The 57085-nt window shown below is 71.4% G+C and carries 54 protein-coding genes, 1 pseudogene and 2 riboswitches (2 of these 57 cut by a window edge); of the genes and pseudogenes, 35 read left to right on the top strand and 20 right to left on the bottom strand.

What is annotated here, in order from left to right; all coding sequences use genetic code 11:
* From BA175_RS18210 to BA175_RS18200, 3 genes are all read left to right on the top strand, one after another.
* Positions 1–502, top strand: partial view of a sensor histidine kinase gene (locus tag BA175_RS18210; protein ID WP_069172491.1) — the 3' portion only. Its footprint begins 767 nt before the window's first position; 502 of the gene's 1269 nt are visible here — the last part of the coding sequence; its start codon lies beyond the left edge, outside the window; the stop codon is at positions 500–502.
* A complete protein-coding gene (locus BA175_RS18205) occupies positions 499–1188 on the top strand; it encodes a response regulator (protein WP_069172490.1) in 690 nt (229 codons plus the stop codon). The genes BA175_RS18210 and BA175_RS18205 overlap by 4 nt, the downstream gene beginning before the upstream one ends.
* A 183-nt stretch (positions 1189–1371) precedes the next feature.
* Positions 1372–4530 (top strand): efflux RND transporter permease subunit, encoded by a 3159-nt coding sequence (locus BA175_RS18200; RefSeq protein ID WP_069172489.1) that lies wholly within the window; start codon positions 1372–1374, stop codon positions 4528–4530.
* A gap of 82 nt (positions 4531–4612) precedes the next feature.
* Here BA175_RS18200 and nadA read toward each other — a convergent pair whose 3' ends face one another.
* Positions 4613–5791: a quinolinate synthase NadA gene (gene nadA, locus BA175_RS18195; RefSeq protein ID WP_069172488.1), complete on the bottom strand. Its 1179-nt coding sequence runs from the start codon at positions 5789–5791 to the stop codon at positions 4613–4615.
* A 230-nt stretch (positions 5792–6021) separates the two neighbouring features.
* Between nadA and BA175_RS18185 the strand changes: the two genes are divergently transcribed.
* Positions 6022–6378, top strand: coding sequence for an iron-sulfur cluster assembly accessory protein (locus BA175_RS18185; RefSeq protein ID WP_018103583.1), 357 nt, complete (start codon positions 6022–6024; stop codon positions 6376–6378).
* Positions 6379–6459: 81 nt separating this feature from the next.
* On the opposite strand, the gene BA175_RS18180 is transcribed toward BA175_RS18185, so the two are convergent.
* Together BA175_RS18180 and BA175_RS18175 are read right to left on the bottom strand one after the other, a co-directional pair.
* A complete protein-coding gene (locus BA175_RS18180; protein WP_069172486.1) occupies positions 6460–7893 on the bottom strand; it encodes a hypothetical protein in 1434 nt (477 codons plus the stop codon).
* Positions 7894–8025: 132 nt separating this feature from the next.
* Complete coding sequence (locus BA175_RS18175) at positions 8026–8223, bottom strand: hypothetical protein (protein ID WP_069172485.1); 198 nt, start codon at positions 8221–8223, stop codon at positions 8026–8028.
* A 157-nt stretch (positions 8224–8380) separates the two neighbouring features.
* On the opposite strand from BA175_RS18175, the gene BA175_RS18170 reads away from it, so the two are divergent.
* Complete coding sequence (locus BA175_RS18170) at positions 8381–9355, top strand: carbohydrate kinase family protein (RefSeq protein WP_069172484.1); 975 nt, start codon at positions 8381–8383, stop codon at positions 9353–9355.
* A 7-nt stretch (positions 9356–9362) separates the two neighbouring features.
* Here the strand turns inward: BA175_RS18170 and BA175_RS18165 are convergent, their stop codons facing one another.
* Positions 9363–10745 carry a cysteine desulfurase/sulfurtransferase TusA family protein gene (locus tag BA175_RS18165; protein WP_069172483.1) on the bottom strand — a complete coding sequence of 461 codons (1383 nt, stop codon included), beginning with the start codon at positions 10743–10745 and terminating at the stop codon, positions 9363–9365.
* Between the two features lie 271 nt (positions 10746–11016).
* Between BA175_RS18165 and ctaC the strand changes: the two genes are divergently transcribed.
* From ctaC to BA175_RS18145, 4 genes are all read left to right on the top strand, one after another.
* Positions 11017–11985, top strand: coding sequence for an aa3-type cytochrome oxidase subunit II (ctaC, locus tag BA175_RS18160; RefSeq protein ID WP_069172482.1), 969 nt, complete (start codon positions 11017–11019; stop codon positions 11983–11985).
* Positions 11982–13718 (top strand): aa3-type cytochrome oxidase subunit I, encoded by a 1737-nt coding sequence (gene ctaD / locus BA175_RS18155; protein ID WP_069172481.1) that lies wholly within the window; start codon positions 11982–11984, stop codon positions 13716–13718. Before ctaC ends, ctaD begins: the two co-directional genes overlap by 4 nt.
* Positions 13715–14113, top strand: coding sequence for a cytochrome c oxidase subunit 4 (locus BA175_RS18150; RefSeq protein ID WP_069172480.1), 399 nt, complete (start codon positions 13715–13717; stop codon positions 14111–14113). Before ctaD ends, BA175_RS18150 begins: the two co-directional genes overlap by 4 nt.
* 127 nt (positions 14114–14240) lie before the next feature.
* On the top strand, positions 14241–15506 hold the full coding sequence (locus BA175_RS18145) for a L,D-transpeptidase (protein ID WP_069172479.1): 1266 nt from the start codon (positions 14241–14243) through the stop codon (positions 15504–15506).
* 50 nt (positions 15507–15556) lie between these two features.
* Here the strand turns inward: BA175_RS18145 and BA175_RS18140 are convergent, their stop codons facing one another.
* On the bottom strand, positions 15557–15958 hold the full coding sequence (locus BA175_RS18140) for a hypothetical protein (protein WP_069172478.1): 402 nt from the start codon (positions 15956–15958) through the stop codon (positions 15557–15559).
* A gap of 187 nt (positions 15959–16145) precedes the next feature.
* Between BA175_RS18140 and ctaE the strand changes: the two genes are divergently transcribed.
* The 6 genes from ctaE (at position 16146) to BA175_RS18110 (ending at position 23417) form a co-directional block, all read left to right on the top strand.
* Positions 16146–16766, top strand: a complete 621-nt coding sequence (gene ctaE, locus BA175_RS18135; protein WP_014045480.1) for an aa3-type cytochrome oxidase subunit III — start codon at positions 16146–16148, stop codon at positions 16764–16766.
* 55 nt (positions 16767–16821) lie between these two features.
* A complete protein-coding gene (qcrC, locus tag BA175_RS18130; protein WP_069172477.1) occupies positions 16822–17631 on the top strand; it encodes a cytochrome bc1 complex diheme cytochrome c subunit in 810 nt (269 codons plus the stop codon).
* On the top strand, positions 17628–18680 hold the full coding sequence (qcrA, locus tag BA175_RS18125) for a cytochrome bc1 complex Rieske iron-sulfur subunit (protein WP_069172476.1): 1053 nt from the start codon (positions 17628–17630) through the stop codon (positions 18678–18680). Before qcrC ends, qcrA begins: the two co-directional genes overlap by 4 nt.
* Complete coding sequence (gene qcrB, locus BA175_RS18120; RefSeq protein ID WP_069172475.1) at positions 18677–20302, top strand: cytochrome bc1 complex cytochrome b subunit; 1626 nt, start codon at positions 18677–18679, stop codon at positions 20300–20302. The genes qcrA and qcrB overlap by 4 nt, the downstream gene beginning before the upstream one ends.
* 123 nt (positions 20303–20425) lie before the next feature.
* The gene (trpD, locus tag BA175_RS18115) at positions 20426–21490 is read left to right on the top strand and encodes an anthranilate phosphoribosyltransferase (protein WP_069172474.1); all 1065 of its coding nucleotides are present in this window, start codon (positions 20426–20428) and stop codon (positions 21488–21490) included.
* Between the two features lie 252 nt (positions 21491–21742).
* A riboswitch (SAM riboswitch) is annotated at positions 21743–21860 on the top strand.
* A gap of 180 nt (positions 21861–22040) precedes the next feature.
* Positions 22041–23417, top strand: a complete 1377-nt coding sequence (locus tag BA175_RS18110; protein WP_069172473.1) for an aminotransferase class V-fold PLP-dependent enzyme — start codon at positions 22041–22043, stop codon at positions 23415–23417.
* A gap of 91 nt (positions 23418–23508) precedes the next feature.
* On the opposite strand, the gene BA175_RS18105 is transcribed toward BA175_RS18110, so the two are convergent.
* Complete coding sequence (locus BA175_RS18105; RefSeq protein ID WP_069172472.1) at positions 23509–23790, bottom strand: Lrp/AsnC family transcriptional regulator; 282 nt, start codon at positions 23788–23790, stop codon at positions 23509–23511.
* The gene (locus tag BA175_RS18100; RefSeq protein ID WP_254667910.1) at positions 23787–24557 is read right to left on the bottom strand and encodes a rhomboid family intramembrane serine protease; all 771 of its coding nucleotides are present in this window, start codon (positions 24555–24557) and stop codon (positions 23787–23789) included. Before BA175_RS18100 ends, BA175_RS18105 begins: the two co-directional genes overlap by 4 nt.
* 168 nt (positions 24558–24725) lie before the next feature.
* Between BA175_RS18100 and BA175_RS18095 the strand changes: the two genes are divergently transcribed.
* The 4 genes from BA175_RS18095 (at position 24726) to BA175_RS18080 (ending at position 29270) form a co-directional block, all read left to right on the top strand.
* On the top strand, positions 24726–24968 hold the full coding sequence (locus BA175_RS18095) for a hypothetical protein (RefSeq protein ID WP_069172470.1): 243 nt from the start codon (positions 24726–24728) through the stop codon (positions 24966–24968).
* 37 nt (positions 24969–25005) lie between these two features.
* Complete coding sequence (locus tag BA175_RS18090; RefSeq protein ID WP_175420863.1) at positions 25006–26367, top strand: NYN domain-containing protein; 1362 nt, start codon at positions 25006–25008, stop codon at positions 26365–26367.
* A gap of 446 nt (positions 26368–26813) precedes the next feature.
* Complete coding sequence (locus tag BA175_RS18085) at positions 26814–27842, top strand: C40 family peptidase (protein ID WP_069173097.1); 1029 nt, start codon at positions 26814–26816, stop codon at positions 27840–27842.
* Positions 27843–28016: 174 nt separating this feature from the next.
* The gene (locus tag BA175_RS18080) at positions 28017–29270 is read left to right on the top strand and encodes a hypothetical protein (RefSeq protein WP_069172468.1); all 1254 of its coding nucleotides are present in this window, start codon (positions 28017–28019) and stop codon (positions 29268–29270) included.
* On the opposite strand, the gene BA175_RS18075 is transcribed toward BA175_RS18080, so the two are convergent.
* The gene (locus tag BA175_RS18075; RefSeq protein WP_069173096.1) at positions 29227–30495 is read right to left on the bottom strand and encodes a glycosyltransferase family 87 protein; all 1269 of its coding nucleotides are present in this window, start codon (positions 30493–30495) and stop codon (positions 29227–29229) included. The genes BA175_RS18080 and BA175_RS18075 overlap by 44 nt on opposite strands.
* A 77-nt stretch (positions 30496–30572) precedes the next feature.
* Between BA175_RS18075 and BA175_RS18070 the strand changes: the two genes are divergently transcribed.
* On the top strand, positions 30573–31715 hold the full coding sequence (locus tag BA175_RS18070) for a glycosyltransferase family 4 protein (RefSeq protein WP_069172467.1): 1143 nt from the start codon (positions 30573–30575) through the stop codon (positions 31713–31715).
* Positions 31716–31808: 93 nt separating this feature from the next.
* Here BA175_RS18070 and BA175_RS18065 read toward each other — a convergent pair whose 3' ends face one another.
* Positions 31809–33605, bottom strand: a complete 1797-nt coding sequence (locus BA175_RS18065) for an AMP-dependent synthetase/ligase (protein WP_069172466.1) — start codon at positions 33603–33605, stop codon at positions 31809–31811.
* A 280-nt stretch (positions 33606–33885) separates the two neighbouring features.
* Between BA175_RS18065 and BA175_RS18060 the strand changes: the two genes are divergently transcribed.
* From BA175_RS18060 to BA175_RS18035, 6 genes are all read left to right on the top strand, one after another.
* Positions 33886–34701: a metallophosphoesterase family protein gene (locus BA175_RS18060; protein WP_107407593.1), complete on the top strand. Its 816-nt coding sequence runs from the start codon at positions 33886–33888 to the stop codon at positions 34699–34701.
* 119 nt (positions 34702–34820) lie between these two features.
* Entirely contained in the window at positions 34821–35270 is a 450-nt protein-coding gene (locus BA175_RS18055) for an SRPBCC family protein (protein WP_069172465.1), read from the top strand.
* A gap of 4 nt (positions 35271–35274) precedes the next feature.
* Positions 35275–36456 carry an ArsA family ATPase gene (locus BA175_RS18050; protein WP_069172464.1) on the top strand — a complete coding sequence of 394 codons (1182 nt, stop codon included), beginning with the start codon at positions 35275–35277 and terminating at the stop codon, positions 36454–36456.
* Positions 36457–36536: 80 nt separating this feature from the next.
* Positions 36537–37016: a DUF5304 domain-containing protein gene (locus BA175_RS18045; protein ID WP_069172463.1), complete on the top strand. Its 480-nt coding sequence runs from the start codon at positions 36537–36539 to the stop codon at positions 37014–37016.
* A 380-nt stretch (positions 37017–37396) separates the two neighbouring features.
* Positions 37397–38338, top strand: coding sequence for an ROK family glucokinase (locus tag BA175_RS18040; RefSeq protein WP_069172462.1), 942 nt, complete (start codon positions 37397–37399; stop codon positions 38336–38338).
* 72 nt (positions 38339–38410) lie between these two features.
* Positions 38411–39172 carry an endonuclease/exonuclease/phosphatase family protein gene (locus BA175_RS18035; protein ID WP_069172461.1) on the top strand — a complete coding sequence of 254 codons (762 nt, stop codon included), beginning with the start codon at positions 38411–38413 and terminating at the stop codon, positions 39170–39172.
* Between the two features lie 63 nt (positions 39173–39235).
* Here the strand turns inward: BA175_RS18035 and BA175_RS18030 are convergent, their stop codons facing one another.
* Together BA175_RS18030 and BA175_RS18025 are read right to left on the bottom strand one after the other, a co-directional pair.
* Positions 39236–39898: a hypothetical protein gene (locus BA175_RS18030; RefSeq protein WP_069172460.1), complete on the bottom strand. Its 663-nt coding sequence runs from the start codon at positions 39896–39898 to the stop codon at positions 39236–39238.
* On the bottom strand, positions 39891–40670 hold the full coding sequence (locus tag BA175_RS18025) for an alpha/beta hydrolase (protein ID WP_069172459.1): 780 nt from the start codon (positions 40668–40670) through the stop codon (positions 39891–39893). Before BA175_RS18025 ends, BA175_RS18030 begins: the two co-directional genes overlap by 8 nt.
* 205 nt (positions 40671–40875) lie before the next feature.
* Here BA175_RS18025 and BA175_RS18020 point away from each other — a divergent pair, with 205 nt between their 5' ends.
* From BA175_RS18020 to BA175_RS18005, 4 genes and pseudogenes are all read left to right on the top strand, one after another.
* On the top strand, positions 40876–41595 hold the full coding sequence (locus tag BA175_RS18020) for a lysophospholipid acyltransferase family protein (RefSeq protein WP_079159664.1): 720 nt from the start codon (positions 40876–40878) through the stop codon (positions 41593–41595).
* Positions 41596–41662: 67 nt separating this feature from the next.
* Positions 41663–42900, top strand: a pseudogene (gene macS, locus BA175_RS18015) (MacS family sensor histidine kinase).
* Positions 42897–43604, top strand: coding sequence for a response regulator (locus BA175_RS18010; RefSeq protein WP_069172457.1), 708 nt, complete (start codon positions 42897–42899; stop codon positions 43602–43604). Before macS ends, BA175_RS18010 begins: the two are co-directional and overlap by 4 nt.
* Before the next feature lie 163 nt (positions 43605–43767).
* A complete protein-coding gene (locus tag BA175_RS18005; RefSeq protein ID WP_069172456.1) occupies positions 43768–44769 on the top strand; it encodes a 2-hydroxyacid dehydrogenase in 1002 nt (333 codons plus the stop codon).
* A gap of 105 nt (positions 44770–44874) precedes the next feature.
* On the opposite strand, the gene BA175_RS18000 is transcribed toward BA175_RS18005, so the two are convergent.
* Entirely contained in the window at positions 44875–46761 is a 1887-nt protein-coding gene (locus BA175_RS18000; protein ID WP_069172455.1) for an anthranilate synthase family protein, read from the bottom strand.
* Between the two features lie 97 nt (positions 46762–46858).
* A complete protein-coding gene (locus tag BA175_RS32220) occupies positions 46859–46915 on the bottom strand; it encodes a trp operon leader peptide (protein WP_079159714.1) in 57 nt (18 codons plus the stop codon).
* A gap of 99 nt (positions 46916–47014) precedes the next feature.
* Between BA175_RS32220 and BA175_RS17995 the strand changes: the two genes are divergently transcribed.
* Together BA175_RS17995 and BA175_RS17990 are read left to right on the top strand one after the other, a co-directional pair.
* The gene (locus tag BA175_RS17995) at positions 47015–48367 is read left to right on the top strand and encodes a class II 3-deoxy-7-phosphoheptulonate synthase (RefSeq protein WP_079159663.1); all 1353 of its coding nucleotides are present in this window, start codon (positions 47015–47017) and stop codon (positions 48365–48367) included.
* A gap of 160 nt (positions 48368–48527) precedes the next feature.
* Positions 48528–48794, top strand: coding sequence for a (2Fe-2S)-binding protein (locus BA175_RS17990; RefSeq protein ID WP_069172453.1), 267 nt, complete (start codon positions 48528–48530; stop codon positions 48792–48794).
* A gap of 31 nt (positions 48795–48825) precedes the next feature.
* Here the strand turns inward: BA175_RS17990 and bfr are convergent, their stop codons facing one another.
* Positions 48826–49305, bottom strand: a complete 480-nt coding sequence (bfr, locus tag BA175_RS17985; protein WP_069172452.1) for a bacterioferritin — start codon at positions 49303–49305, stop codon at positions 48826–48828.
* A gap of 156 nt (positions 49306–49461) precedes the next feature.
* Here bfr and BA175_RS17980 point away from each other — a divergent pair, with 156 nt between their 5' ends.
* Positions 49462–50094 carry a sulfite oxidase-like oxidoreductase gene (locus BA175_RS17980; RefSeq protein ID WP_069172451.1) on the top strand — a complete coding sequence of 211 codons (633 nt, stop codon included), beginning with the start codon at positions 49462–49464 and terminating at the stop codon, positions 50092–50094.
* Between the two features lie 22 nt (positions 50095–50116).
* On the opposite strand, the gene BA175_RS17975 is transcribed toward BA175_RS17980, so the two are convergent.
* From BA175_RS17975 to thiO, 6 genes are all read right to left on the bottom strand, one after another.
* The gene (locus tag BA175_RS17975; protein WP_069172450.1) at positions 50117–50626 is read right to left on the bottom strand and encodes a DUF4396 domain-containing protein; all 510 of its coding nucleotides are present in this window, start codon (positions 50624–50626) and stop codon (positions 50117–50119) included.
* An 82-nt stretch (positions 50627–50708) separates the two neighbouring features.
* Entirely contained in the window at positions 50709–51572 is an 864-nt protein-coding gene (locus tag BA175_RS17970) for a deoxyribonuclease IV (protein ID WP_069172449.1), read from the bottom strand.
* Between the two features lie 44 nt (positions 51573–51616).
* Complete coding sequence (pknB, locus tag BA175_RS17965) at positions 51617–53539, bottom strand: Stk1 family PASTA domain-containing Ser/Thr kinase (protein WP_069172448.1); 1923 nt, start codon at positions 53537–53539, stop codon at positions 51617–51619.
* Positions 53540–53686: 147 nt separating this feature from the next.
* Complete coding sequence (locus BA175_RS17960) at positions 53687–54481, bottom strand: thiazole synthase (protein WP_069172447.1); 795 nt, start codon at positions 54479–54481, stop codon at positions 53687–53689.
* A gap of 2 nt (positions 54482–54483) precedes the next feature.
* A complete protein-coding gene (gene thiS / locus BA175_RS17955; RefSeq protein WP_079159662.1) occupies positions 54484–54771 on the bottom strand; it encodes a sulfur carrier protein ThiS in 288 nt (95 codons plus the stop codon).
* Positions 54768–55973: a glycine oxidase ThiO gene (gene thiO / locus BA175_RS17950; RefSeq protein ID WP_069172446.1), complete on the bottom strand. Its 1206-nt coding sequence runs from the start codon at positions 55971–55973 to the stop codon at positions 54768–54770. Before thiO ends, thiS begins: the two co-directional genes overlap by 4 nt.
* Positions 55971–56083: riboswitch (TPP riboswitch) on the bottom strand. It overlaps the preceding gene by 3 nt.
* A 50-nt stretch (positions 56084–56133) precedes the next feature.
* On the opposite strand from thiO, the gene BA175_RS17945 reads away from it, so the two are divergent.
* Positions 56134–56475, top strand: a complete 342-nt coding sequence (locus BA175_RS17945) for a hypothetical protein (protein WP_069172445.1) — start codon at positions 56134–56136, stop codon at positions 56473–56475.
* A gap of 28 nt (positions 56476–56503) precedes the next feature.
* Positions 56504–57085 carry the beginning of an FAD-dependent oxidoreductase gene (locus tag BA175_RS17940; RefSeq protein ID WP_069172444.1) on the top strand. The gene runs 651 nt beyond the window's last position, so only the first 582 of its 1233 coding nucleotides appear in the window; it begins with the start codon at positions 56504–56506; the stop codon falls past the right edge of the window.

Genomic DNA, 57085 nt, shown 5'->3' with positions numbered 1-57085 from the left:
CACCGTCGGGCTGCTGCGCCAGTCCGGTGACCCCGAGGCCCCCACCGAACCGGCCCCCGGGCTCGCCGTCCTGGACGCGCTGGTCGACACCTTCCGCAACGCCGGACTCCCCGTCGAGGTGGCCCGCACCGACCCCGACCGCCCGCTGCCCGCAGCCGTGGACCTGGCTGCCTACCGGGTCATCCAGGAGGCCCTGACCAACGTACGCAAACACGCGGGCGCCGGAGCCAAGGCCGAGGTGAGCGTCGTACGGGTCGGGGGAGCCGCCGAGGTGACCGTGCTGGACGACGGCACGGACGCGGGGGCGGCGCGGCCCCGGGAGCACGGCGGCGGCCACGGCCTCGTCGGCATGCGGGAGCGCGTCACCGCGCTCGGCGGCACCCTCACCGCGGGTCCCCGCTTCGGCGGCGGATTCCGCGTCCATGCGATCCTGCCCGTCGTACCCCGCACGGGTGAGCCGGACGGGCCGGGCGCGGCGGACGGGGTGGGGGGACGCTCATGACACCGATCAAGGTGCTGCTCGCCGACGACCAGGCCCTGCTGCGCAGCGCGTTCCGGGTGCTGGTCGACTCGGAGCCCGACATGCACGTCGTCGGCGAGGCCGCGGACGGCGCCGAGGCGGTGGCCCTGGCCCGTTCGACGCGCGCGGACGTCGTCCTGATGGACATCCGGATGCCGGGCACCGACGGACTCTCCGCCACCCGGACGATCAGTGCCGACCCGGAGCTGGCCGGGGTGCGGATCGTCATGCTCACCACCTTCGAGGTGGACGAGTACGTGCTGCAGTCGCTGCGCGCGGGCGCCGCCGGCTTCCTGGGCAAGGGCGCCGAGCCCGAGGAACTGCTCAACGCCGTACGGGTCGCCGCCGCCGGCGACGCGCTGCTCTCCCCGGCGGCCACCAAGGGCCTCATCGCCACCTTCCTCGCGCAGGACGGCGGCGCGGAGGGCGCCCCGGACCCCGCGGAGTACGCGGAGCGGCTCTCCGCTCTCACCGGACGCGAACGCGAGGTGCTGGTCCAGGTCGCGGGCGGCCACTCCAACGACCGGATCGCCGAGCGGCTCGTCGTCAGCCCGCTCACGGTCAAGACGCACGTGAACCGGGCGATGGCGAAGCTGGGCGCCCGGGACCGTGCCCAACTGGTCGTCATCGCCTACGAATCGGGTCTGGTACGCCCCAGGGCGGAGTGACGGGTGGAGATCCGGAGTACTCCAGCTGCGGTACGCGCGGCGTGAGAAAGCAGCCCGGGGGCCGACGTCCCCGGGCCGGGGACCGGCGATCGTAGAGGTGGGCAGGCTGTGCCCCCTTGATCGCGCATTGCCGTGCGAGCAGCCGCCCGTCTGCCGCGTACGCCACGGAGGAGAGACCCACCCATGTCCTGGCTGTCCAGATTCAGCCTCGCGCAACGGGCCCTGATCGGCCTGATCTCGATCATCGCGCTCGTTTTCGGAGCGATCGCGATCCCGCAGCTCAAACAGCAGCTGCTGCCCACCATCGAACTTCCGATGGTGTCGGTGCTGGCGCCCTACCAGGGCGCGTCCCCCGAGGTGGTCGAGAAGCAGGTCGTCGAACCCCTCGAGAACGCCATCAAGGCCGTCGACGGCGTCGAGGGCATCACCTCCACCGCGGGCGAGGGCAGCGCCGTCGTCATGGCGAGCTTCGACTTCGGTGACGAAGGGACGAAGCAGCTCGTCGCCGACATCCAGCAGGCGGTGAACCGGGCCCGTGCCCAGCTGCCCGAGGACGTCGACCCGCAGGTCGTCGCCGGCTCGACCGACGACATCCCGGCCGTCGTCCTTGCCGTCACCTCCGACAAGGACCAGCAGGCGCTCGCCGCCCAGCTGGACCGTACGGTCGTCCCCGCGCTCGAGGACATCGAGGGCGTCGGACAGGTCGCGGTGGACGGTGTCCAGGACCTCCAGGTCTCCGTCGTCCCCGACGACGGAAAGCTCGCCGCGGCCGGCCTGGACGCCGCCTCGCTGGCCAGGGCTCTGCAGTCCGGTGGCGCCACCGTTCCGGCCGGCTCCTTCTCCGAGTCGGGCAAGAGCCGCACCGTCCAGGTCGGCGGCGCCTTCACCTCGGTCCGGCAGATCGAGGACCTGAGGGTCTCCGCGCAGAACCCGGCCACCGGCAAGAGCGCCGGAAAGACGGTCCGCGTCGGCGACATCGCCACGGTGAAGCAGGAGCCCTCCACCGCGGTCTCCATCACCCGGACGAACGGCAAGCCGAGCCTCGCCGTCATGGCGACGATGGACAAGGACGGCAGCGCCGTCGCCATCTCGGACGCCGTGCGGGACAAGCTCCCCGGCCTGCGCGAGGACCTCGGCGCCGGCGCCGAGCTGACGGTGGTCTCCGACCAGGGCCCCGCCGTCTCCAAGGCGATCTCCGGTCTGACCACCGAGGGTGCCCTCGGACTGCTCTTCGCGGTCGTCGTCATCCTGGTCTTCCTCGCGTCGGTCCGCTCGACGCTGGTGACCGCGGTCTCCATCCCGCTCTCCGTGGTCCTCGCGCTCATCGTGCTGTGGACCCGTGACCTGTCGCTGAACATGCTCACCCTGGGGGCGCTGACGATCGCGATCGGACGCGTCGTCGACGACTCGATCGTGGTCCTGGAGAACATCAAGCGGCACCTCGGCTACGGCGAGGAACGGCAGTCGGCGATCATCACCGCGGTCAAGGAGGTGGCCGGCGCGGTCACCTCGTCCACGCTCACCACCGTCGCGGTCTTCCTGCCCATCGGCCTGGTCGGCGGCATGGTCGGCCAGCTGTTCGGCTCGTTCTCCCTCACGGTCACGGCGGCCCTGCTGGCCTCCCTGCTGGTCTCGCTGACCGTGGTGCCCGTCCTGTCGTACTGGTTCCTGCGGGCCCCCAAGGGCACCGCCGCCGACCCCGGCGAGGCGCGCCGCGAGGCCGAGGAGAAGGAGGCCGCGAGCCGGCTCCAGCGGCTCTACGTCCCGGTGCTGCGCTTCGCGACCCGGCGCCGTGTCACCAGCATCGCCATCGCCCTCGTGGTGCTGTTCGGCACCTTCGGGATGGCGCCCCTGCTGAAGACGAACTTCTTCGACCAGGGAGAGCAGGAGGTCCTCTCCGTCAAGCAGGAGCTGCCCCCCGGCACCAGCCTGGCGGCGGCGGACGAGGCCGCTCGCAAGGTCGAGAAGGTCCTGGCCGCCGAGGACGGCGTCAAGGACTACCAGGTGACCGTCGGCTCGTCCGGCTTCATGGCCGCCTTCGGCGGTGGTACGGGGGCCAACCAGGCCTCGTACCAGGTCACCCTCACGGACTCGGCGGACTTCGAGGCCACCCAGGAGCGGATCGACAAGGCCCTCGGCGAACTCGACGGCATCGGCGACACGACGATCGCCGCGGGCGACGGCTTCGGCAGCCAGGACCTCAGTGTCGTGGTCAAGGCCGCCGACGCGGACGTTCTGAAGAAGGCGTCCGAGCAGGTCAGGGGAGAGGTCGCCACGCTCGAGGACGTCACCGACGTCCAGAGCGACCTGGCGCAGAGCGTGCCTCGCATCTCGGTCAAGGCCGACGACAGGGCGGCCGGCGCCGGGTTCGACGGGACGACACTCGGCGCGGCGGTCGGCGCCGCGGTGCGCGGCATCCCGTCCGGCAAGGCGATCATGGACGACACCGAGCGCGACGTCGTCGTCAAGTCCTCCCACCCCGCCACCACCATGGCCGAGCTGAAGGCCCTGCCGCTGGGACCGGTGAAGCTCGGTGAGGTCGCCGACGTGGAGCTGGAGCCCGGCCCGGTCTCGATGACCCGGATCGACGGCCAACGGGCGGCGACGATCACCGCCAGGCCGATCGGCGACAACACGGGTGCGGTCAGTACGTCGCTCCAGACGAAGATCGACGCCTTGGACCTCCCCGCCGGCGCAACCGCGACGATCGGCGGCGTCTCGCAGGACCAGGACGACGCCTTCGCGAAGCTGGGCCTGGCCATGCTGGCGGCCATCGCGATCGTCTTCATGCTGCTGGTGGCGACCTTCCGGTCACTCGTCCAGCCGCTGATCCTGCTGGTCTCCGTCCCGTTCGCGGCGACGGGCGCCATCGGGCTCCTCGTCGTCACCGGCACCCCGATGGGCGTACCGGCGATGATCGGCATGCTGATGCTGATCGGCATCGTGGTGACCAACGCCATCGTGCTGATCGACCTGATCAACCAGTACAGGGCGCAGGGCATGGGTGTGGTCGAGGCCGTCGTCGAGGGGGGCCGCCACCGTCTGCGGCCGATCCTGATGACCGCCCTGGCGACGGTCTTCGCCCTGCTCCCGATGGCGCTGGGTGTCACGGGCGAAGGCGGCTTCATCTCCCAGCCGCTCGCGGTCGTGGTGATCGGTGGTCTGATCACCTCCACGCTGCTGACCCTGCTCCTGGTGCCGACGCTCTACGCGATGGTGGAGCTCCGCAAGGAGCGCCGTGCGAAGAAGAAGGCGGCCAGGCGCGAGGCCGCGTCCGGCACCGTGCTCCCGCGGACGCCGGAGGAAACCACATCCGGCGAGCCGGAGCCGGCCAAGGCCTGACGGGGCCCCGCAGAGCAGGGAAGGCCTCCGGCGCCGCGGTGCGGCGCCGGAGGCCTTCCCTGTTCCGGCCGGCCCGCTGCGCCTACGGCAGGGCGAGCATCCGCTCCAGCGCCAGCTTCGCGTACTTCTCCGTCTCGGCGTCGACCTGGATCCGGTTGACCAGGTTCCCCTCGGCCAGCGACTCCAGCGTCCACACCAGGTGCGGCAGGTCGATCCGGTTCATCGTCGAGCAGAAGCACACCGTCCGGTCGAGGAAGACGATCTCCTTGTCCTCCGCGGCGAAACGGTTCGCCAGCCGGCGCACCAGGTTCAGTTCCGTGCCGATCGCCCACTTCGAACCGGCCGGCGCCGCCTCCAGGGCCTTGATGATGTACTCCGTCGAGCCGACCTGGTCCGCGGCCGCCACGACCTCGTGCCGGCACTCCGGGTGCACCAGCACGTTGACGCCCGGGATGCGCGCGCGCACGTCGTTCACGGACTCCACCGAGAAGCGCCCGTGGACCGAGCAGTGCCCGCGCCACAGGATCATCTTCGCGTTCCGCAGCTCCTCGGCGCTCAGACCGCCGTTCGGCTTGTGCGGGTTGTAGAGGACGCAGTCCTCCAGGCTCATGCCCATGTCCCGGACGGCCGTGTTGCGGCCGAGGTGCTGGTCCGGCAGGAACAGCACCTTCCCGCCCTGCTCGAAGGCCCACTCCAGGGCCCGCTTCGCGTTGGACGAGGTGCAGATCGTGCCGCCGTGCCTGCCGGTGAAGGCCTTGATGTCGGCCGAGGAGTTCATGTACGACACCGGCACCACCTCACCGGCGACGCCCGCCTCCGTCAGTACGTCCCAGCACTCGGCGACCTGCTCGGCGGTGGCCATGTCGGCCATCGAGCACCCCGCCGCCAGGTCCGGCAGGACGACCTTCTGGCCGTCCCCGGTGAGGATGTCGGCGGACTCGGCCATGAAGTGGACGCCGCAGAAGACGATGTACTCCGCCTCCGGCCGCGCCGCCGCGTCCCGGGCGAGCTTGAACGAGTCACCGGTGACGTCCGCGAACTGGATGACCTCGTCACGCTGGTAGTGGTGGCCGAGGACGAAGACCTTGTCCCCGAGCTTCTCCTTGGCGGCGCGGGCGCGCTCCACCAGGTCCGGGTCGGAGGGGGACGGCAGGTCGCCGGGGCATTCGACACCGCGCTCGCTGCGCGGGTCGGCCTCGCGGCCCAGCAGAAGCAGGGCGAGTGGCGTCGGCTGGACATCCAGGGGCTGGGCGGTGGTCACGACACGCACCCTTTCTTTTCTGCGAACATGCCTTTTCGTCTAATTGACGCTATCTATCATAGCCGCTTCACGTCAGATTGACGATGCCGATCGTGTCGATGTGACGCATCCCCGGGTGGAGGTGGTGTGCGAGCATGAAGGGAACAGATACGCGCCTGGCCCGGAATGAATCCGCGGCCCCGATGGTTGGACCGTCGGCAAGCAGTCCGAACAACCCGGGAGAGAAGCAGATGTCCGTATCGGACGAGACCACCACCGTGAGCGACGGCATCCTCCTGTCGGACGCCGCCGCAGCCAAGGTCAAGGCCCTGCTGGAGCAGGAAGGCCGTGACGACCTCGCGCTGCGCGTCGCCGTCCAGCCCGGAGGCTGCTCGGGCCTGCGTTACCAGCTCTTCTTCGACGAGCGTTCGCTCGACGGTGACGTCGTGAAGGACTTCGACGGCGTCAAGGTCGTCACCGACCGGATGAGCGCCCCCTACCTGGGCGGCGCCTCCGTCGACTTCGTCGACACCATCGAGAAGCAGGGCTTCACGATCGACAACCCGAACGCCACGGGCTCCTGCGCCTGCGGTGACTCCTTCAGCTGAGCCCCCACGCGCCGACGGCGGCGCTCCCGGCCGTTCGACGCCGGGAGCGCCGCCGTCGTCGTACGACGGAGGCCCGCCGGGTCAGGCGCGCGGCACCGCGGCGCCCGACGCCGCGTCGACCACCGCGCGACCGCCCAGCGGTGCGTCCAGCGTCACCGACCGGGTCAGTGTCTTGGCGATCATGACGCACACCTTCTCCGGGTCCGGCTTCGTCTCGGCGACCGTGACCCGTACCGCCGTGCCGCTCTCCGCGGCGTGCGCCGTGTAGGTGCTGCACACGCCGCCCCAGAACGTCACCTCCAGCGTCCGTCCGTCGGCGCTGTAGCCGATGACGGCCGGGCCCCCTGCTCCCGGTTCCTCCGGGGCCGGCGGGGTGCTCCTCGCCAGGTGGTCCGCGTCGACCGCGATCCGTACGACGGTCTCCTCGGGGCCGCCGCCCTCCGGCCGTACGGTGAAGAGCCACGACGGCACGAGTACCTGCTGACCGTCCGAGCGCTGGGCGGAGAGTCCCAGCACGGCCTTCCCGACCGTCAGGACGGTGGCCGGCGGCGTCCCGCCCGGGGCGCCGCACCCCTTCGTGGGCGCCGCGGGGTCGCCCTCCAGCGGTACGGGCGTGGCGCAGCCTCCGATCCCCGCCTTCGCGTCACGCCGGCTCTCCGCGTTCAGCTGTTCCAGGGCGTCCTGCGCGCTGATCACCGGGTAGTCGTGGCCCTTCTCCAGGCCCTTCAGGTGCCCGCTGCCGCCGACGATCTCGCCGCCGGAGCCCACCTGTACGCCGGTCGGCCAGCCGTACGTGGGCAGCCCGCCGACCACGGGATCGGCGTTGACCACCCGTACGGAATCCATCACCTGGCGCGCGTCGAGCGCGGCGTCACCCTGCCCCACGGCCTTCAGCACCGGCGCCGCGGCCGCCTCGGCGGCGCGCTCGCCGACCGGGGGACCGGAGCCCGGTGAGCGGTCCCGCTTCCCGCAGGCGGAGGCGGAGGCGCAGTCGTCCGTGCCGCCGGAGGCGTACCGGGCGAAGGTCCAGGTACCCGGAGCCTGCTTCGTCACCCGCAGCAGGGGCCCGGAGCCGTCCCCGTCGCCGCCCACCTTCCACGCCGTACCGTCCGTGTGCGGGGTGCCCTCGAGCTTCAGGGCCTTCGCGAGCCGGGCGACCTCCGCCGCGGTCACCGGGCCCCCGGGCCGGTGGACGGGCGCCGTCGCGGGGCCGTCCGGCAGGTCGCCTGCGGCGCGGTAGACGACCCTGCCGCCGTGCGGGTCCGGCTCGCCGGGGGCGATGCCCTGCGGGGGCGGCGCCGGGGGGCCGTCCGCCGGGAGGTCGAGGGCGAGCAGGGGGGCCCTCGAGTCCGACGGGGTGGCACGGCCCGTGTTCGCGCTCTCGCCCGAAGCGGTCGCGGCCCAGTACGCGCCACCGCCTCCGGCCAGCAGTACGGCCGCCGCCACCGACGCCACGGCGTACCGCCGACGCCGCCGGGGAGTGGTCGCCTCGTTCTCGGGTCGCTCGGTGCTCACGGATCGCTCCTTCGCCTGCACTGCCGCCACCGGCTCATCGCCTGGTCCCCGGGTGGGGACGACGATGGGACGGAGCGGGAGGGCGCCCGGTTCCACCGGGAGCCCGAAGGAGCCGTCCTGGGCGGCGCGGACTCAGTCCCCGTACTCCGGCATGGCGTCGATCAGCCGTGCTGAGGACGACGGCACCGTGACCCCGTTGATCAGCGAGGGCGCCACCGGCTCCGTGGCACGCTTCGCCGGAACGACCCAGTGCGGGGCCATGCGCGCGCAGTCGCCGCGCAGCTCGGCCAGACTCATCTCGGACTCACGCGGAGCGATGTCGTTGCACATAACGGCACCGTATGCACGGGAGGACTCGGGCAGTAAGACCTACTATCGGGTAGTTTTCCCCTTCAGGCCTACTGGCGCGACCGGGTAGCGTGAACTGTCACGCCGTCCCGGAGGTCACGCACAGGTGTGCCTCCGCCTTCCGCAGGAGCAGCTTCCCGTGCGCATTGCAGTCACCGGCTCCATCGCAACCGACCACCTCATGACCTTCCCCGGCCGATTCGCCGACCAACTGGTCGCGGATCAGCTGCACACGGTCTCGCTCTCCTTCCTGGTCGACAACCTGGACGTGCGGCGCGGCGGCGTCGGCGCCAACATCGCCTTCGGCATGGGCATCCTCGGCACCCGGCCGATCCTGGTCGGCGCGGCCGGGGCCGACTTCGACGAGTACCGCTCCTGGCTCGACCGGCACGGCGTCGACACCGGCTCCGTGCGGATCTCCGAGGTCCTGCACACGGCACGCTTCGTCTGCACGACGGACTCGGACCACAACCAGATCGGGTCCTTCTACACGGGCGCGATGAGCGAGGCCCGGCTGATCGAGCTCAAGCACGTCGCCGACCGCGTGGGCGGGCTCGACCTCGTCTCGATCGGCGCCGACGACCCGGAGGCGATGCTCCGCCACACCGAGGAGTGCCGCTCGCGCGGCATCCCCTTCGCCGCCGACTTCTCCCAGCAGATCGCCCGGATGAACGGCGAGGAGATCCGTATCCTCCTCGACGGCGCCACCTACCTCTTCTCCAACGAGTACGAGAAGGGGCTCATCGAGTCCAAGACCGGCTGGAGCGACGAGGAGATCCTCTCGAAGGTCGGTCACCGTGTGACCACCCTCGGCGCCCGCGGCGTGCGCATCGAGCGTGCCGGGGAGGACCCGATCGAGGTCGGCTGCGCCGAGGAGGAGCAGAAGGCCGACCCGACCGGCGTCGGCGACGCCTTCCGGGCCGGGTTCCTCTCCGGTCTCGCCTGGGGTGTGGGGCTGGAGCGGGCCGCCCAGGTCGGCTGCATGCTCGCGACCCTGGTGATCGAGACGGTCGGCACCCAGGAGTACACCCTGCGCCGCACCCACTTCATGGAGCGCTTCACCAAGGCGTACGGCGACGAGGCCGCGACCGAGGTGCGGGCGCACCTCTCCTGACGGAGGCTCACAGGAGCCGGCGGACCACGTAGGCCGAGCCTCGTTCCGCCGGCTCCTCGCCCACGTACTCCTGGGCGCGCATGGCGCACCAGGCGGGGATGTCCAGACGGGCGGCCTCGTCGTCGGCGAGTACCGTCACCGTCCCGCCCACAGGTACCTCTCCGATCACTTTTGCGAGTTCGATGACGGGGACCGGACAGCGCCTGCCCAGCGCGTCGACGATCAGCGACGCCTGCGGGGCCGGGGAGGAGGGCGCCGCCGCGGGCGCGCCGAGCCTGTCCCGCACCTTGGCCACCACGGCCGGCAGCACCTCCAGGAAGCGGTCGACGTCGGCCCCGGTGGTCCCGGCGGGCAGCGACACCCTGATGTTCCCCTCGGTGAGCACGCCCATCGCCTTGAGCACATGGCTCGGTGTCAGGGTGCTGCTCGTGCAGGACGAACCGGACGAGACGGAGAAGCCGGCCCGGTCCAGTTCGTGGAGCAGGGTCTCCCCGTCGACGTAGAGACACGAGAACGTGACCAGGTGCGGCAGCCGCCGCACGGGGTCGCCGACCACCTCCACGTCGGGCACCAGGGTGCCCACCGCAGCCCGGACGCGGTCCACCAGGGCGCGCAGCCGTACGGACTCGGCCGCCGCCTCGGCCCGCACCGCGCGCAGCGAGGCCGCGGCCGCCACGATCGCCGGAATGTTCTCGAACCCGGCGGCCCGCCCCGACTCCCGCTCGTCCGCCGGCCCCGGCGCCGCGAACCGGACGCCCTTGCGGACGGCCAGCAGCCCCACGCCCGCCGGGCCGCCCCACTTGTGGGCGCTCGCGGCCAGCAGCGACCACCGGCCCGGGACCGGCCCCCAGCCCAGCGACTGGGCGGCGTCCACCAGGAGCGGTACGCCCGCGGCGGCGCAGGTCTCGGCGGCCTCCGCCACCGGCTGCTCGCTCCCCACCTCGTGGTTGGCGGACTGCAGACAGGCCAGCGCGGTGTCCGGGCGCAGCGCCCGGCCGTACGCCGAGGGGTCCACCGTCCCGTACCGGTCCACCGGCACCTCGGTGAACGAACCGCCCGCCGCCTCCAGTGCCTCGGCCGCGTGGAGTACCGACGAGTGTTCGACCGCGGAGACCACCAGATGGCGGCCGACACGCCGACGGCCGGAGAGAACCCCCTCGACCGCGGAGTGCACCGCCCGGGTCCCCGACGACGTGAAGACCAGCTCGTCGGGCCGGCAGCCGACGGCCTCCGCGGCGGTCTCACGGGCGGCGTCCAGCAGCATGGCGGCGCGACGCCCCTCGCGGTACAGCCTGGCCGGATCGGCCCAGCCCTCGTCCAGGGAGGCAAGCAGCGCCTGGCGGGCGACGGGATGCAGGGGGGCGGAGGAGGCGGCGTCGAAGTAGGGCACACCGCCACGCTAGCCCTCCGGGGCCGCCGGCCCGGTCCGGGGCACCGGCGGAGGCGGAAGAGGGGGCGTCAGACCGTGGCCGCAAGACCGGATTCCACCCCTTCGGGGTGCCGGGCGGCGCGTTGGGCACCCTCCCCGCGCGACCCCAAATAGCGTCCAGTAGGGTTTGGTCCGCATAAACATCCAAACCCCTGCCCGCGTCAGGGCCGGCGACCGACCAAGCGAGACGGCCGCGCCGACCGTGCGGGCGAGACTCTCGGGAAGGCGCTACGTGAGTCCCAACGGCTCCGACCGCTCGTCGCGGCGCCCGATGCGGCGGAAGCTGCCGCAGGTGCTGACTGCGGGCCTGGTCCTGGCGACGGCCTCCGGTTGTTCATACAACTGGGAGGATTTCCCCCGCCTCGGAATGCCCACCCCGGTAACGGAAGAGGCCCCTCGGATCCTCTCCCTCTGGCAGGGCTCGTGGGCGGCAGCGCTCGCCACGGGTGTCCTTGTCTGGGGGCTGATCCTGTGGAGCGTCATCTTCCACCGGCGTAGCAGGACCAAGGTGGAGGTACCTCAGCAGACCAGGTACAACATGCCCATCGAGGCGCTGTACACAGTGGTGCCTCTCATCATCGTCTCGGTGCTCTTCTACTTCACCGCGCGCGACGAATCGAAGCTCCTCGAGCTCACCCCGAAGCCGGCCCACACGATCAACGTGGTCGGCTACCAGTGGAGCTGGGGCTTCAACTACATCGAGAAGGTGGAGGGCCAGCCCTCCGCCGGCAGCGAGATCCCCAAGGAGCTCGACGCCATCCCCGACAAGTACCGCAAGGACTTCCCCCAGGGCGCCGGCGGCGTCTACGACGTGGGCATCCCCGGTACGCGCAACCCGCAGAACGGCAACCCGGGTCCGACCCTGTGGCTGCCGAAGGGCGAGAAGGTCCGTTTCATCCTGACTTCGCGCGACGTCATCCACTCCTTCTGGGTGGTGCCGTTCCTCATGAAGCAGGACGTCATTCCGGGCCACACCAACTCCTTCGAGGTCACGCCGAAGAGGGAGGGCACCTACATGGGTAAGTGTGCCGAGCTCTGCGGCGTGGACCACTCCCGAATGCTCTTCAACGTCAAGATCGTCTCTCCCGAGCGTTACCAGCAGCACCTCAAGGAGCTGGCGCAGAAGGGTCAGACGGGCTACGTGCCGGCAGGCATCGAGCAGACGGACCCGGCCAGGAATGCGGAGACGAACAAACTGTGAGCATCCTCAATGAATCCCAGGGTGCCGCGGCAGCAGACGACTCGTTCGAGGACGAGCTGCCGGTGCGGCGCAAGCAGCCGGGGAGTGTCGTAGTCAAGTGGATGACCACCACTGACCACAAGACGATCGGCACGATGTACCTGGTCACGTCGTTCGCGTTCTTCTGCATCGGTGGACTTCTGGCGCTCTTCATGCGCGCCGAGCTGGCCCGCCCGGGTACGCAGATCATGTCGAACGAGCAGTTCAACCAGGCGTTCACGATGCACGGCACGATCATGCTGCTGATGTTCGCGACGCCGCTGTTCGCCGGCTTCGCGAACTGGATCATGCCGCTGCAGATCGGCGCGCCCGACGTGGCGTTCCCGCGGCTGAACATGTTCGCCTACTGGCTGTACCTCTTCGGCTCGATCATCGCCGTGGCCGGCTTCCTCACCCCGCAGGGTGCGGCGGACTTCGGCTGGTTCGCCTACTCCCCGCTGTCGGACGCGGTCCGGTCGCCCGGGGTCGGCGCCGACATGTGGATCATGGGTCTGGCCTTCTCCGGCTTCGGTACGATCCTCGGCTCGGTCAACTTCATCACCACGATCATCTGCATGCGTGCCCCCGGCATGACGATGTTCCGTATGCCGATCTTCACGTGGAACGTCCTGCTGACCGGTGTCCTGGTCCTGCTGGCCTTCCCGGTCCTGGCCGCCGCGCTCTTCGCGCTGGAGGTCGACCGTAAATTCGGCGCACACATCTTCGATGCGGCCAACGGTGGCGCATTGCTGTGGCAGCACCTCTTCTGGTTCTTCGGCCATCCAGAGGTGTACATCATCGCCCTGCCGTTCTTCGGGATCATTTCCGAGATCATTCCGGTCTTCAGCCGGAAGCCGATGTTCGGTTACATCGGTCTCATCAGCGCGACGATCGCCATCGCCGGCCTGTCCGTGACGGTGTGGGCGCACCACATGTACGTCACGGGCGGAGTGCTGTTGCCGTTCTTCTCGTTCATGACGTTCCTCATCGCGGTACCGACCGGTGTGAAGTTCTTCAACTGGATCGGCACGATGTGGAAGGGGTCGTTGTCCTTCGAGACACCGATGCTCTGGTCGGTCGGCTTCCTGATCACCTTCGCCTTCGGTGGTCTGACCGGCGTGATCCTGGCCTCGCCGCCGCTGGACTTCCACATCTCCGACTCGTACTTCGTCGTGGCGCACTTCCACTACGTCGTCTTCGGCACCGTCGTCTTCGCGATGTTCGCCGGATTCCACTTCTGGTGGCCGAAGTTCACCGGCAAGATGCTGGACGAGCGACTCGGGAAGATCACGTTCTGGACGCTGTTCGTCGGCTTCCACGGCACGTTCCTGGTGCAGCACTGGCTGGGTGCCGAGGGCATGCCGCGTCGTTACGCGGACTACCTCGCCGCCGACGGTTTCACCGCGCTGAACACCATCTCGACGATCTCCTCGTTCGTGCTCGGCATGTCGATCCTGCCGTTCTTCTACAACGTGTGGAAGACCGCCAAGTACGGCAAGAAGATCGAGGTCGACGACCCGTGGGGTTACGGCCGTTCGCTCGAATGGGCGACGTCGTGCCCGCCCCCGCGGCACAACTTCCTCAGCCTGCCGCGGATCCGCTCCGAATCCCCGGCGTTCGACCTGCACCACCCGGAGATCGCGGCGCTGGAGCAGCTGGATCACCTCTCCGACGATGACAAGGTCCTCGTCGGCGGCAAGGAGGCCGGCAAGTGAAGATCCAAGGCAAGCTCTTCATCTGGCTGAGCGTCTTCCTGCTGGCCATGGCCGTCACGTACGGCGTGTGGTCCAAGGAGCCGGTGGGCACGACGGCGCTCGTCCTGTCCTTCGGCCTGGCCGTCATGATCGGCTTCTACCTGGCCTTCACGGCCAACAGGGTCGATGCGATGGCCCAGGACAACAAGGAGGCCGATATCGCGGACGAGGCGGGCGAGGTGGGGTTCTTCTCCCCGCACAGCTGGCAGCCGCTCTCCCTCGCGATCGGCGGCGCCTTCCTTTTCCTCGGCGTCGTCTTCGGCTGGTGGCTGGCCTACTTCGCGGCCCCGCTGCTCCTGATCGGCCTCTTCGGCTGGGTCTTCGAGTACTACCGCGGTGAGAACCGCACCCAGTGAGACCCGCCGTCCCCGGACGGCCGCATCACCCTTACGGGGGCCCTGCCCGCTCGTCTCCGAGCGGGCAGGGCCCCCGTTTGCAGTCGTTGAACGCGCTGGATCGGATGAATCTTCTTAGCGTGAGTTCATGAACCACACGCAGCGCATCCGCACCGTAGTGAACTGCACCCTGGTGGTCGTGACCCTCGTCGCAGGTGCGACCGCCTGTGGCGAGCCCGATGGTCACCAGCTGTCGCTGAAGCCGTACGACGCGGCCGACGCGGTCTCGTTCAACGGCCCCGGCAAGGGCGCGAAGGCGGATCCCGACAAGCCGATAGAAGTCACGGCCGAGGACGACGACGTCACCATCACGGACGTGACGGCCGTCGACACCGAGGGCCGTCACCTGGCGGGCGAACTCGACGCCGACGGGAAGCGGTGGCACTCCACCACCGCCCTGGCGGCCGGTACCCGGTACACCGTCAAGGTCGCCACCGAGAACGGCGACGGCGCTCCGGGCACCCTGACGTACGACTTCGGCACGAACGCGGCCAAGAAGTTGCTGAAGATCTCCTTCGGCCCGCAGGCGGGCACCTACGGCGTCGGACAGCCCATCACGGCGGAGCTCAGCGCTCCCGTCACGGACCGGGCCTCCCGGGCCACCGTCGAGCGCGGGCTCCAGGTCCGCTCCACCCCGGCGGTCACCGGCTCCTGGTACTGGGTCGACGACAAGACCCTGCACTACCGCCCCAAGGAGTACTGGCCCGCCGGCGCGAGCATCGACGTACGGAGCAACCTCAAGGGCATCAAGCTGACCGACGCCCTCCACGGAGCCGCCACCAAGCCGTTGAAGCTCGCGACCGGCGACCGGATAGAAGCGATCACCGACGCGTCCGAGCACACGATGACGGTCATGCGCAACGGTGAGGTGATCAACACCATCCCGGTCACCACCGGCAAGCCGGGCTTCGACACGCGCAACGGCGTCAAGGTCGTGCTCGCCAAGGAGCAGTTCGTACGCATGCGCGGGGAGACCGTCGGCATCGCCGCCGGCTCCTCGGAGTCCTACGACCTGCCGGTCTACTGGGCGACGCGGGTCACCTGGAGCGGTGAGTACGTCCACGCCGCGCCCTGGTCCACGGGCTCCCAGGGCAGCGCCAACGTCAGCCACGGCTGCACCGGCATGAGCACCGCCGACGCCGAGTGGTTCTTCGAGACCGTGCGCGAGGGCGACATCGTCAAGGTCGTCGGCAGCGACGGCGAGACGATGACCCCGTTCGACAACGGATTCGGTGACTGGAACCTGGACTGGGAGGCCTGGCAGAAGGGCAGCGCGCTGCATCGTGCCACGCAGGACGCGACGCCGGACGCCGGGACGGACGTCCGGACGGCACGGCTGCGCCCCCAGGTCTGACCGGCGGGGGAGGCCACCGCACCACCTGAGGCCCCCGCCCGCCGGGGGCCTCAGGCCTGGACGGACAGCCTGCCGCGCAGCAGGCCCGCCAAGGCGTCCGCGAAGTCCACCGGGTCCACCGGATGCGTCACGGCGGCGTCCGCGCGGCTCCACGTGGCCAGCCAGGCGTCCTGCGGGCGCCCGATCAGCAGCAGCACGGGCGGGCAGTGGAAGATCTCGTCCTTGATCTGCCGGCAGACGCCCATGCCGCCCGCGGGAGCCGTCTCCCCGTCCAGCACGCAGACGTCGACGCCGCCCCGGTCCAGCGCGCTCAGGACGGCCGGCAGCGTGGCGCACTCCAGGAACTCCACCTGCGGCACGTCCGCCGCAGGCCTGCGACCGGCGGCCAGCCGCACCTGCTCACGGGTGCGGGCGTCGTCGCTGTAGACCAGGACCGTGGCGGTCGGCTGCATTGTTCCTCCGTGACATCTGTGTCTTCGGGGCTCTCCGGGCATGAACCGATGGGCGGATCGTACTCCGGCGGACAGCCTGTCAGCACCGGTAATGACAGCGATTCGCTGGGCCGTTCGGTGAGGACACACACCACTGACACACCGAACGGCACCCCCCGGAGTGAGGGCGGGATAAGCGACCGACATAATGTCGGTCGTGGCGACAGCAACGACAGTAGAAACCGGGCACGCGCACCCGTCGGTCAATCGGCCGAACCTCACCAGCGTCGGAACCATCATCTGGTTGAGTTCCGAGCTGATGTTCTTCGCGGCCCTCTTCGCGATGTACTTCACCCTGCGATCGGTGATGGGACCCGATCACTGGAAGGAGATGGCCCACCATCTGAACTTCCCGTTCTCGGCGACGAACACCACGATCCTGGTGCTTTCCTCTCTCACCTGCCAGCTCGGCGTCTTCGCCGCGGAGCGGGGCGATGTGAAGAAGCTCCGCACCTGGTTCATCATCACGTTCGTGATGGGTGCGATCTTCATCGGCGGCCAGGTCCTCGAGTACACCGAGCTGGTCAAGGAGGCGGGTCTCTCCCTCTCCTCCGACCCCTACGGCTCGGTGTTCTACCTGACGACCGGCTTCCACGGTCTGCATGTGACAGGCGGCCTCATCGCCTTCCTGCTCGTCCTGGGCAGGACATACGCGGCCTCGAGATTCACCCACGAGCAGGCCACAGCCGCCATCGTCGTGTCCTACTACTGGCACTTCGTCGACGTCGTCTGGATCGGTCTGTTCGCCACGATCTACATGATCAAGTAACCGGGTTCGCACCCGCCCACCATCGACGCAGAAGATCCTGACACCGGGGTAATCCGTGAAAAAGCTCTCCGCACGACGACGCCATCCGCTGGCGGCGGTCGTCGTACTACTCCTCGCGCTGGCGGCTACCGGGGGGCTGTACGCCGCGTTCGCGCCTGCGGGTAAGGCGCAGGCCGACGAAACCGCCCAGTCCCTCGCCATCGACGAGGGCAAGAAGCTCTACTCCGTGGGCTGCGCCAGCTGCCACGGAACCGGCGGTCAGGGAACCACCGACGGGCCGCAGCTCGTGGGCGTCGGCTCCGCCGCCGTCGACTTCCAGGTCGGTACCGGACGCATGCCGGCTCAGCAGCCGGGCGCCCAGGTGCCGAAGAAGAAGGTCATCTACACCCAGGCCGAGATCGACCAGCTCGCGGCCTACGTGGCGTCGCTCGGCGCCGGCCCGATCACGCCGAACGAGAGCCAGGTCGACCCCGCGGGAGCGGACGTCGCCAAGGGCGGCGACCTGTTCCGCACCAACTGCGCCCAGTGCCACAACTTCACCGGCAAGGGCGGCGCGCTGACACACGGCAAGTACGCCCCGGACCTGGAAGGCGTGAGCCCGAAGCACATCTACGAGGCCATGCAGACCGGCCCGCAGAGCATGCCCTCCTTCCCGGACACGACCATGCCGGAGCAGGAGAAGAAAGACATCATCGCGTACATCAAGACCGTGAACGGTGACGACTCCGCGAGCCCCGGCGGGCTCTCGCTCGGCGGCCTCGGTCCCGTCAGTGAGGGTCTCTTCGGCTGGATCTTCGGACTGGGCGGACTGATCGCCATCGCCGTCTGGGTCGCGGCCCACACCGCTAAGGCCAAGAAGTCATGAGTAGCCAAGAGATTCCAGAAGAGCGCCTGCCCGCAGAGCAGGACACCGCGCACGGCGCGGTCGAGGTCGCGGACGATCCGTTCGCCGACCCGGGGCTGCCGGCCCACCGGCCGCGCATCCAGGACATCGACGAACGGGCTGCCAAGCGCTCCGAGCGCACGGTCGCCCTCATGTTCACGATGTCGATGCTGGCGACGGTCGGCTTCATCGCCTCCTACGTCATCTTCCCGGTCGACAAGATCGTCTTCATCTGGCCGTTCGGCCACGTCAGCGCGCTCAACTTCTCCCTGGGTCTGACCCTGGGCCTGGCGCTGTTCCTCATCGGCACGGGCGCCGTCCACTGGGCGCGCACCCTGATGTCCGACGTGGAGGTCGCCGACGACCGGCACCCCATCGAGGCCGCACCCGAGGTCAAGGCGAAGGTTCTCGCCGACTTCGCGGCCGGTGCCCAGGAGTCCGCGCTGGGCCGGCGCAAGCTGATCCGCAACACCATGTTCGGCGCGCTGGCCCTGGTGCCCCTCTCCGGTGTGGTGCTGCTGCGCGACCTGGGTCCGCTGCCGGAGAAGAAGCTCCGCAAGACCCTGTGGGCCAAGGGCAAGCAGCTCGTCAACATGAACACCATGGAGCCGCTGCGTCCCGAGGACGTCGTCGTCGGTTCGCTGACCTTCGCCATGCCCGAGGGCCTGGAGGAGGACGCGCACGACTTCCAGAACCAGATCGCCAAGGCCGCTCTGATGATCGTCCGCATCGAGCCGGACGACATCAAGGACAAGCGGCAGCGTGAGTGGGCCCACGAGGGAATCGTGGCCTTCTCCAAGATCTGCACCCACGTCGGCTGCCCGATCAGCCTCTACGAGCAGCAGACGCACCACGTCCTCTGCCCGTGCCACCAGTCCACCTTCGACCTCTCCGACGGCGCCCGGGTCATCTTCGGCCCGGCCGGTCACCCGCTTCCGCAGCTGCGGATCGGTGTGAACAGCGAGGGCAACCTCGAGGCGCTCGGCGACTTCGCAGAGCCCGTCGGTCCTGCCTTCTGGGAGCGCGGATGAGCACTGTGACAGACACGAAGCGCAAGGCGCCCGCCGGCGAGCGGGTGGCCGACTGGGCCGACGGCCGACTGGGCATCTACGGCCTGGCCAAGGCCAACATGCGCAAGATCTTCCCGGACCACTGGTCCTTCATGCTGGGTGAGATCTGCCTCTACAGCTTCATCATCATCATCCTCACGGGTGTGTATCTGACGCTGTTCTTCCACCCCAGCATGAACGAGGTCGTCTACCACGGCTCGTACGAGCCGATGCAGGGCATCCGGATGTCGGAGGCGTACGCCTCGACCCTGGACATCAGCTTCGACGTCCGCGGTGGTCTGCTCGTCCGGCAGATCCACCACTGGGCCGCGGTGATCTTCCTCGCCGGCATGTTCGTGCACATGTTCCGGGTGTTCTTCACCGGCGCGTACCGCAAGCCGCGTGAGATCAACTGGCTGTTCGGCTTCCTGCTGTTCGTCCTCGGCATGTTCACCGGGTTCACCGGCTACTCGCTCCCGGACGACCTGCTCTCCGGTACGGGTGTGCGCTTCACGCAGGGCGCCATCCTGTCGATGCCGATCGTCGGTACGTACATCTCGATGTTCCTGTTCGGCGGGGAGTTCCCCGGCACCGACATCATCGCGAGGTTCTACTCGATCCACATCCTGCTGCTGCCGGGCATCATGCTCGGGCTCGTGGTCGGCCACCTCATCCTGGTGTTCTTCCACAAGCACACGCAGTTCGCGGGTCCGGGCAAGACGAACAAGAACGTCGTCGGCATGCCCCTGCTGCCGGTGTACATGGCCAAGGCCGGCGGGTTCTTCTTCCTGGTCTTCGGCTTCATCTCGATCGTCGCGGCCATCGCCTCGATCAACCCGATCTGGGCGCTCGGCCCGTACCGTCCCGACCAGGTGTCCACGGGTGCCCAGCCGGACTGGTACATGGGATTCGCCGAAGGCTTCGTCCGTGTCATGCCGGGCTGGGAGATCAACCTCTGGGGCCACACGCTGGTCCTGGGCGTGCTCATCCCGCTGGTCCTCTTCGGTGTGATCCTCGCGGCACTGGCGCTGTACCCGTTCCTCGAGTCCTGGATCACCGGGGACAAGCGCGAGCACCACATCCTGGACAAGCCGCGCAACGCCCCGACCCGCACCGCGCTCGGTGTCGCCTGGGTGACGATCTACTTCGTCATGCTGATCGGCGGCGGCAACGACATCTGGGCGACCCACTTCCACCTGTCGCTCAACGCGATCAGCTGGTTCGTACGGATCGCCTTCTTCCTCGGCCCGGTCCTGGCGTTCATCGTCACCCGGCGGATCTGCCTCGGCCTCCAGCGCCGCGACAAGGAGAAGGTGCTGCACGGACGCGAGTCCGGCACCATCAAGCGCCTGCCGCACGGTGAGTTCGTCGAGATCCACGAGCCGCTCGGCCCGGAGCAGCTGTACGCCCTCACGGCGCACGAGCAGTACAAGCCGCTCGAGATCGGCCCGACGGTCGACAAGAACGGCGTCGAGCGCAAGCCGTCGGCGCTGCAGAAGCTGCGGGCCAGGCTCAGCCGCAGCTACTACGGCGAGGGCAACCAGATCGCCAAGCCCACCGCAGAGGAGTACAAGGAGATCACCAGCGGCCACGGCCACCACTGATCGATCCAGCTGAACGCCACAGCGGGAGCCCCGTCCATCCGATGGACGGGGCTCTTCGCCGTCCTGGGGGCTGGATAGGGTGGAGCCGACATCCCTACCGGCTGTGGACCCCAGGAGCGGACCATGAACGTTGTGACCCCGGACGGCGGCGACAGCGTGGCGGCCCGTACCTGGCCCGGCGTGCTGACCCCCCTCCTGCGCGGTGAGGACCTGACGGCCGAGGACACCGCGTGGGCCATGGACCGCATCATGAGCGGCGAGGCCACGGACGTGCAGATCGCCGGGTTCGCGATCGCGCTGCGGGCCAAGGGGGAGACCGTCCAGGAGGTCACCGGCCTCGTGCGTGCCATGTACGAGCACGCCCGCACCATCCACGTGCCCGGCCGGACGGTCGACATCGTGGGCACGGGCGGCGACATGGCCAGGACGGTGAACATCTCCACCATGTCGGCGATCGTCGTCGCCGGGACCGGCGCCAAGGTCGTCAAGCACGGCAACCGGGCCTCGTCCTCGGCCAGCGGCGCCTCGGACGTCCTGGAGAAGCTCGGCGTCAACCTCGAACTCAGCCCGCAGCGGGTCGTGGACGTCGCCGAGGAAGCCGGCATCACCTTCTGCTTCGCGGTGAAGTTCCACCCGGCCCTGCGCCACGCGGCGCGGGCCCGCAAGGAACTGGGCACCCAGACCACGTTCAACATCCTGGGCCCTCTCACCAACCCCGCCCAGGTCCGTTCCCAGGCGATCGGGGTCGCCGACCTCAGGATGGCGCCCATCGTCGCGGGGGTGCTCGCCGAGCGGGGCAACTCCGCCCTCGTCTTCCGGGGCGACGACGGCCTCGACGAGCTGACGACGACGGCGACCTCCCGGGTCTGGACCGTGCGCGACGGCACGGTCAGCGAGGAGCCGTTCGACCCCCGGGACGTCGGCCTCGACCTGGTGCCCGTCGAGGCGCTGCGAGGCGCCGACGCCGCGTACAACGCGGACGTGGCCCGCCGGCTGCTGGACGGGGAGACGGGGCCGGTGCGCGACGCCGTCCTGCTCAACTCGGCCGCCGCGCTGGTCGCCCTGGACCCGGGCGAGGGCACGCTCGTCGAGCGGCTCGGCGCCGGGATCGCGCGGGCAGCCGAGTCGATCGACTCGGGCGCGGCCAAGCGCGCGCTGGAACGCTGGGTGGCGGCCAGTCACGCCTGAGAGCCTGTCGGGTGACCTGGGACCGGAGAGCGAACGCGGTCCGGTGCATGCGATTCCAAGACCGCCGGAAGGCCCGCATAGTGGGGCTGCGCGGGCCTTCCGGCAACGCGGGAAGCGTGCGTGCCGGGGCGTGGCCGCCCGGTCGGAGGTCACCCGACAGGCTCCCGGGCGGCATCGTGCGGCGGCGGGGCGCGGTCCGGATCGCGGACCGCGCCCTTGCGCGTGCGTACAGGTATGGCAAGATGCTGCGCAGGTCATGAGTGACAGCGACTACGGCCCCGGCCCGCTGTCCGGCAACCCTCCGTCCGTGGCGGGGTGCCCCGGGTGAAGACCGGGCCGCAGGCAGCGAGGTCTGCGGCAAGCGCGGGCCCCTCGGCATCCTCGTATGCCACCCCTTGGGGTCCTGGTCCCAGGGAGCCTCTTGTGAGCAAGCGAATGCGATAGGGCGCGACGCCCTCCTCCGCACACCTTTCTTCTTTCCTTCCCCGTGCCGCCGCGCGTCTCCGGACCGCCGCACGAGGATGTCGCCTGCCTGTTACGGGAGTTCGCCATGTCTGTCCCCACCGCTGCCGTCGACCCGTCCGTGTGTGCCCCGCTGCCGGTCCTGGGCGCGGACGTCACCGTTCCGCTCGTGACCGGCGGGAACGTCGCCTATGCCGCCCTCGACTACGCCGCGAGCGCTCCGGCGCTCCAGCGGGTGTGGGACGACGTCGCCGCCTACGCGCCGTACTACGGCAGCGTGCACCGCGGCGCGGGCTACCTCTCCCAGCTCTCCACCGACCTCTTCGAGAGCAGCAGGGCCGCCGTGGCGGACTTCCTCGGCTGCCGTGCGGACGACCAGGTGGTCTTCACCCGGTCCACGACGGACTCCCTCAACCTGCTGGCCGCCGTGCTGCCCGCCGACTGCCAGGTGTTCGTGTTCGAGACCGAGCACCACGCCTCCCTGCTGCCCTGGCGGGACGCCCCGGTGACGTACCTCGACGCCCCGCGCACCCCGGCCCAGGCGGTGGCGACGCTGGAGCGGGCGCTCGCCGGCCGCGCCTCCCAGGGCCCGGCGCTGGTCTGCGTGACGGGAGCCTCCAACGTCACCGGTGAGCTGTGGCCGGTGCGGGAACTGGCCGCCACCGCCCGCGCCCACGGCGCGCGGATCGTGCTCGACGCGGCGCAGCTGGCACCCCACCACCCGGTGGACATCGCCGCGCTGGACGTCGACTGGGTCGCCCTCTCCGGGCACAAGCTGTACGCGCCGTTCGGTTCGGGCGTGCTCGCCGGACGGGCCGACTGGCTGCGGGACGCGGAGCCGTACCTCGCGGGCGGCGGGGCCTCCCGCACGGTCGCCCGTCGGAGCGACGGCGGCGTGGACGTCCAGTGGCACACCACCGCGGCGCGGCACGAGGCCGGGTCGCCCAACGTCATCGGCGTCTACTCGATCGCGGCGGCCTGCAGGGCGCTGACCGAGGCCGGGTTCGACGGGCTGGTCGCGCGTGAGCAGCAGCTGGTGACCCGGGTCCGTGAGGGCCTGGCCGCGGTCCCCGAGGTGCGGGTGCTCTCGCTGTTCGGCGACGACGCCCCGAGGGTGGGCGTCATCTCGTTCGTCGTCGAGGGATGGAACAGCTCGCACTTCGCCGCCGCGCTCTCCGCGGAGTACGGCATCGGTGTGCGGGACGGGCTGTTCTGCGCGCACCCGCTCGTGCGTACCCTGCTGGGCGCCGAGGCGCGGGATCCGGGTGAGTGCGGCGCGCCGGACGGCGAGCCGGGGGAGAGGTCCCTCAACGCCGTCCGGGTGAGCTTCGGGGCCGGGACGCCGGACGAGCACATCGACCGGTTCCTGGGCGCGGTCCGGGAGCTGGTGGGTGCGGGCGCCCGCTGGACCTACCGCACGGAGGACGGCCGTTGCGTCCCGGACCGGGGCACGGCCCAGGCCTGAGCGGCCGGGTACGCGGCACGTCTTCGGCGGGGAACGGGGAGCGGGTGCCGTTCCCCGCCGGAGCCGTACGTCCTGCGGCCGGGGCCGGACCTCAGGCGTCGAGGCCGATGGCGAAGGCCGCCTCGAGGTCGTGCTGCGAGTACGTACGGAAGGCGACGTGGGTGTCGGTGCCCTCGACGCCCGGGATCTTGCTGATGCGGCCGGGGATGACGTCGGCCAGGTCGTCGTGCCGGGTCACCCGGACCATGGCGATCAGGTCGTACGTCCCGGTGACCGAGAAGACCTCGCTGACACTGTCCAGCGCGGCGATGGCCTCGGCGATCTCGGGAATCCGGTCCACGCTGGTTTTGATGAGCACGATCGCGGTGATCACGGCTGGCTTTCTCCCTCGGTGGCCGTGGCTGGAGACCTCACTCTAGAGCCTCCCCCCGGAGCCCTGCCCCGGTAGCGTCCCCAGGCGTAGAGGAACCCCGCGGCGAAGCCCGCCACGTGGGCGAGGTAGGCCACGCCGGGACCGCTGCCGGCCCCCTGGGCGGCCAGCCACTGCAGGACGAACCAGAACACCAGCACGATCCAGGCGGGGAACCGCAGCGGCAGGAAGAACAGGAACGGGAAGAGGCTGGTGACCCGGGCCCTGGGGAAGAGATAGAGGAACGCGCCCAGGACCGCCGAGATCGCTCCCGACGCGCCCACCAGGGTCTGGTCCGAGCCGGAGTGCACGACCGCGTAGACCACCAGGGCGAAGTAGCCGCAGCAGAGGTAGAAGAAGGCGAACTCGAGGCGGCCCATGCGCTCCTCGGCCATCGCGCCGAACACGTACAGGAAGAGCATGTTGCCCAGCAGGTGCAGCCAGCTGCCGTGGACGAAGAGCGCGGTCAGCGGGGTGAGCGCGGCGTGGGCGGACCCGTCGCGCAGTTCGCTGGGGATGACGCCCCACCGTTCGAAGTACCCGGCCTGGGCGGCGAGCAGGGCGTCCGGGCCGCCGCCGTAGGTGGGATTGAACCCGGAGAGCGGGCTGACCAGGAAGACGGCGCTGCACAGCGCGATGAGCCCGTAGGTCACGGGTCCGCTGCCGGCCGCGGCCGCCGCCGCGCATTCCGTGGCCCGCTTCCGCCAGTCGACATGCCGCCAATCGCTCACGTACAGAGCATGACGCACCGGCGAAGAACGGGACAGACCGCCTCGCCGTATTGAAGGGTATCCACAAGGCCGTAGGGTTGCCGCAGGACATCGCAGTTCGACGACGCACCGCGAGACCGAAGCCCGGTACGCAAGAAGACGCGACGAACGACGAAAGAGGACGCAACGATGACGACGGTTCCCCTGCCGACGGACGGGACCCGCTGGCGCTGCACGCTCTGCGGCAACCTCACCCGTTTCGACGTGACGCGCTCCTCGAAGGTCGTGGAGTACGTGCATCTCGACCTGGCCGGGGAGCCGAGTGTCGAGGAACGCGAGGTGGTCAGTGAGACCATCGAGTCGGTGCGCTGCCGTTGGTGCAACGCGGTCGACCAGATCGAGCTGGTCGCGAAGCCGGGTGCCGACTCCTGACGGGGCCGTGCCGACAGACATGTTGGGGTGATGGATGGTGGAGCAGCCGACAGGCGGCGCCGAACCGGCCGGCGCGGCCGACGGCGACGCGGAGTCGCTCGACCGTCCGCTGCCCGAGGACGTGCGCCGAAAGGTCGTGACGCTGGTCTCGGACGCCTTCGGCGGGCTGACCGTCACCGAACTCCCGGCGCAGCTGCGCCAGTACGCCCGTTTCACCCCGACCCGGCGGGTGAAGTTCGCGGGGAACGCCATGGCGGCCGCCCTGGAGAGCGACCCCGTCTTCCGCCGGCGCATTGCCGAGTGGGTCGGCCGGAACCAGGCGGAGCTGGCCGGCGCCCTGGAGAGCGGCGCGCCGCCCGCGGCGGCCGATCCCGTCGACGTGGCCGCCGCGGCCTACGTGCTGCGCCCGCCCGGCTGGGTCAAGCTGGTGGCCGCCGCCGGCGAGGAGGTCCAGCGGGCCGGCGCCGAGCGCGTGGGCGAGGAGACCCGGCGTGAACTGGACAGGCTCCGCGAGGAACTCGGCCGGGCCCGGGTCCGGACCAGGACCGAGACCGAACGGCTGCGCGCGGAGCTGGACGCCACCCGCAAGGAGGCCGACTCCCTGCACCGCAAACTGCGCAGTGCGCTCAGCGAGGTGAAGCGCGGTGAGGCGGCGCTGCGCAAGAACGCGGCCGAGACCGACGCGGTGCGCGCCGAGGCCGCGGCGCAGGTCTCCGCAGCCGAGAGCGAGTCCCGGCGCCTCAAGGCGCGGCTGGCCGAGGCGGAGGCCTCCGTCGAGGCGAGCCGCAGGGCGGCCAGGGAGGGGCGCTCGGTCGAGGACATGCGGCTGCGGCTGCTCCTGGACACCGTGCTGGACGCCGCCCAGGGGCTCCGACGCGAACTGGCCCTGCCGCCCTCCTCGATCCGCCCGGCGGACGGCGTCGAGGCGGTGGAGCCGGGCCGGATGTCGCCGAAGGACATTGCGGCCAGGGCTCTTTCGGAGACCGATCCGGCCCTGCTGGACCAGTTGCTGGCCCTGCCGCAGGCGCATCTGATCGTCGACGGCTACAACGTCACGAAGACCGGTTATCCGCAGATGCCCCTGGAGAAGCAGCGGTTGCGGCTCCTGGGCGGACTCTCGCTCCTCGCGGCGCAGACGGGGGCGGAGATGACCTGCGTGTTCGACGGGGCCGAGCTCGCCGCCCCGGTCCTGCTCGCCCCGCCGCGCGGGGTGCGGGTGCTGTTCAGCAAGGCGGGTGTCACCGCCGACGAGCTCATCAGGCAACTGGCGCGTGCCGAACCGCCGGGCAGGCCCGTCGTGGTGGTCTCGACCGACCGGGAAGTGGCCGACGGAGTGGCGAAGGCGGGCGCCAGGCCGGTGGCGTCCGCACTGCTCCTGAAGCGCCTTTCGCGCGTCTGAGGGCTCCCGCGACTCCCGGCGGGCGCGTGACGGCGGCTCGCCGCGTGGCCGGTACGTCCCTGTGCATCCCGTGTGCGACGGCCCTCCGCCGTGCGACGCGCCGCGTCCTATGGTGCGCGCCGATCCACCGGGACGGCCCGTGGCGGGCCTTGGGTCTCATCGACGGTATGGGTGCCTTGTCGGTTTTCGGGGAACGTACCGTCAATTCCCGGTCACACGCCGTGTGATGAAAGTAAAGATGTGCATGGTGTGACGAGATTTTTCTTGCGAGGATTTGAACTGATCACAAGATGGTCACTAAGGTCAGGCCTCGAACCTTCGCACGGTTGATCGCCCATTCGGGGTGACGGCGAAGGAACCGCCGAGTCCGTGACGTGCACGGAGCCGGGGATTTCTTCTCCCCCCATACCCCGGTAGGCGGCCCGAGGAAGAAGGAGCTCGCCTTCGTGGGGTCCCACCGCCGTCCCAAGCAGCCGAGCCGCGCCCGCGTGACCGTGCTCACCGCGACCGCCGCTGCTGCCGTGGCCCTGACTTCCCAGGCTGCTCACGCCGACCCCAAGCCGACCAAGAGCGAGGTCAAGGCGAAGGTCGACAAGCTTTACCACGAGGCCGAGATCGTCAACGAGAAGGCCAACGGCGCCAAGGAGAAGCAGGACAAGCTCAAGAAGCAGGTCGACGCGCTGCAGGACAAGGTGGCCCGCGGGCAGGAGGAGCTCAACACCCTGCGCGGTGAACTGGGTTCGCTCGCCACGGCGCAGTACCGCTCCGGGGGCCTCGACCCGTCCGTCCAGCTGCTGCTCTCCTCGGACCCGGACGACTTCCTGGAGCAGGCCTCCGCGCTCGACCAGCTGACGGCCAAGCAGGCCCAGTCGCTCCAGAAGATCCAGGCCAAGCAGCGCACGCTCGCGCAGCAGCGCCTGGAAGCCCAGGGCAAGCTCGACGACCTCGCCGAGGTCCGCAAGACGCTGACCGAGAACAAGAAGAAGTACCAGGTCAAGCTGACCGACGCCCGCCAGCTGCTGAACACCCTCACCGCCGCCGAGCGCGCCAAGATGGCCGAGGACGACCAGCGCGCCAGCCGTGCCGCCAGCGACCGGGTCGAGCTCGGCAACGAGGCCCCCGCGTCCGGCCGCGGAGCCGCCGCCCTCCAGGCCGCCGCCACGCAGATAGGCAAGCCGTACTTCCGCGGAGGCACGGGCCCCAACTCGTACGACTGCTCGGGTCTGACCCAGTGGGCCTACGCCCAGGCCGGTGTCCAGATCACCCGCACGACCTACACGCAGGCCAACGACGGCGTGCGGATCGGCCGCAGCGCGCTTAAGCCGGGCGACCTGGTCTTCTTCAGCAGCACCTCGCACGTCGGCATCTACGCCGGCAACAACCAGGTCCTGCACGCCCCGTACCCGGGGAAGAACGTCCGGTACGAGGCGATGGAGTACCTCGGCTCCTTCCAGTTCGGCGTACGCATCAGCTGACGCCCGAACGGGCGAACAGCCGCCCCCGCACCGACGCCCGCCCCGCCGGAGACCACAGGTCGCCGGCGGGGCGCCGTCGTCCGCGTCCCGCCCCTCCGCGCACCGGTGGGCCCTGGCCCCTCGGCCCGCCGCCCGTCTCCTCGGCCACCCGCTTCCGACCGTACGATCGGCTGGATGACTGTTCGAACGCAGGACGCGCGGCGGGGGCGTACCCGCACCCGGAGCGCGGCGGGCGCCGTGCTCGCCGGGCTGCTCCTCACGTCGGCCTGCGCCGCGCCCCGGGAGCCGGCCCCGGGACTCACCGCCCAGGAGGTCGGCGAGGCCCTGGACCGGCGTGCCGCCGCGGTCATGGACCACGACCCCGAGGGGTACCTGGCGGGGACCGACCCCCGGGCCGTGTCCTTCCGGGCGGCCCAGCGCACCGAGCTGGCCAACCTGGCCGACGTACCGCTGGAGTCCTGGACGTACGAGGTGAAGGACGTGACCGGCCGGGGCGCGGACCGGGCCACCGCGGACGTCGAGCTCCGCTACCGGATCAAGGGGTACGACAGCGCCCCCATGTCCGCCTCCAGGACGGTGGAGCTGGTCCGCCGGGGCGGGGGCGGGTCCTGGTACATCGCCGCGGACCGGCCCGGTGAGGACGCCCCCGGGCTGCTCTGGCAGCAGGGCGACGTCGAGGTCGTCCGGGGCACGCGCAGCCTCGTCCTCGGGGTCGGCCGGAGCGGCGAGGAGCTCCGGAGGATCGCCGCCACCGCGGACCGGGCCGTGCCGGCCGTATCCGCGGCCTGGCCGGATCCCTGGGCCCGGCGGGTGGTGGTGCTCGTCCCCAGGTCCGTGGAGGACATGGCGGCGCTCCTGGGATCGCCCGCGGCGAGCTACCGGGGCATAGCGGCCGTCACCACGGGTGAGGTCGGCAACAGCGGCCGGACGCCCGCGGACCGGGTCGTCGTCAACCCGCAGGCGTACGGGATGCTCGGCGAGTTCGGGCAGCGGGTCGTCCTCACTCACGAGACGACGCACGTGGCGACCCGGGCCGCCACCACCGCCGCCACCCCCGTCTGGCTGTCCGAGGGCTTCGCCGACTGGGCCGCCTACCGCGAGGAAGGCCGCACCGCCCGGGAGATCGCCCCCGAGCTGGCCGAGGCGGTCCGGAGCGGCGAGCTGCCCGCGGCGCTGCCGGCGGACGAGGACTTCGGTTTCGGCGAGGACCCGGCGGAGCTGGCGAGGGCGTACGAGGGCGGCTGGCTCGCCTGCGCGCTGATCGCGCAGGACTGGGGCGAGGAGGGGCTCCTCGCCTTCTACCGGGCCGTGGGCGGCCATTCCGGGCGGGACGGGGCGGTGGAGAAGGCCCTGCACTCGGAGCTGAGCACGACCCCCGAGGACTTCACGGCGCGCTGGCGCGCGTATCTGCGCGCCCGGCTCGGCTGATCCCCTCCGCCTCCCCGTGCCCCTGCCCGGTCCTCGGCACGGTCTCCCGCCACAGCCGCCACCCGGCGGTGACCGTCGCAGCGACCAGCAGACCGTTGCGTACGGCCATCAGCGCCACCCCCCACGCGTCGCTGGCCACCACCTGCGCGAAGCCCAGCGGGAACTCCAGCAGGGTCACACCGGTGGCCACCAGGACCAGGCGGGCGGGGAGCACCATCCGGCTGCCCCGGAACACCAGGCACACCGCGCCGAGCCCGACCAGCCACACCATGTACTGCGGGCTGATGACGCGGCTCGTCACCGTGAACAGCAGCACCGCGGTGAACGCCGCGTCCGCCGTGGTGTGCACCGCGAACACGCGGGCCCGCAGACGCCACAGCAGGAGCCAGCCGAAGCCGAGCACGCTCAGTGCCAGGGTCAGCGTGCTCACCAGCGCCACGTTCGGCCCGGCGAACTCCATCGAGCCGTAGCGCAGTTCCACCCGGCCCTCCCAGCCGAACTGCCGCGCCCCGTGGAAGACCAGCGCCCCCAGCGACTCGACCTCCAGCCCCCGGTCCCGCTGGAACGTCAGGAACGCGAACGCCCCGGGGAGCGCCGCCGAGGCGGCGAGGGCCAGCACCCCGGCCGTCACCGCGGCCGCCACCCAGGCCCGCCGTGTCGCCCGTCCCCGGGCCGTGCCCGCCAGCACCAGCACCGGCCACACCTTCAGCAGCGCGCCGAACGCCGCCAGCGCGCCCATCACCCGGGGGTGGCGTACCCCGGCCAGCAGCGCCGCCACCGCCACGGCCGTCACCATCAGGTCGTACCGCGCGTACACGGTCGGACCGAGCAGCGGTACGCCCACCACCCACATCCAGGCGCCCGCGCCGCGCGTACCGGGGCGCCCGGCCGCGTACAGCAGGAGCCCGAACGTCAGCGCGTCACACACCAGGACGAGCACGAAGAAGGCGGCGGCGTACTCCAGGAAGGGCAGCAGCGCGGGGGAGAGGATCGCGAGCGCCGCGGCGGGCGGGTACTGCCAGGTGACGTCGTCCAGGGGGTACGTACCGGAGCGCAGGACCTCGTACCAGCCCCGGTAGATCCCCGAGACGTCACTGGTGACGTCCGGACCCGGCACCGTGAAGGCGCCGGACACCTTGAAAACACAGAGCAGCAGCACCGCCCGGGTGATGCCCCATACGACGAGGGCCGCACCCCGGCCGCTCGTCCCCGTCCTGACCGTCATGCAGGACATGATGCGCATCCCACCCGGGCGGGAGCCGTCAGGCAGGGCCGTCGGGCCGCCCGGTACTGTCGGCGGCGATGGACAAGACCCTGATCGTGACGAACGACTTCCCGCCCCGCCCCGGCGGTATCCAGGCCTTCCTGCACAACATGGCGCTGCGACTGGACCCCGGCCGGCTCGTCGTCTACGCCTCCACCTGGAAACGCGGTGCCGAGGGTGCCGAGGCCACCGCAGCCTTCGACGCCGAACAGCCCTTCACCGTCGTACGCGACCGTACGACCATGCTGCTGCCCACCCCACGGGTGACCCGGCAGGCCGTCGGGCTGCTGCGCGCGCACGGCTGCTCCTCCGTGTGGTTCGGCGCCGCCGCCCCGCTCGGGCTGATGGCACCGGCGCTGCGCAGGGCCGGAGCACGCCGGATCGTGGCCACCACGCACGGGCACGAGGCCGGCTGGGCCCAGCTGCCCGCGTCACGCCGGCTGCTGCGGCGCATCGGCGAGGGCACGGACACCCTCACCTACCTCGGCGAGTACACCCGCTCCAGGATCGCCCCCGCGCTCACCGCGCAGGCCGCCGCCCGCATGGTGCGCCTGCCGCCGGGGGTCGACGAGAAGACCTTCCACCCGGCCTCCGGCGGGGACCGGGTCAGGGCCCGGCTCGGGCTCACCGACCGGCCGGTCGTCGTGTGCGTCTCGCGGCTCGTCCCGCGCAAGGGCCAGGACACCCTCATCCTCGCCATGCCCGCCGTCCTGGCGCGGGAGCCGGACGCCGTCCTGCTGATCGTCGGCGGCGGCCCGTACGCCCGGCAGCTGGAGAAGCTGGCCGCCGAGACCGGTGTCTCGGAATCGGTGCGCTTCACCGGGCCGGTGCCCTGGGAGGAACTGCCCGCGCACTACGGGGCCGGGGACGTCTTCGCCATGCCCTGCCGTACCCGGCGCGGCGGCCTCGACGTCGAGGGCCTGGGGATCGTCTACCTGGAGGCGTCCGCGACCGGCCTGCCGGTGGTGGCGGGCGACTCGGGCGGAGCGCCCGACGCCGTACTCGACGGCGAGACCGGGTGGGTGGTGCGGGGCGGCTCGGCCGAGGAGTGCGCCGACCGGATCGTCACCCTGCTCGGCGACCCGGAGCTGCGCCGCCGGATGGGGGAGCGGGGCAGGGCCTGGGTCGAGGAGAAGTGGCGCTGGGACCTGCTCGCCGAGGAACTGAGGACGCTGCTCTGAGCGCACGACGGGGGAGCCCGCACGGCGAGGAGGGCTCCTGCGACGAGGAGGGGCCCGCACACCGGTGTGCGGGCCCCTCCTCGTCGTACGGACTCAGCCGCGGTAGAGCGACTCGACCTCGTCCGCGAAGTCCTTCGCCACCACGTTGCGCTTCAGCTTCAGCGACGGCGTGATGTGGCCCGCCTCCTCGGTGAACTGCGAGGACAGGACGCGGAACTTGCGTACCGACTCGGCCTTGGACACCGCCGCGTTGCCCTCGTCCACCGCCCGCTGCACCTCGGCCAGCAGGTCGGCGTCCTCGCGCAGCGACGCCGCCGTCGAGCCGGGCGGCTTGCCGTTCTCCTCGGCCCAGCGGGAGAGGAACTCCTCGTCCAGGGTGACCAGAGCGCCCACGAACGGCCGTCCGTCGCCGACCACCATGCACTCGGCGACGAGGGCGTGGGCGCGGATCCGGTCCTCGATCACGGCCGGGGCGACGTTCTTGCCGCCCGCGGTGACGATGATCTCCTTCTTGCGCCCGGTGATCGCGAGGTAGCCGTCCTCGTCGAGCGTGCCGATGTCGCCGGTGTGGAACCAGCCGTCGGCCAGCGCCTCGGCCGTCGCCGCCTCGTTCCCCCAGTAGCCGGTGAACAGGTGCTCGCCGTGCAGCAGCACCTCGCCGTCGTCGGCGATCCGCACCACGGAGCCGGGCAGCGGCTGGCCGACCGTACCGATCTTCTGGCGGTCCCACGGGTTGAACGCCGTGGCCGCGCACGTCTCGGTGAGACCGTAGCCCTCGAGCACCGTGAAGCCGATGCCGCGGAAGAAGTGCCCGAGCCGCTCGCCCAGCGGCGCACCGCCGGAGATCGCGTACTCGCCGCGGCCGCCGAGCACCGCGCGCAGCTTGCTGTACACCAGCTTGTCGAAGAGCCTGTGCGTCATCCTCAGGCCGAACGACGGGCCCTGGGGCGTGCCCAGCGCGCGGCTGTACGCGATCGCCGTGTCCGCCGCACGGTCGAAGATCCGGCCCTTGCCGTCGGCCTGGGCCTTGGCGCGCGCCGAGTTGTAGACCTTCTCGAAGACCCGCGGGACACCCAGGATCAGCGTCGGGCGGAACGAGGCCAGTTCCTCGGTGAGGTTCTTGATGTCCGGCACACAGCCGAGCCTGATCGGGGCCATCACGGAGGCGACCTCGACCAGCCGTCCGAAGACGTGGGCTGCGGGCAGGAAGAGCAGGACGGAGCACTCGCCGGTGCGGAAGAGGGGCTTCAGCCGCTCCACCACGTTGCCGCACTCCGCGAAGAAGCTGCGGTGTGTCAGCACGCAGCCCTTGGGACGCCCGGTGGTGCCCGAGGTGTAGACGACGGTGGCCGGGTCGTCCGCCTTCGCGCTCACCGTGCGCAGGCCCAGCGTCTCGTCGGAGACCCCGGCGCCCGAGGCCGTCAACTCGGCCACCGCGCCCTTGTCGATCTGCCACACGTGCCGCAGGGCGGGCAGCCGGTCGCGCACGGAGGCGACCGACCCGGCGTGGCCGTCGCTCTCGACGACGACCGCCACCGCGCCCGAGTCGCCCAGTATCCACTGGACCTGTTCGGGGGAGCTGGTCTCGTACACCGGCACGGTGACCGCGCCGGCGCTCCAGATGGCGAAGTCCAGCAGCACCCACTCGAAGCGGGTGCGGGAGATGAGCGCGACCCGGTCGCCGGGCTCGATGCCCGCCGCGATCAGGCCCTTGGCGGCGTCCTCGACCTCAGCCAGGAACCGGGTGGCCGTGACGTCCGTCCAGACGCCCGCCACCTTCCGGCTCATCACCGCGACGTCGGGATGCTGAGCGGCGTTGCGGCGGATGAGATCCGTCAGGTTGCCGTCCGTCGGGACCTCGTACAGGGCCGGAAGGCTGAACTCGCGCAAGACTGCTGCTCCTCATCGGGCTCCGGTTCCACGGCTCTGTGCGACGCGCCGGATGCGGTCCAAGACTGGCAGGTGCTCGGTGGGGTGAGCACGAGTGGACTGCCCGGACGTTACCCACCGGTACTCGGTTCCCGATAGGGGGTTCCGGCCAGATGTCTTATGCATCACACATACGGGCGGTCACGCAGCGCACAGTAGTGCACCCCCCTGACGGCCGGGAAGTAACCGCAGGTCCGGGGCCTCTACCCACCGGGAGCCGCCGGGATCTAGGCTGAGCGCCATGCGAGGCACCGGACCGGACAGCCGCACCACCACGACCCCCCTGACCAGGCGGACGCGTGTGCACGTGGTCAGCGACGTGCACGGGAACACCCGGGCGCTGGCCCGCGCAGGCGACGGCGCGGACGCCCTGATCTGCCTGGGCGACCTGGTGCTCTTCCTCGACTACGCCGACCACTCGCGCGGTATCTTCCCCGACCTGTTCGGGGTGGAGAACGCGGACCGCATCGTGGCCCTGCGCACCGCCCGCCGCTTCGAGGAGGCGCGCGCGTTCGGCCGCGCCCTGTGGGCGGGCCGGGACCGCGACAGCGCGATCCTCGACGGCGTCCGCAAGCAGTACGCCGAGATGTTCGCCGCCCTGCCCGACCCCACGTACGCCACCTACGGCAACGTCGACGTGCCCGCGCTCTGGCCCGAGTACGCGGGACCGGGCACCACCGTGCTCGACGGGGAGCGCGTGGAGATCGGCGGGCGCGTCTTCGGGTTCGTCGGCGGGGGTCTCAGGACCCCGATGAACACCCCGTACGAGATCGGCGACGAGGAGTACGCGGCCAAGGTGGAGGCGCTCGGACCCGTCGACGTCCTGTGCTCGCACATCCCGCCGGACGTCCCGGAGCTGACGTACGACACCGTGGCCCGCCGCTTCGAGCGGGGCAGCCGCGCGCTGCTGGACGCCATCCACCGCACCCGCCCCCGGTACGCGCTGTTCGGCCATGTCCACCAGCCGCTGGTCCGGCGGATGCGGATCGGCGTCACCGAGTGCGTGAACGTCGGCCACTTCGCCTCGACCGGGCGGCCCTGGGCCCTGGAATGGTGAGCGGCCCGGTACCGGCCGCGTGCCGGGGCATGGCCGGAGCGCCGCCGGGCACGCGATAACCTGCACACGGCAGGCCTCTGCCGAACGCGACCGGTACACCGCACTGGAGGGCCACGGCGATGGCTGAACACACCAGCTCGAGCATCACGATCGAGGCGGCACCGACCGACGTCATGGGAGTGATCGCCGACTTCGCCCGCTACCCGGAGTGGACCGGCGAGGTGAAGGAGGCCGAGATCCTCGCCACCGACGACCGGGGCCGCGCCGAGCAGGTCCGGCTCGTGCTGGACGCCGGTGCCATCAAGGACGACCACGTCCTCTCCTACACCTGGAACGGCGAGTACGAGGTCAGCTGGACCCTCGTCAAGTCCCAGATGCTGCGCGCCCTCGACGGGAGTTACGCCCTGGCGCCCCTCGGCACCGGTGACCGCACCGAGGTCACCTACCGACTCGCCGTGGACGTCAAGATCCCCCTGCTCGGCATGATCAAGCGCAAGGCCGAGAAGGTCATCATCGACCGCGCCCTGGCCGGACTGAAGAAGCGCGTCGAATCCGTCCCGAAGGCCTGACCGCGTGCGTACGGTCCTGGTCACCGGACCCGGCGGCGCGGGCCGTACCACCGTCGCGGCGGCGACCGCCCTGGCCTCGGCCCGTACCGGCCGGCGCACCCTCCTCGTCTCCGCCGACGCCGTACCCGGCTTCCCGGCGGGCCCCGGCCCCGCGGAGGTCACGGAGCGGCTCGACTTCGCCCGTACCGACTCCGCCGGGCACTTCCGGGACGAACTCCTCGCCCTCCAGGACCGGGCCTCGGGCGTACTCGACCTGCTGGGCGCCAACCGGCTGGACGGCGAGGAACTCACCGAACTGCCCGGCAGTGACCGGCTCGCCGTCCTGCACATCCTGCGCCGGGCCGCCGAGGGCGACTGGTCGCAGCGCGGCTACGAGACCCTCGTCGTCGACCTCCCCCCGCTGACCGAGGCCCTCGCCCTCCTCGCGCTGCCCGGGCAGCTGCGCCGCTACCTGCGCCGCCTGCTGCCCCGGGAACGGCAGGCGGCCCGCGCGCTGCGGCCGCTGCTCGCGCAGGTCGCCGGGGTCCCCATGCCCGCCCAGTGGCTGTACGAGGCCGCCGCCCGCAAGGACGCCGAACTGGCCGCGGTCGAGTCCCTGATCGGCGACACCGCGACGACCGTGCGGCTGGTCGCGGAACCGGGACCCGCCGCCGGGGACGCCCTGCGCGCCGCCCGCACGGGACTCGCGCTGCACGGACTGCGCGTCGACGCGGTCGTGGCCAACCGAGTGCTGCCCGGGCACTCGTCCGACCCCTGGTTCGCCGGGCTCGCCGCCCAGCAGGAGAAGTGCCTGGACCACTGGCGTCAGGAGTGGGCGCCGGGCACCCCCGTGCACGAGGCCGCCCACCTCGGCCACGACCCGCGGACCCTGGACGAGCTCGCCCTCCGGGAGGGCGTCCCGGCGCCCGACGACCGGGAACCGGGCCCCGCCGGCGGCCCCTGGTGGACGGAGGACGACGGCGACGGTGTCCTCGCCTGGTGCCTGCCGCTGCCCGGGGCCGTCAAGCAGGACCTGCGGCTCGTCCGGCGGGGCGACGAACTGCTCATCGGGGCAGGCCCGTTCCACCGGACCGTGCGCCTGGAGTCGGCGCTGCGCCGCTGCACCGTCTCCGGCGCCGCGCTGGCCGGCGGCGTCCTTCGCGTCCGGTTCACGCCCGACCCGGCGCTCTGGCCGCGGTCACGATGAACGGCCCACCACCGTTCGGGTAACGTCGGTGGTATGTGGCCCGCACGGTCACGCCGGCAACCGCGTCGCAGGAGTCCGCCATGAGTGAAGCCACCGATCGTCCCGCCGACGACGACGCGTGGGCGGAGGCCTGCGCCGAGGACCTGGAGGCGGAGAAGGCCCGTAGGCGGGCCCACCACGGACCGCAGCCGGGAACCGCGGCCGAAGAGTTCCGCAAACTGATCGACGCGGTGGCCGACAAGGTCTCCTCGCTGCAGAACCCCCTGCTCGGCATGGCCGCCCAGGGCACCGTCCAGCAGGTGATCCGCCAGGCCAGGTCGGCGGTCGAGCCCGTCATCGAGCGCAACCCCGACGTCTTCGACCACCTCGCCGCCGCGGGCAGCGAACTCCTGGCCGCCTACCGATCCGCCGTCGAGGGTCAGGAAAGCCGCTGGACCAAGGGCACCGAGGGCGCCTCGGGGACCACGGCCGCCTCCGGACCCGCGAAGAAGCCGGCCGAAGACCCCTCGGACCCGCGCGACGAGGGCCCCGGCGGCAGCGAACCCATCGATCTGGACTGAGGGCTGTCCCGCCCTTCAGGGTGGGCGGGAGTCGCGCAACGACCCGCAGGCGGATCGGTCACGGGCGCTGTCGACGGTCGTGCGTCCCGAACACGGCGAAGGCCTCCGACGAGGGCGAGCTGTCCGGGAACACGCCCCCTCGCAGGTCCTCGTGTCCCACCGTGATGCCCGGCTGACGGTCCTCGGGAGGCGCCCGCCGGCCGAACCGGTCACGTCCGGGCGTCCGGACCGACGGCGCTCCTGTCCGAACACGCCGTAGGGCCGCGGCCGCCGCCCACCTCCGGCCGGGACCGCGATGCCGGTACGGCGGTCAGGGACGTACCCGTCCCCGGCTCGGGTACGGTTGGCCGTAGCGGGGCTCGACCGGAACTGAGGGATTCATGGGACTCACCATCGGCGTCGATATCGGCGGCACGAAGATCGCGGCTGGAGTGGTCGACGAAGAGGGCCGGATCCTCTCGACGTTCAAGGTATCGACTCCGCCGACCGCCGAGGGCATCGTCGACGCGATCTGCGCCGCCGTGGCCGGAGCGAGCGAGGGTCACGACGTCGAGGCCGTCGGCATCGGCGCGGCCGGATACGTCGACGACAAGCGTGCCACCGTGCTGTTCGCCCCGAACATCAACTGGCGGCACGAACCGCTCAAGGACAAGGTCGAACAGCGTGTCGGCCTGCCGGTCGTCGTGGAGAACGACGCCAACGCGGCGGCCTGGGGCGAATACCGCTTCGGCGCCGGCCAGGGCCACGACGACGTCATCTGCATCACGCTCGGCACCGGCCTGGGCGGCGGCATCATCATCGGCAACAAGCTGCGCCGTGGACGCTTCGGCGTCGCGGCCGAATTCGGGCACATCCGTGTCGTCCCGGACGGGCTGCTGTGCGGCTGCGGCAGCCAGGGCTGCTGGGAGCAGTACGCGTCCGGGCGCGCGCTCGTCCGGTACGCCAAGCAGCGCGCCAACGCCACCCCGGAGAACGCCACGATCCTGCTGGCGCTCGGCGACGGCACGGTGGACGGCATCGAGGGCAAGCACATCAGCGAGGCCGCCCGGCAGGGTTGCCCGGTGGCCGTCGACTCGTTCCGCGAGCTGGCCCGCTGGGCCGGAGCCGGACTGGCCGACCTCGCCTCGCTCTTCGACCCGTCGGCGTTCATCGTCGGCGGTGGGGTCTCGGACGAGGGCGAGCTGGTCCTCGACCCGATCCGCAAGTCCTTCCGGCGCTGGCTGATCGGCGGCGAGTGGCGTCCGCACGCGCAGGTCCTCGCGGCCCAACTGGGCGGCAAGGCCGGTCTGGTCGGCGCGGCGGACCTGGCCCGCCAGGGCTGACGGAACCGCGGTACGCCGGACGCCCGTCGCGCCCTCCGGGGAGCGGCGGGCGTCCGTCGTATCGTGCCTCCCATGGTCACGACGCCGATGCCCCTGCCCGACTCCCGTACCGAGCCGGACGGTTCGGCCGTCGTCCGGGTGCTCAGCTACAACGTCCGTTCCCTGCGCGACGACACCCAGGCACTGGCCCGGGTCGTCCGGGCCTGCGCACCCGACCTGGTGTGCGTGCAGGAGGCCCCGCGCTTCTTCCGCTGGCGCAAGGCGGCGGCCCGGCTCGCCGCCATGACCGACCTGGTGGTCCTCGGCGGCGGCGCCACGGCGGCGGGGCCGCTGCTGCTCTGCTCGCTGCGTGCCACGGTGGAGCGCACCGAGGACGTCCTGCTGCCGCGTACCCCGGGACTGCACCGCAGGGGGCTGGCCACGGCCGTCGTCCGGATCGCGGGGACCCGGCTCGGGGTGGTGAGCTGCCACCTGAGCCTGCAGGGCGAGGAACGCGTCTCCCAGGCGGGGATGGTGCTGGACCGTCTCGACGCCATGGGCGTTCCGCACGCCGTCGTGGCGGGCGACCTCAACGACGTACCGCAGGGGCGGGCGTTCCGGCGGCTGGCCGGGCGGCTCCAGGACTGCTGGGCCGTGCGCCCGTGGGGCGGCGAGCACACCTTCCCGCCCGACGCGCCGCGCAAGCGCATCGACGCGGTGTTCGCGACGGGCGGGATCGAGGTGCTCGGCTGCGGTGTCCCGGCGGATCTGCCGGGCGTCACCGGGGCGGACCTGCGCGCGGCCACCGACCACCTGCCCGTGCTGGCCGCCCTCAGGGTGCCCGCCGGACCCTGAGGACCGGCCGGAGCACAGGGCAGGGCACCCCGCCGGGCGGGCCCTGCGCCGGGCGGGTCCGGGTCAGACGACCGCGCCGCGCCCCGGGTCGTCGTTCTCCTCGTCGTCGTCGGGCATGCGGGCCACCAGCGTGGCGAAGCCGCCCAGGAAGCCGCCGATGCAGAGCGTGGTGAGCCACCACGTCATCTCCCACCGGAGCAGCACCGCGACGAGCATCAGCACCGGGCCGCCGACCACCGCGAGCCAGGCGAACTTCGCCGTCACATCGGCCTCCGGGAGCGGCGGTGGCTCCGGAGGGACGAAGTGCCCCTCCCCGCCGTCGTCCAGCTCCCCGCCGGCGCCGGGCTCCGCGACCTCGTAGTCACGCGGACCGGCGACCCCGGGGGCGAAGACGACGGAACTGCCGAGCGGCTTCCTCCCGGGCGGAGGGCCGGGTGCCTTCTTGTCCGCCCCCTTGTCCGCGTCGTCGCCCGCGCCGGGCTCCGGGCCCGGCAAGGTGTTGAGCTGGTCGTCCTCCAGCAGGGCGAGGTCCTCGACCGACTTGAACGGCTTGGCGCCCGGCGGGTCGGGCGGCTCCTCGCCGTATCCCGCGACGATCGCCTCCCAGGCCGCCGCCTCGTCGAGCGGGCGGACCTCCTCCGGGCCACCGGGAACGCCCGCCCCCTCCGTGGGGCGCGGTTCGCGCTCCTCGTCACTGCCCGCGCGCTCCGCGTCGTGCTCAGCCACCGGACCTGCTCCCCTTCTTGCCGACGCCGGGTGCGAGGCGCTCGACGAACCGACAACTCTCGTCGAAGACGCGCTCCGCGTCATGGTCCAACGTCGCCACGTGGTAGCTCTGTTCCAGCAGGATCTCCTGGACGTCCGTGGACGACACCCGGCTGAGGATGCGGGCCGAGTCGGCCGGCGGCACGACGTGGTCCTGCGGGCTGTGCAGCAGCAGGAGCGGCTGGGTGACCTGGGGCAGCTCCGCGTCGACCAGCCGGAAGAAGGTGCGCACCGAGTGCGCGGCGTGCAGCGGCACCCGGTCGTAGCCGACCTCCTCGGACCCGGCGAGCGCGATGTCGCTCGTCAGCCCCTTCGTCGTCCGTACGACGTGCCGGGCGACCGGCAGCGCGTACGCCGACAGGCCGTGGACCTTGTTCGCGGGATTCACCAGCACCAGGCCCGAGATCGCGTCCCCGTGCTTGGCCGCGAGGCGCAGCGAGAGCGCGCCGCCCATGGAGAGGCCGAAGACGAAGACCTGCCGGCACCGGTCCCGCAGCGCCCGCAGCTCCCGGTCCACCTCCGCGTACCAGTCCTGCCAGCCCGTGACCGCCATGTCCTGCCAGCGTGTGCCGTGCCCCGGCAGCAGCGGGAGCGACACGGTCAGCCCGCGATCGGCCATGCGGTCCGCCCAGGGGCGCAGCGACTGCGGTGAACCCGTGAATCCGTGACAGAGGAGGACGCCGACCTCTCCGCCCTCGTGGCGGAACGGCTCGGCTCCAGGAAGGACCGGCACCGGGGTCTCCTGTTCATGAGCGGGGCGGGGGCGTGCGGGGGGAGTGCGAAAGGATTACTTCACCGTACGCGACCGGACCGACACCGACCAGGGCCGTCACCGTGCGGGCGGCGGCCGCCCGCACGGTCCCCGCCCGGCGCCGGGCGGGAGAGGCCGCGGCCGTACGGGTTAAGGTCTCATCGACGGCACACAGGAGGCACCCGAGTTGATCTACGGCGCAATGAAGTTCTCCATCGGCGGGTCCCTGAAACTCGCCTTCCGGCCGTGGGTGGAGGGCCTGGAGAACGTCCCCGCACACGGGCCGGCGATCCTCGCGAGCAACCATCTGTCGTTCTCCGACTCCTTCTTCCTGCCGGCCGTCCTCGACCGCAAGGTGACCTTCATCGCCAAGGCCGAGTACTTCACGGCTCCGGGTGTGAAGGGGAAGCTCACCGCTGCCTTCTTCAAGGGCGTCGGCCAGCTCCCGGTGGACCGCTCCGGCGCACGCGGCGCCGGTGAGGCGGCGATCAAGGCGGGTATCCAGGTCATCGAGAGCGGCGGCCTCTTCGGTATCTACCCGGAGGGCACCCGCTCGCCCGACGGACGGCTCTACCGGGGCAAGCCCGGTGGTCTCGCCCGGGTGGCCCTCGCCACCGGCGCCCCCGTCATCCCCGTCGCGATGATCGACACGGAGAAGATCCAGCCTCCCGGACAGGTCGTGCCCCGGCTCATGCGCCCCGGCATCCGGATCGGCAGGCCGCTGGACTTCAGCCGGTACCAGGGCATGGAGGGTGACCGCTTCATCCTGCGCTCGCTCACCGACGAGGTCATGTACGAGATCATGAAGCTGTCCGGCCAGGAGTACGTGGACGTCTACGCCACCGCGGCCAAGCGGCAGATCGCCGAAGAGGCGAAGAACAAGGGGACGCGCGGGCCCGGTGCCTGACGGCGCGGCCCACCGTCCGGGACGTCCACACGGCCCGGACGGGACAGGAAACGGGGGAGGGACGACCATGGCCGGGCCCGAGCGGGTCGTACGCATGTCGGTCGAGCGCCGCTGTGGCGCGCCCTGACCGCCTACCGCGTACTGACCCTGTTCTACGCGGTGCTGCTCGCCGTCATCGGGCGCGGGGAGTACGAACGGCCCTGGGTGGCCGTCGCCTTCCTCACCGCCCTGGGCCTGTGGACCCTCCTCACCCTGCCCAGGGTGGCGGGCGCCGCCGCCTGCACCAAGCGCTTCCTGGGCATCGACCTCGCCGTCGCGCTGACCGGCATCCTGCTGACCCCCCTCGCCGACGCGGACGCCCGGCTCGTGGACGGATCGACGCTTCCGTCGATCTGGACCGCCGGGGCGGTCCTCGCCTTCGCGCTCAAGGGCGGCTGGCGCTGGGCCGCCTTCGCGTCCACGCTGGTGGCCGCCGCCAACATCGTCGAACGCGGCGAGCTCAGCCGGGACACCTTCCACAACGTGCTGCTGGTCTGGGTGGCCTCCATCGCGATCGGATACGTCGTCGAGGTCGCCCGGGCCAGTGAACGCACCCTGGCCCGCGCCCTGGAGATCGAGGCCGCGACCCGCGAACGGGAACGGCTCGCCCGTGACATCCACGACAGCGTCCTGCAGGTCCTCGCCATGGTCCAGCGCCGGGGAACGGCCCTGGGCGGCGAGGCGGCGGAACTCGGCCGGATGGCGGGGGAGCAGGAAGTCGCCCTGCGCACCCTGGTCACCAGCGGCCTGGTCCCCACGAGCAGGGTCTCGGAGGACGGCGCAGACGGCGCGGTGGTCCGGACCGTGGACGCCGCCTCCGGCGACGCGGACTCCGGACCGTCGGGACTCGACCTGCGCGCCCTGCTCGCACCGCACGCGGGATCCCGGACCAGCTTCGCCGAGCCCGGCGCGCCGGTCCTGCTCGCGCCCGGCACGGCGCGCGAGCTGGCCGCGGCGGTGGGGGCCGCCCTGGACAATGTCAGGGCCCACGCGGGTCCTGACGCCCAGGCCTGGATCCTGGTCGAGGACGAGCCGGACGAGGTGATCGTCACGGTCCGGGACGACGGGCCCGGCATCCCGGCGGGCCGCCTCGACCAGGCGGAGGGGGAGGGCCGGCTCGGCGTGGCCCAGTCCATCCGCGGACGGCTGCGCGATCTGGGTGGCACGGCAGAGCTGATCTCGGTACCCGGTCAGGGCACCGAGGTCGAGTTGAAGGTTCCGAAAGACACGAAGGCTTCACGGGGGAAGGCGGGATCGTCCCGATGAGTACACCCAACACCCAGGCGCCCGGGACGCGGGTACCGGGCGACGGGCCCGTCAGGGTCATGGTCGTCGACGACCACCCCATGTGGCGCGACGCCGTCGCCCGTGACCTGACCGAGTCCGGGTTCGACGTGGTCGCGACCGCCGGGGACGGCCCGCAGGCCGTGCGCCGGGCCAGGGCGGCCGTACCCGACGTCCTCGTGCTCGACCTCAACCTGCCCGGCATGCCCGGTGTCCAGGTGTGCAAGGAGCTGGTCGGCTCGCATCCCGGCCTGCGCGTCCTGGTGCTCTCCGCCAGCGGTGAGCACGCCGACGTGCTGGAGGCCGTGAAGTCCGGCGCCACCGGTTACCTGCTCAAGTCGGCCAGCACCCAGGAGCTGACCGACGCCGTGCGGGCCACCGCGGCCGGTGACCCCGTCTTCACCCCCGGGCTCGCCGGACTGGTGCTGGGCGAGTACCGCAGGCTCGCCACCGACCCCGCCCCGGTCGCCTCGGACGAGCCGAAGGCCCCTCGACTCACCGACCGCGAGACCGAGGTGCTGCGGCTGGTCGCCAAGGGGCTCTCGTACAAGCAGATCGCCGAGCGCCTGGTCATCTCCCACCGCACCGTGCAGAACCACGTCCAGAACACCCTGGGCAAACTCCAGCTGCACAACAGGGTGGAGCTCGTGCGGTACGCGATCGAGACAGGCCTCGACGACGCCTGACGGTTCACCGCCGGTGCTCCGCCGGGGACTCACGGAGCACCCGCGGTCCCCAGGCGTGCCCGGAGCGCGCACCCGCCGTGCGGCGCGCCGGAGCCGGGCGGGGCGCATCCGGCGTGCGGGCCGTATATTCGCGGGAGCCCGTACCCACGACCCGGGAGTCACCGTGGAGATCCTGGCCTTCGGCGTGCAGTCCGACGAGAAGCCGCTCATCGAGAAGGCCTTCGCTGGCAAGCACGACGTCCGGTGTCTGGACGTCTTCCTCACCGAGGACACCGCCCCGATCGCCGCGGGCTACGAGATCATCTCCACCAGCGTCAACGCGGATCTCGGCGCCTCGGTCCTGCAGACCCTCGCGAAGGGCGGCACGCAGATGATCGCCCAGCGCTCCACCGGCTTCAACAACATCGACCTCGAGGTGGCCGAACGCCTCGCCCTGCGGGTCGCCCGGGTCTCCTCCTACTCGCCGTACTCGGTCGCCGAATTCGCCTGGACCCTCGCGATGGCCGTCAACCGCCGCATCGTGCGGGCGGTGAGCCGCACCCGCGACTTCGACTTCCGGCTCGACGGGCTCCTCGGGCGGGACATGCACGGCCGCACCGCGGGTGTGCTGGGCACCGGCAGGATCGGTGAGGCGTTCGCCCGGATCGCCCACGGCTACGGCATGAACCTGCTCGGCTGGGACGTCGTCGAGAACCCCGCCTGCACCGCGCTCGGGATGACGTACGTCGACAAGGAACGGCTCTTCGCGGAGGCCGACGTGATCAGCCTTCACGTACCGCTGATGCCCGCCACCCAGCACATCGTCGGCAAGGACGCCCTGGCCGCCATGAAGGACGACGCCGTCCTCGTCAACTCCAGCCGCGGCGGGCTGATCGACACCACCGCGCTCGTCGCGGAGCTGCGCGCCGGCCGGTTCACCGGCGTCGGTCTCGACGTCTACGAGGCGGAGGCGGGACTCTTCTACGTCGACAAGTCCCTGGAGGGCATCGACGACGACACCCTCGCCCGGCTCGTCACCTTCCCGAACGTGATCGTGACCTCCCACCAGGCCTACTACACGGCCGAGGCGGTGAGCCAGATCGTCGAGACGACCGTGCAGAACGTCATGGACCACCTGGCCGGGCGGACCGGCCCCAACGTACTCGTGCCCCGGCCCGCCGCCTGACGGGGCGCACCGGCCGGCCCGGCCGCCCCGGACCCGCCGCCCGCACGGGGGACCGGAGGAGCCGGCCGGGCGCCGGCCCCCTCCGTCCCGCTCCCCTCGGCTGCCTCAGCGCGGTACGGGCAGCGCCGCCAGGAGCTCGCTCACGATCGTGGAGCCACGCAGCGTCAGCACCGACTCCGGATGGAACTGCACCGAGGCGAAACCCTCCCCGCGCAGCGCGTGCAGTTCGCCGGAGGCGGGGTCCCGGCTCGTCCCGATACCGTGCGCATCCAGTTCGGCGGCGGCCGCGTCGTCGCAGCGTGCCGTGAAGCTGTTGTAGAAGCCGACGGTCTCCGGCCGGCCGAACAGCTCGATCCGGGTCTGCGCACCCTGGTACGGCACGGCCTTTCGCACGATCTCCAGGCCCAGTTCGGCCGCGATGAGCTCGTGCCCCAGGCAGACGCCCAGCAGCCCGTGGCCGTGATTCCGCAGGAGCTCGGCCGCCATTCCCCGCAACAGCCGCATCTTGGGATCCGCCGTGTCCCCGGGGTCTCCGGGACCCGGGCCCAGCACGACCGGGCCCCGGTGCGCCCGCACGGTTCCGGGCAGCCCCGGCTCGTCGTACCGGCGCACCGAGACCGTGAGACCCGAGGAGCGCAGCAGATGCGCCAGCATCGCGGTGAAGGTGTCCTCGCCGTCCACGACCAGCGCGTGGCCCGACAGGTCACGGGTGCGCTCCTGCATGCGCAGCCAGAAGGGCGCGAGCCCGCCGCGGCGGTCCTCCAGCGCCGCCTGCACCCGCGGGTCGGAGGCCAGCCGCGGACGGCTCGCCTCCGCCCCGGGCCGGCCGGGCCGTACCCCCAGGGCGGCGAGCACCCCGGCGGCCTTCGCGTGCGTCTCGGCGACCTCCCCCGCCGGGTCGGAGTGGCGTACGAGCGTGGCCCCGACCGGTACGCGCAGCCGGCCGCCGGCCGAGATGTCGGCGGTGCGGATCAGGATCGGCGAGTCGAGGGTCTGCGCCCCGCCCGGCTCCCGGCGCAGGAGGGCGAGGGCGCCCGCGTAGTAGCCGCGGCCGCCGGCCTCGTACCGCTCGATCACCCGGCAGGCGTTCTGCACCGGCGAACCCGTGACCGTCGCCGCGAACATGGTCTCCCTGAGGACCTCGCGCACGTCCAAGGAGGAGCGGCCCCGCAACTCGTACTCGGTGTGGGCGAGATGGGCCATCTCCTTGAGCCGCGGGCCGACCACGACTCCGCCCATGTCGCCCACGGTGCACATCATCTTCAGTTCCTCGTCGACCACCATGGAGAGCTCCTCGGTCTCCTTGCGGTCGCCGAGGAAGGCGAGCAGGCTCTCGGCCGTCGGCCCCTGCGGGGGGTAGCGGTACGTCCCGCTGATCGGGTTCATGACCACGGTGCCGCCCGACATCCGGACGTGCACCTCGGGGCTGGCGCCGACCAGCGTGCGGTCCCCGGTGTGGACGACGAACGTCCAGTACGCCCCGCGCTCACCGGCCAGCAGCCGGCGGAACAGGGCCAGGGCGTCGGCCCGGCCGAAACCCGGGATCGTGCCCCCGAAGGTGCGCCGGATGACGAAGTTCGCCCCTTCGCCCCGCCCGATCTCGTCCTCGATCACCCGCCCGACGATGTCCGCGTACTCCTCGTCGCCGACGTCGAAGGCGCCGTCCTCCACCCGTACGGCATGGTCGGGCAGCCGCGCGAGCACCTCGTCCAGCGGCAGTTCGCAGGACTCGTCCGCGACCAGCACCGCCAGCGGGGTGCCGTCGTCGCGTACGTCGAAACCGCGCTCGGCGATCTGCCGGAACGGCACCAGGGCCAGCGAAGGGCGCTCGCCCACGGGGATCATGGAGAGCCGGTCCACCTCGTGCACGGCGCCGATCAGCACTTCGACGACGTCGTGGTCCCGGCCGGGCGTGCGCCGGCGCAGCAGTGCGAAGGGCGGGCCGTCGTCCCGCAGCAGTCTGTTCAGGAGGTCGGTGACAGGGTCGGGCATGGGAGTTCCTTCCGGACGGAGGGACAGCTCCCGGCTCGCGAACGCGAAGAAGGCCGCCCCTCGGGCGGCCTTCGCGAAGTCTGTACGCGCGTGTCGGTCAGCGGGCCGCCGGATGTGCGGTCCACCACCAGTTCTGGATCGTCTGCGCGAACATGCTCCGCACCCTAGCCGACGGAGGCGGTACGGACGAGCAGTCGTCTCAACTGCTGAGCGGACGGCCGGACGGGCTCGCCGACCCCGTAATGTTGGGGAGGTGACCGTGAACGCCAATACCTTCGTCGCCGGTGGCAACACCTGGCGAGACCTTCCCGCGGCGCAGCAGCCCGAGTACCCCGATGCCGAGGCTCTGCGCGATGTACTCGCGGACCTCGCAGCGTATCCGCCGCTCGTCTTCGCCGGTGAGTGCGACCAGCTGCGTGCCCGCCTGGGAGCCGTCGCCGAGGGCGAGGCGTTCCTGCTGCAGGGCGGTGACTGCGCCGAGGCGTTCGACGCCGTGTCGGCCGAGCAGATCCGGGCGAAGCTGAAGACGCTGCTCCAGATGAGCGCCGTCCTGACCTACGCGGCCTCGGTGCCGGTCGTCAAGATCGGCCGGATCGCCGGCCAGTACTCCAAGCCGCGCTCCAAGCCGACCGAGACACGCGACGGCGTGACCCTGCCCACCTACCGCGGTGACTCGGTCAACGGCTTCGAGTTCACCGAGGCGGCCCGCATCCCGGACCCCGAGCGCCTGAAGCGGATGTACCACGCGTCCTCCTCCACGCTGAACCTGGTCCGCGCCTTCACCACCGGTGGTTACGCCGACCTGCGCCAGGTCCACGCCTGGAACCAGGACTTCGTGAAGTCCTCGCCGTCCGGCCAGCGGTACGAGGCCCTGGCCCGCGAGATCGACAACGCGCTGAACTTCATGAAGGCGTGCGGCACGGACCCGGCCGAGTTCAAAGCCGTCGAGTTCTACGCCTCGCACGAGGCCCTGCTGCTGGACTACGAGTCGTCGCTCACCCGCACCGACTCGCGTACCGGCCGGCTGTACGACACCTCGGCGCACATGGTGTGGGTCGGTGAGCGCACCCGCCAGATGGACGGTGCCCACATCGAGTTCGCGTCCAGGATCAGCAACCCGATCGGCATCAAGCTCGGCCCGACGACCAGCGTCGACGAGGCGCTCGGTTACATCGACCGCCTCGACCCGGAGCGCGAGCCGGGCCGGCTCACCTTCATCGTCCGGATGGGCGCCGACAAGGTCCGCGACAAGCTCCCCGAGCTGGTCGAGAAGGTCACCGCCTCGGGTGCGAAGGTGGTCTGGGTGACCGACCCGATGCACGGCAACACCTTCGAGGCCGCTTCCGGCCACAAGACGCGCCGCTTCGACGACGTCCTGGACGAGGTCAAGGGCTTCTTCGAGGTGCACAAGGCACTCGGGACGCACCCGGGCGGCATCCACGTCGAGCTGACCGGTGACGACGTCACCGAGTGCGTCGGCGGCGGCCACGAGATCTTCGTGGACGACCTGCACCAGCGCTACGAGACGGCGTGCGACCCGCGTCTCAACCGCAGTCAGTCCCTCGACCTGGCCTTCCTCGTCGCCGAGATGTACCGCGACCAGTAGGGAACGCCCGTGACGGCGCCGTTGGGGCACGGATCCATGTGATCCGCGCCCCACAGGCATGTCAGGGGTTCTCCGTGCCGGACCCGGCGGGTAAGGTTAGGTTTGCCTCACCGAGAAGTCGGGGTGGCGCCCACGAACGACCCCTCGGGAGGTGAACCGCATGTACGTCTGCTCCTGCTTCGGCATCACCGAGCAGCAGGTCAAGCAGCATGCGGACGACGGGGCGTGCACACCCCGCCAGATCGCCTCGGCCTGCAAGGCGGGTACGGACTGCGGCGGCTGCGTCCGCAGGATCCAGGCGCTTCTCGGCCGCGGCGAGTGCCCGCGCCGCGAGCCCGTCGACGGGCGCACCCGGGTGAAGGGCATCGCGGCCGGCGCGCCCGCCGCCCTCGGCGGCCGGGGTGGCGACCTCTCCGACGCCGCCTGAACCCGCCCGAGTCCGGGCCGTGCGTGCGGCCTCAGCTCTTCGGCTGCTCGATCACCTGGGCGATGTAGAGCGGCTCGCCCAGCTTCGCGACGAGTTCCAGCTGGGTGTCGAGGTAGTCGATGTGGTGTTCCTCGTCCGCCAGGATGGACTCGAAGATGTTCGCCGAGGTGATGTCGCCCTTGCCGCGCATCACCTCGATGCCGCGCTTGAGGCGGTCGATCGCCTCCACCTCGACCTGGCGGTCGGCCTGGAACATCTCGGTGACCGTCTGGCCCACCCGCACATGGAAGAGCCGCTGGTAGTTGGGAAGACCGTCCAGGAAGAGAATCCGGTCGGTGAGGATCTCCGCGTGCTTCATCTCGTCGAACGACTCGGCCCGGGTGTACGTCGCGAGCTTCGTCCAGCCGAAGTTCTCCTGCATCTTCGCGTGCAGGAAGTACTGGTTGATGGCAGTCAATTCGGCGGTCAGCTGTTCGTTCAGGAACTCGAGGACCTCGGGGTCGCCCTGCATGGCAGAGGCTCCTTCCAACCGGTGAACTGGGCACGTGTGCGCGCATCCTCGCACCGCACCCCCCGGCAGTCCAGTAAGTACATGCTTACTATGAGTTGCCCGAATCGTCTCGTCCCCTGGTCATGACCACCCCTGGCTGTCTGTCACCATGGAGGCATGGGTCAGCCGGAAAGCCGGGAACGCGGCACAGCAGAGCAGTCCGGGCTACCGCCGGGGCAGCGCCTGCAGCGCGGCTGGCCGGTCACCCACTACGGTCCCGTGCCGAAGTTCAAGCCCGACCGGTGGGAGTTCCGCGTCTTCGGTGCGACGGCCGACGGCGGGAAGCACTGCTGGACCCATCAGGAATTCACGGCGCTGCCGTTCTCCTCGGTCGTCGCCGACCTCCACTGCGTGACCAAATTCAGCATGCTGGGCGCCGAATGGGGCGGGATCCTGGCCCGCGAGGTCGTGGAACTCGCACCTCCCGCCCCTCAGGTCACCCACGTCATGGTCTGGGCCGAATACGGATTCAGCGCGAACCTGCGGCTGGCCGACTTCGCGTCGGAGCGGACCCTGTTCGCCACCCACAAGGACGGTGAACTACTCACCGCGGAACACGGTTTCCCCCTGCGACTCGTCGTGCCCCATCTGTACGCCTGGAAAGGCCCCAAATGGGTCCGGGGCATCGAGTACATGACGGCCGACCGCCGCGGGTTCTGGGAGGAGCGCGGCTATCACAACATCGGTGACCCGTGGAGCGAGCAGCGCTATTCCTACCAGGAAGAGCCCGGGGACGGCCCCGAGCTCTGAACCCGTACGGTGAGTGTGCTGGTCAGTGGTGGTACCGGTGCACCACGGCGTGGCCCTTGCTGCGGCCGATCATCCACTTGTTGACCGGGGTCGTGAACACGAAGGCCGCCGCCAGTGCGAGGGCCAGTACCGCCCAGAACGTCACGTCCCGGAGGTGGGCGTCCATGGCTCCCGGCCACAGCGCGATCACGCCGTTGTCGATCAGTTCCATCACGGCGATGGACAGGGTGTCGGCGGCGAGGGCGACGCGGACGGCGCTGCGGAGACCGACACCGGCCCGGACGAGCCCGCGCAGCGTCAGTGCGTAGCCGAAGAGGAACGCCAGGATGATCGCCAGGGCCATCGTCCCCGTGTTCCCCCACCCCAGTGCCGTGCCTGCCACCATGCCGAGCACCTCGCCGATCGCGCAGCCCGTGAGGCAGTGCAGGGTGGCACGGGCCGCCATGGACCAGCTCGCCGGGCCGGCGGTGCGGTGGTGGCCGGCGTGTGCGTGCTCGGCGTGTGCGTGGTGCGTGTGTGCGTCGTGCTGCATGAGAAGCCCCCGGAAGCTGGACAGCGGTTCCTGACGACACCAGGAACCGCATACCCCTAGGGGGTATTCCCGCCCATGCTTTTCAACCGGTGACGGGGCCTCGGAGTTCCTTCAGCCGTGCCACGTCCGCCGCGTGCCCCTGCGTGCCGCCGGGCGTCTCGATGATCAGGGGCACCCCGTCCGTGGCAGGGTGCGAGAACAGCTCACGGAACGGCTCTGCACCGATGTGCCCGGCGCCGATGTTCTCGTGCCGGTCCTTGTGCGCCCCCACCCCCTCCTTGGAGTCGTTGGCGTGGATCAGCTTCAGCCGGCCCTCACCGACGGTCCCCACCAGCAGATCCAGCGTCTGCCGCATACCGGCGGGGCCGGCCAGGTCGTGCCCCGCCGCGTGGATGTGGCAGGTGTCCAGGCAGACGCCCAGCCGGGGATGGGAGTCCAGGGCCTCGAAGTACGGGCCGAAGTCCCAGGTCCGCGAGCACAGGGAGAAGCCCTGGCCGGCGGTCGACTCCAGCAGCAGGAACGGGTCGTCGTCGTGGGTCAGCTCGTCGAGCAGCGGCCTCAGATGCGTACGGACCTGAGCGAGGGCCTCGGACCGCGGGCGCCCGCCCGTCGCCGAACCGGTGTGCACCACCACCCCCAGGGCGCCGATCTCCCTGGCCCGGCGCAGCGAGTGGCGGAGCGACTCGACGGACCTCTCGACGGTGGCCTCGGTGTGCGAGCCGAAGTTGATCAGGTACGGGGCGTGGACGTACGCGGGTACGGACCGGGCCGCGCACTCCGAACGGAACAGCTCGTCCTGCGCGGGGTTGCCGGGCGGGGTGGCCCAGCCGCGTGGATTGGCGACGAAGACCTGGACGGCCTCCGCAGCCAGCTCCCGGGCGTAGCCGAGGCCGACCTTGGCGAGTCCTCCGGCCACGGGGACGTGACCGCCTACCGGGTTGCGCATGTGTGTGACCGGTCCTCCGCGGGCCCGGGCCGCCGTCCGCGGCCTCAGAGCCCCTTCGTCCTGATGGTGATCTCGGAACCCTCGGCGGCCTTCTCGCCGCCGTCGACCGACTGACTCGCGACCGTGTCGCCGAAGGAGAGGAACGGACGGTCGACCTTGACCTCGAAACCCGCTTCCTCCAGTGTGCTCCGGGCCACGTCGACGTTCTTCCCGGTGACGTCCGGGACCTCGATCATGCGCGGTCCCTCGGACACCGTCAGCTCGACGGCGTCGCCCTCCGCGGCCTCCTGGCCCTTCGCGGGTGCCTGCCGGGCGACGTCGCCCGCGGCCACGGCGGAGTGCACGCGGTCCGGCAGCACCTTCGCCTTCAGGCCCGCCTCGGCCAGAGCGTCGGTGGCATCCGTCACACTGAGGCCCGTGACGTCGGGGACGTCCACCGGGCTGCCCTTGCTGATGACGAGGGCGATCGCGGAGCCCGCGTGGCGCTCGGTGCCGACGGCGGGATCGGTGCGGACCACCTCGCCGCGTGCCGTCTCCTCGCTGAACTCGCGGGTCACCATCCCCTGCTCGAGGCCCGCGCTCTTCAGTTCGCGCCGCGCGTCGGGGAGCGAGAGGCCCTCCACGTCCGGGATCTTGACGATCTCAGGACCCCGTGAGATCACCAGCTTCACCGCGTCGTTGCCCCGGATCCGCTCGCCCGAGGCAGGATCGCTGCTGATCACCGTGCCGCGCTCCACGGTGTCGCTGTAGGCGTGGCCGACCCCCTTCACGTCGAGGCCGGCCTCGGAGAGCCTCTTCTCGGCGGCCTTCTGGGTCTGGCCGAGGAGCGAGGGGACGTGGGTGAACTGCCCCGAGTTGATGTACCAGACGCCGGTGCCGGTTCCCAGCACCAGCAGCAGGCCGACGAGGGCGGCGAGCAGCCCGCGCCGCGGGACCGCCACGAAGGGGCCGCGGCCGCCCCGCACCCTCCCCGGCGGCGGCGGCGGGGGCATCTCCAGACGGCTGGTGTGGTGCGCGGTCCCCTGGTCCGGCGGGAGCACCCGGGGGATGACGCTCGTGCGGTCCTCGGCCGTGTCGCGCACCTCGGTGACGGCCAGCGGGGGCATCGCGTCCAGCTGTTCCTCGGTGAGGGCCTCCCTGGCCACCCGGGAGCAGGCGAGCAGGGCCACCGCGTCACGCGGCCGTACGTCGGGATCGCGGGCCATGGCCGTGGCCACCAGTTCGTCCAGCCCCGCCGCCAGCCCGGGTACCGCACGGGACGGCGCCGGTACGTCCTCGTTGAGGTGCTGGTAGATGACCTGGGCGGCGGTGTCCCCGGTGTGCGGCTTGCCACCCGTCAGCATCTCGTACAGCACGACCCCGCAGGCGTAGACGTCGGCGCGGGTGTCGGCGGTGCCGTGCTCGATCTGCTCCGGTGCGAGATAGGACACGGTGCCCAGCAGGGAACCCGTGGTGTCCGTGACCGTGCCCACCGCCCGGACCAGCCCGAAGTCGGCCACCTTCACACGGCCGTCGTCCCCGATGAGGACGTTCTCCGGCTTCATGTCGCGGTGCACGAAGCCCGCGCGGTGCGCCGCGCCCAGCGCGGCCAGGACGGGTTCGAGGATGTCCAGCGCGGCCCGGGGCTGCAGCGCGCCGCGCTCGCGCAGCACGTCGCGCAGGGTGCACCCCGCGACGTACTCCATCGCGAGGTAGACGTAGTCGCCCTCGGCACCCTGGTCGAAGACGGCCACCACGTTGGGGTGCGCGAGCCGGGCGACGGACTTGGCCTCACGGATGAAGCGCTCGACGAACGCGGTGTCGGTCGCCAGCGCCGGATGCATCACCTTGAGGGCGAGCACCCGGTCGAGCCGGGTGTCCACGGCCCGGTAGACCGTGGCCATACCGCCGACGGCGATGCGCGCGTCGATGCGATAGCGGCCGTCGAGCAGCTGCCCGACGAGCGGGTCCTGAAGGGTCGTGTCCACGGGGCGAGTCTACGAGTCGCCACGGACACCCCGGACGGCCCCGGGGGAGACCGGGGCCGTTCCGGAGCCGTTCCGTGACAGGGACGGTTGCGTGCTGTGACCGGGAACACGGGTGCCCGCCCCGCGCCCGCCGGCGGACGCGCGCTCTCAGAAGGCCGGGCGCTCCGGATCCAGTGCCGCCCGGCCCTCCCCGGGCGAGGAGGCCTCGGCGAAGTGACGGCGGGGGATGCGGCCGGCCCGGTGGGCCAGGCGCCCGCCCTCCACGGCGTGCCGCATCGCCGCGGCCATGAGCTCCGGCTTCTGGGCGCGGGTCACGGCCGAGGCCAGCATCACGGCCGCGCACCCCAGCTCCATCGCCAGAGCCGCGTCCGAGGCGGTCCCCGCGCCCGCGTCCAGGATCACCGGGACCTCGGCCCGCTCGACGATCAGCTGGAAGTTGTGGGGGTTGCGGATGCCCAGGCCGGAACCGATGGGCGCGCCGAGCGGCATGATCGCCGCGCAGCCCACGTCCTGCAGCTTCGCGGCCAGGACCGGGTCGTCGTTCGTGTACGGGAGGACGGTGAAGCCGTCGTCGACCAGGGTCTCGGCGGCGTCCAGCAACTCGATCGGATCGGGCAGCAGGGTCCGCTCGTCGGCCACGACCTCCAGCTTGATCCAGTCCGTCCCGAGCGCCTCCCGGGCCAGCCGGGCGGTCAGCACCGCCTCACCCGCGGTGAAACAGCCGGCGGTGTTCGGCAGGACCCTGATGGAGAGCCGCTCCAGGACGGAGAGCACGGAGCCCTGGACCGTCGGGTCGAGCCGGCGCATGGCGACGGTGGTCAGCTCGGTGCCCGACGCGATCAGGGAGCGTTCCAGCACCTCCAGACCGGGGGCACCACCCGTCCCCATGATCAGCCGGGACGAGAACGCGACGGAACCGAGGGTGAACAGGTCGTCGGACACCGTCAGCCTCCCTGGACCGCGGTGAGGACCTCGACCCGGTCGCCGTCGTGGAGCACGGTGGCGGGCCACTCGCCGCGTGGGACGACACTCTCGTTGACCGCAGCGGCGACCCCGGACGGCGCCCGGGTCAGGCCCGCGATCAAGGAGTCCAGGGCGGTACCGGCCGGGACGCCGCGTGCCTCCCCGTTGACGGACACGGACACGGACACGGACTCGGGAGCGGGCGGGGCCACGGGTGCGGAGGGCGCGGGGGTGGACGCTGGTACGGAGGCGGGGGAGGGCTCGGTCATGCGGGCTGCTCCTGGGAGGCGGGGGTTCGGACGTCGACGCGGGAGGGGGCCGCGGGGGAGCGGTCGAAGCGGTGCGGAGCGAAGGGGCGCGCCACCTCCGGCAGCTCCCCGGTGCTCAGCACCTGGGCCATCACGTCACCGGTGAGGGGCGTCAGCAGGACCCCGTTGCGGTGGTGGCCGGTCGCGAGGTGCAGGCCGGGCAGTGCGGTCGGGCCGAGCAGCGGGGCGTTGTCGGGGGAGGCGGGGCGCAGTCCGGCGCGGGTCTCCGTCAGCGGGAGTTCCGTGATCCCGGGCACCAGTTCATGGGCGTCGCGCAGCAGTTCGTAGACGCCGCCCGCGGTGACCGTGGTGTCCCAGCCCAGTTCCTCGCTGGTGGCGCCGACGACCAGCTCGCCGTCGGCCCGCGGCACGAGATACACGTGGCTGCCGCGTACGACGGCCCGCACGGTCCGGCTGAGGAAGGGGGCGTACGCCGACGGCACGGTCAGCCGCAGCACCTGTCCCTTGACCGGGCGGACCGGCACAGGCACCGTCCCGGGCACCCCTTCGAGCCGCCCGCTGAGACTCCCGGCCGCGAGGACCACCTGGCCGGCCCCGACCTCCGTCCCGTCGGCGAGCACCCCGCCGGTCGCGCGGCCGCCCGTGACGGACAGCCGCCGGACCCAGGCCCGGTGGAACACCACCCCGGCCCGCTCGCACGCGGTGACCAGCGCCGAGGCCAGCCGCCGGGGGTCCACCTGGTGGTCGCCGTCGGCCCGCAGCCCGCCGCGTACGCCGGGGGCGAGCATCGGCTCCAGACGGCGGCACTCGCGGCCGCTGAGCCACTCGGACTCCAGGCCGGACCGCTGCTGCAGGGCGTGCAGTTCCCGTAGCTGGGCCCGGTCGTCCGCGTCCAGCGCGACGGACAGGGTGCCGCAGGCGCGGAAGCCGACGCCCTGTCCGCTCGCTTCCTCCAGCTCGGCGACGAACGCCGGATAGCGTTTTGCCGAGGCCAGGTTGAGGCCGAGCAGCGTCTGCTCGCCGTAGTGGAGTTCAGTGACGGCGGCGAGCATGCCCGCCGCGACCTGGGCGGCCCCTCCGCCGGGATCGGGGTCGGCCAGTGCCGTGCGCAGACCCCGCTGGGCCGTCCGCCAGGCGGTCACCAGACCGATGATGCCGCCCCCGACGACCAGGACGTCGCAGTGGTTCCCGGAGATGCGCATGGGCGTCCAGCCCCTCCCTTCGCCGGCATGACCCGGATCAGGTTCGTACGGTCGGAGGCCGGTCAGCCTCCCTCTCAGCCCGGTGCGTCCGGGCTCCCGCGAGTGTTCTACGGTAGCCAGCCTAACCCCGCAGCCCACGGCCAGTAAGGGAGCAGCCACCGTGGCCCGTTCACTCGACGGACTCGTCCTCTCGCCCGTCGCCGACCAGGCCCCCGGCCAGGTCGGCACCCGCACCCGGTTCACGTACCACGAACGGGACGGCCGGATCTGGGCCGAGTACACGGGTGGCGACGTCGTCCGGGGCCACCTCGTCGGCACCCGCGAGGCGGACACCCTCGACTTCCGGTACGTCCAGCTGAAGCAGGACGGGACGACCTCCGGCGGCCACTGCGTCTCGGCCGTCACTGAGCTCCCCGACGGCCGGGTGCGGCTGGACGAGCGGTGGGAGTGGGAGTCCCAGGACGGCAGCGGTACGAGCGTCGTGGAGCAGCTCGCTCCCTGAGCGATCGTCAGAAGATTAGGGTGGGCGGGTGAGCGAGCAGAGACCGGAAACGGCAGCGGAACGGCCGCCCCACGGCGTCGTGGTGGTGGGCGCGGGAATGGCGGGCGTGCAGACGGCCGTGGCCCTGCGGGAGCAGGGGTACTCCGGCCCCGTCACCCTCATCGGCGCCGAACCCCACCAGCCCTACGACCGCCCCCCGTTGTCCAAGGCGGTCCTGCTCGGCAAGGCCGAGGACTCCGCCTTCGACATCGACTTCGAGGCACTGGACATCACCCTGCGCCTCGGGCTCGACGTGACCGGTCTGCGCGCCGCCGCACACGAACTGGACACCCCGTACGGACCCGTGCCGTACGACGCCCTGGTCCTGGCCACCGGCGCCGAACCCGTCGGCCTGCCGGGCACGGAAGGGGTACCCGGCGTCCATCTGCTGCGCACCCTCGACGACGCCGCGCGGCTACGGCCGGTCCTGGAGCGGCAGCGTGACGTCGTGGTCGTGGGCGCGGGCTGGATCGGCGCCGAGTTCACCACCGCCGCCCGCGCCGCGGGGTGCGCCGTCACCGTCGTCGAAGCCGCCGACCGTCCCCTCGCGGGCAGCCTGCCCGCCGAGGTC

The sequence above is a fragment of the Streptomyces griseus genome, from assembly GCF_001715295.1.
GTDB classification, from domain to species: domain Bacteria; phylum Actinomycetota; class Actinomycetes; order Streptomycetales; family Streptomycetaceae; genus Streptomyces; species Streptomyces griseus_G.
Note: the sequence above shows the minus strand (reverse complement) of the source record. Positions and strands in the feature narration are given on the sequence as shown.

Excerpts from the sequence above, each read along its gene's own strand:
- BA175_RS18055 (WP_069172465.1), top strand. The coding sequence starts at position 34,821 with ATGGCTGAACACACCAGCTCGAGCATCACGATCGAGGCGGCACCGACC.
- BA175_RS17970 (WP_069172449.1), bottom strand. The coding sequence starts at position 51,572 with ATGCGCAACCCGGTAGGCGGTCACGTCCCCGTGGCCGGAGGACTCGCC.
- ctaE (WP_014045480.1), top strand. The coding sequence starts at position 16,146 with ATGTCGGTCGTGGCGACAGCAACGACAGTAGAAACCGGGCACGCGCAC.
- BA175_RS18175 (WP_069172485.1), bottom strand. The coding sequence starts at position 8,223 with ATGTGCAACGACATCGCTCCGCGTGAGTCCGAGATGAGTCTGGCCGAG.
- BA175_RS18145 (WP_069172479.1), top strand. The coding sequence starts at position 14,241 with ATGAACCACACGCAGCGCATCCGCACCGTAGTGAACTGCACCCTGGTG.
- bfr (WP_069172452.1), bottom strand. The coding sequence starts at position 49,305 with ATGCAGGGCGACCCCGAGGTCCTCGAGTTCCTGAACGAACAGCTGACC.
- trpD (WP_069172474.1), top strand. The coding sequence starts at position 20,426 with ATGAACGTTGTGACCCCGGACGGCGGCGACAGCGTGGCGGCCCGTACC.
- BA175_RS17980 (WP_069172451.1), top strand. The coding sequence starts at position 49,462 with ATGGGTCAGCCGGAAAGCCGGGAACGCGGCACAGCAGAGCAGTCCGGG.
- qcrB (WP_069172475.1), top strand. The coding sequence starts at position 18,677 with ATGAGCACTGTGACAGACACGAAGCGCAAGGCGCCCGCCGGCGAGCGG.
- BA175_RS17975 (WP_069172450.1), bottom strand. The coding sequence starts at position 50,626 with ATGCAGCACGACGCACACACGCACCACGCACACGCCGAGCACGCACAC.
- thiS (WP_079159662.1), bottom strand. The coding sequence starts at position 54,771 with ATGACCGAGCCCTCCCCCGCCTCCGTACCAGCGTCCACCCCCGCGCCC.
- BA175_RS18070 (WP_069172467.1), top strand. The coding sequence starts at position 30,573 with ATGGACAAGACCCTGATCGTGACGAACGACTTCCCGCCCCGCCCCGGC.
- thiO (WP_069172446.1), bottom strand. The coding sequence starts at position 55,973 with ATGCGCATCTCCGGGAACCACTGCGACGTCCTGGTCGTCGGGGGCGGC.
- BA175_RS18185 (WP_018103583.1), top strand. The coding sequence starts at position 6,022 with ATGTCCGTATCGGACGAGACCACCACCGTGAGCGACGGCATCCTCCTG.
- BA175_RS18140 (WP_069172478.1), bottom strand. The coding sequence starts at position 15,958 with ATGCAGCCGACCGCCACGGTCCTGGTCTACAGCGACGACGCCCGCACC.
- BA175_RS18095 (WP_069172470.1), top strand. The coding sequence starts at position 24,726 with ATGACGACGGTTCCCCTGCCGACGGACGGGACCCGCTGGCGCTGCACG.
- BA175_RS18035 (WP_069172461.1), top strand. The coding sequence starts at position 38,411 with ATGGTCACGACGCCGATGCCCCTGCCCGACTCCCGTACCGAGCCGGAC.
- BA175_RS18110 (WP_069172473.1), top strand. The coding sequence starts at position 22,041 with ATGTCTGTCCCCACCGCTGCCGTCGACCCGTCCGTGTGTGCCCCGCTG.
- BA175_RS18060 (WP_107407593.1), top strand. The coding sequence starts at position 33,886 with ATGCGAGGCACCGGACCGGACAGCCGCACCACCACGACCCCCCTGACC.
- BA175_RS18075 (WP_069173096.1), bottom strand. The coding sequence starts at position 30,495 with ATGACGGTCAGGACGGGGACGAGCGGCCGGGGTGCGGCCCTCGTCGTA.
- BA175_RS18080 (WP_069172468.1), top strand. The coding sequence starts at position 28,017 with ATGACTGTTCGAACGCAGGACGCGCGGCGGGGGCGTACCCGCACCCGG.
- BA175_RS18205 (WP_069172490.1), top strand. The coding sequence starts at position 499 with ATGACACCGATCAAGGTGCTGCTCGCCGACGACCAGGCCCTGCTGCGC.
- BA175_RS18040 (WP_069172462.1), top strand. The coding sequence starts at position 37,397 with ATGGGACTCACCATCGGCGTCGATATCGGCGGCACGAAGATCGCGGCT.
- BA175_RS18045 (WP_069172463.1), top strand. The coding sequence starts at position 36,537 with ATGAGTGAAGCCACCGATCGTCCCGCCGACGACGACGCGTGGGCGGAG.
- BA175_RS17990 (WP_069172453.1), top strand. The coding sequence starts at position 48,528 with ATGTACGTCTGCTCCTGCTTCGGCATCACCGAGCAGCAGGTCAAGCAG.
- BA175_RS18200 (WP_069172489.1), top strand. The coding sequence starts at position 1,372 with ATGTCCTGGCTGTCCAGATTCAGCCTCGCGCAACGGGCCCTGATCGGC.
- qcrA (WP_069172476.1), top strand. The coding sequence starts at position 17,628 with ATGAGTAGCCAAGAGATTCCAGAAGAGCGCCTGCCCGCAGAGCAGGAC.
- BA175_RS18010 (WP_069172457.1), top strand. The coding sequence starts at position 42,897 with ATGAGTACACCCAACACCCAGGCGCCCGGGACGCGGGTACCGGGCGAC.
- BA175_RS18000 (WP_069172455.1), bottom strand. The coding sequence starts at position 46,761 with ATGCCCGACCCTGTCACCGACCTCCTGAACAGACTGCTGCGGGACGAC.